The organism is Nitrincola sp. A-D6 (assembly GCF_000764495.1).
GTDB lineage: Bacteria > Pseudomonadota > Gammaproteobacteria > Pseudomonadales > Balneatricaceae > Nitrincola.
In genome coordinates, this window is sequence record NZ_JRLB01000074.1 from 1 (window position 1) to 54,784 (window position 54,784).

The window sequence follows — 54,784 nt, forward strand, 5'->3', positions numbered from 1 at the left end:
TTCGTTATATCGCGATATATAGAAATGAGAGCCCCCATGTCTGAGCAAGTTGATATAGATGCCATTATCAAAGCCCTTAGCCACCCGCAGCGGCGGCAAATACTGGCCTGGCTAAAGGAACCTGAGCGCTGGTTTGCGGATCAGCCCTCTTCACTGGATAACGGTGTCTGTGCCGGGATGATTGATCGCAAGACCGGATCTTCCCAATCAACCACTTCAGCACATCTGGCAAACCTGCAACGCGCCAATCTGGTTACAACCCAGCGCATTGGGCAGTGGATTTACTACCGGCGTAACGAAGCGGTTATTGATGCCTTTGTGCATTACATCAGTCGCTCCCTGTAATATTAATCAGTAAGAGAAACGTCTATGAGCAATCTTTTTACCCCCCTTCAAGTGGGCGCTTTAACACTTAAAAACCGCATTATCATGGCACCCTTGACACGTTGTCGTGCCGAAGCTGACCGTGTACCAGGCGAATTAATGCTGCAATATTATCGCCAGCGCGCCACTGCTGGCATGATCCTGACTGAAGCCACCTCCATTACACCCATGGGAGTTGGCTACCCCAATACACCGGGTATCTGGTCTGAAGCACAAATCCAGGGCTGGAAACGAATTACCGAAGCAGTGCATGCCGAAGGCGGGCAGATAGTGTTGCAGCTCTGGCATGTAGGCCGTATATCAGATCCAGTGTATCTGGACGGTAAACTGCCTGTAGCTCCCAGTGCTATTGCACCGGCTGGGCATGTCAGCCTGATACGCCCTGAGAAACCTTTCGTGACACCACGCGCACTGGAAACCGACGAAATATCTGGCGTGATCGATGACTATCGCCAGGCGGCACTTAATGCGCAACAGGCCGGCTTTGATGGTGTGGAAGTACATGCCGCTAATGGCTATCTGCTTGAGCAGTTCCTGCTGGATGGCAGCAATAAGCGCGATGATGCCTACGGTGGCACCCTGGAAAACCGGGCGAAATTATTGCTACAAGTCACTGATGCTGTTGCAGAAGTCTGGGGCGCTGATCGTGTAGGTGTACATTTGTCACCACGCGCCAATGCACATGATATGTCTGACAGCAGCCTGAAAGAGACCTTCACTTACGTGGCAAAGCAGTTAGGGGAGCGTAATATCGCCTTTATCTGTGCACGTGAATCAGAAGGGGATGACAGCTTGGGGCCTTGGCTTAAAAGCTGCTTTGGTGGCGTGTTTATCGCTAACGAAGGCATGACCAGGGCAAGTGCTGAAGCGCTGATCGCATCCGCTAAAGCCGATGCTGTAGCTTTTGGTGTGCCTTACATTGCCAATCCGGATCTACCCGAGCGCTTTGAGCAAGAGGCTGAGTTGAATACCCCGGACCCAGCTACCTTCTATGCTTCCGGGCCAGAAGGCTACACGAGCTATCCCGCTATGACGCGCTGATTCAGCGCTCTATCCTGTCCAGTAGTCAAGCTTAATCGATTACTGGGCAGCCATCACAACGCGGACCGAAAGACCAATTAATACCACACCAGTCAGTTGCTCCAGGCGTTTCATATGCCGACGTAGCCAGGTTAACAGGTGAGCATGAGAGAACAGCAGGGCCACCAGCACATACCAAATGCCATCCACCAGAGTTGCTGTCAGCACCATAATGATCTGATCCTGCAGGGTCTGTTCAACGCTAACAAACTGCGCAAACAGTGCAGTAAAAAATACGGCTAGTTTTGGGTTAAGTAATGAGATCAGTGCACCTGACCCAGCCGCTTTCCAATAGCTTTCCCTGGCACCCGCTTCGGCTACCAGCGTAGGTGAGGCTGCATAGCGCAGCGCGTTATAGCCAAGCCATGCCAGATATCCTGCACCCAGCCAGCTAACCAACTGATAAGCCAGTTGATGTTGACTGACCAGCAACCCAAGCCCCCAGACAGTAGCAATTGCCCAGACACCTACGCCCAGCGCATGAGCGCAGCCTGCAACTATGCCATGACCACGACCATTACTGACCGTCTGGCGCAACACCACAGCGAGACTGGGTCCGGGCGACATGGCACCCAACACACAAATCAGTAACAACGATAGCCAAAGCATAAGTGACATGGATTCGATCCTTCAATACATCAAGGGGTTATCATATTAAGGTGCAGCATATTCTTCTTTACGCATATCTTCCATCAAGTCCAGATAGGCACGAATCAAGTCCGACTCAAACACCGCACCTACTATATATCGCTGCTCATCAAGGACCGGTACACCTTCACCAATAAAGTTGCGTAACACATACATAGCGGTCCAAAGCGATGTATCAGCCTGAATCGCACAGTCTTCGGCAATAATATAAGCTTTGGCTAGCGAATCAACATCGATACCGATAAGAGAGGCGAGGTGTACCGTACCCAGATAATGCCCCTCCGTATCAACGATATAAGCATCAGAAGAGCCAAGTTGTGCCATTGACCGACAGGCCTCGCCCACAGTGACCTGTTCCGGCAGAGATATATAATGATCGCTGGTCAAATCCTGAATGCTATGGGACATAAGCAGAGCCTTGCTGCGACCTCCAGACAGATCCAGACCGCGATCACGTAACTGGCGATCAAACAATGACCGATCAAACCACTGAGAAGCAAACAGGTTAGCCAAGGCAACACTTGTCAGGGCGGCAATAGTCAACTCGTAATTACCTGTCAGCTCAAGAACGATCACTACCATGGTTAATGGGCCCAATGACGGGTGCCGATACCGCAATCATGCCGCAAACGGCATAGACAGCAATGCTTGATAAGGCAACCGCATCCCCAAAAATAATACCCAGCAACGTGGCGAAAAGTGCGCCAAATAAACTGCCAATCAGTAAGGCTGGGCTAAACACACCTCCAGCAAAACCAAAGCCCAGGCACAAAGCTGTAGCGATTAACTTTAAAGCCAGCAAGACCAACAACTCGTCTGCAGCAAAGGCGCCCTGAACGAAGATCAGTCGTAAGGTTTCACTCCCCACCCCCAGCACCTCCGGAACCCAGAGTGCTATCACCCCTAGCAAAGCACCAGCGAAGGCTGGTTTAAGCACATTGGGCAAGGACCAACCCTGTGCAACACGACTGGACAGGAGTATCGCCTGCATATACCCACAGCCAGCAATGCACTGGCAATCCCCAGCAGCAGAAAGAGTCCATACTCCCAGTGGTGCAGTACACTGGCCGCTTCAATATAAAACAGGGGAGGCTGAGGTAAAATGACATTAGCAGCCAGATACCCGACAACTGAAGCAACCGCAACAGGGGCAAAAGCACGCAAGGCATAATGACGCAGAATGACCTCATGCGCGAATAAAATACCGGCGATGGGCGCATTAAACACCGTAGAAATAGCCGCCGCTACCCCACAGGCTATGGCTATATTATCCAGTGTGACATCAGCCCGAAAAAGCCTGGCCCAGGCGGACCCTAAAGACCCGCCCATATGCACCAGCGGACCGTACTGCCCCACAGAAGCACCGCTGCCCAGTGATACCAGCGCAGCAAAGCCGGATAGAGTCGCGGGCTTTAAGGGCAGGTGAGCCCGCCGGGTCTGCACGGCAGCAATAATATCCGCTGGTGTATGAGCACGATTGTCTTTAAGTGACTGCAGCAAAAAACCTACCAGCAAACCACCCAGCGCAGGCACAGCAAGTGTTACTGCTACAATAACAGCCGGGCTGTATTCTTGCTTTATTTGTTCCAGGAAATTCATCAACAGCGTGGCATTCAACCAATGCACACCGGCTACAAATGCATTTGCCAGAATTGCACCGCTAACACCTATAACCAACCCCAGGCCTGCCAACTTGATGATCAGTGAAACCTGTTTCAATGCAGATTGTTTTGTTGTATTGATGAAACCATCGGCCATGCTAGGCTATTCCGCTGTGTTCTATAGAAGGCGTCAGTGTAAACGCTTGTTGTCAGGCTGGTCCAGCGGCAGGGCTGTTCCAGCCCCGTCTAATGACGTAGGGGCCTTGAATTTTTCTGGTCTGTTAAATTACGATCTAAGGTGTAACTAACTATATGAACCCCAAAGACCTAATGCGTTTACGCCGCCTTTCTCTGGCTGCACAAGGTTTACTGCAAGCCCAGCCCTATGGGCGTGGTTTAGCCGGGGCGCGTAAAGCGATCAATCATCTGGGCTATGTGCAGATCGATACCATATCGGTCGTTCAGCGTGCGCATCATCATGTACTGCACAGTCGAGTGCCGGGTTTCGAGCTGGACATGACTAATCAGTTGCTGCACCAAGGTGATATTTTCGAGTACTGGGCACATGCAGCCGCTTTTTTACCCATTACCGATTTTCACTTTTCCTTACCCTACAAACACGCCATCAAAAGTGGTCAGACCCACTGGTTCAGAAACCCTGACAAAAAGCTTATGGCCGAACTTTTGGCTCGTATAGCTTTAGACGGTCCGCTACGCTCACGGGATCTGGAAACCTCGACCACAAAGCGTGCAGGCTGGTGGGACTGGAAACCTGCTAAAAAGGCGCTCGAACAGTTGTATATGCAGGGTGACCTAATGATCAGTGACCGCGAAGGTTTCCAAAAAACCTATGACCTGACCGAGCGGGTACTGCCATCTCACGTCAATACCCAAATGCCCAGCATAGACGAGCTTGCGGCACACCTTATCGACCAGCAGTTACGCTGCCATGGGCTGGTCTCACTCAAAGGAATAACCTATCAGCGTCGCAACCCAGCGCTACGCTCTGTGGTGAAAAACCAGATAAACGAAAGAATGGCGCAGGGCGATCTGGAAGGGGTGAGGGTGGGTAGCGGCGAAGATTTTATAGTGGAAGCCGGGGCGCTGGACCGCCGCTTGCCGAGGCTGAATAACCGCCTGTTGATTCTGTCGCCCTTCGATAACAGCGTCATTCAGCGAGAGCGGCTTAAAGCACTGTTTCAATACGACTATCAGTTGGAATGTTATGTACCTGCCGCCAAACGACACTATGGTTATTTCTGCCTACCACTACTCTACCGTGGTGAATTTATTGGGCGCATGGATTGTAAAGCGCACCGAAAAACCCGCCACTTAGAGATTAAGTCACTGCATTTTGAACCACACAGTTTTGATGAAGATGCCGTTATGGCGGCATTTATAGATGCCATCCAAGCGTTTTGTCATTTTCAACACTGTGATTCAGTGTCATTAAATTCAGCACCCGCTCATTGGTTGCACACTCTACCTAATCTATTGACGCCGGTTACATGACCAACCACACTTCTAGGACCGCTTCCTAGTCAAACCCTGGCAATTAGAGGCACCCAGTGTTTCCATCCTTGATTTTCAGCAGCATCGCTTTTGGCATCGCGGCTTTAAGCATCATAACGGCAGGTAGCCGACTGGCACGGCTGGCTGATGAACTGGCTGATCGCACCGGCATGGGTGAGGCATTGTTCGGTATATTGTTGCTGGCGGGTGTGACTTCACTGCCGGACTTTGCTGCAACCCTGAGTGCCGCCCTGGATAATCGTCCCGACCTGGCGATGAGTAACGTCATGGGCAGTATGGCGGTTAATCTGGTGTTTCTTGGTGTTGCAGATATCGTCTATCGTAAAGCCAATCTGGAGCATGCCGCCGCATCCTCAGTGAACCTGATGTTGGCGGGATTGCTGATCGTATTGCTGACGTTACCGCTACTCGCCATCGTTTCGCCGACGATAGCGGAGTGGGGCGTGCATCCGGTTACGCCAGTGATCGTTATCGCCTATCTGTTCGGGATGCATCTGGTTTTACGTACCGAGCCAGGCCCATGTGGTTTCCACGCCTGACCAGCGAAACAGTCCCGGATACGCCCTCACCACAACATCGCGGGAGTCTTGCCAAGGCATGGATTAGTTTCATTGCGCTGGCTACCGTGACGGGTATAGCTGGCTGGATTTTAATGGAAGCCGCCAAGGGAATAGCCGATGAAACTGGACTTTCCGATACGCTGGTCGGTGGTCTGCTGACTGCTCTGGCCACCTCCACACCTGAGCTGGTGACCACCATCGCAGCCATACGCTATGGAGCACTGACTCTGGCTGTCAGCAATATATTCGGCACCAATTGTTTTAACATGCTGGTCGTGGCTGCTGCAGACCTGGGCTATCCTCACGGCTCGATCTACCACGATATGGCCCCCGTTCAGATGACCTGGGGTCTGATCAGTATTCTGATGACCGCAATTCTGTTGCTTGGCCTGGTTCGCCGAGAGACCTATGGCATCGGTCGGATAGGCTTTGAAAGTGCGCTAATCCTGACAGTTTACGCAGTCGCACTGGCTATTATTGTGGCACATGGCTGAGTTAACTATAGATAGGGGTTCGGTGTACGAACGGTGACTTCAATGCTAGGCTGACTACACGATCACCCAAACAGGAGACGTATCATGACAAAGATTCTGGTTCTTTATTACAGCATGTATGGCCATATCGAAACGCTGGCGAAAGAGGTGGCTGAAGGCGCTCGTAGCGTCAACGACACCGAGGTCACGATCAAACGCGTACCGGAAATAATGTCAGAAGAACAGGCTGAAAAGGCCGGTGCCAAGCTTGAACAAACAGCGCCGTTTGCAACCACAAAGGAACTGGCCGATTACGATGCCATTATCTTTGGTACACCGACACGCTTTGGCAATATGTGCGCACAGATGCGCAGCTTCCTTGACCAGACTGGTGGCCTGTGGGCTGGCGGAAAGCTAATAGGGAAGGTGGGTAGCGTATTCACCTCCACTGGCACTCAGCATGGTGGCCAGGAAACCACCATCACCTCGTTTCACACCACGTTACTGCATCACGGCATGATTATCGTCGGCGTACCTTATTCCTGTGAAGAGCTTACGAATATGGATGAAATCACCGGTGGAACACCGTATGGCGCGAGTACGCTTGCTGGCGGTGATGGAAGCCGTCAACCGTCCGAAAACGAAATCAAAATTGCCCGATTTCAGGGCGCTCATGTTGCTGAAGTAGCCAAGAAGCAATCGGCCTGACACCTGAGTAATGCCGCTGCTAAAACCACTAAAGCGCTGTAACTTTAGCAGCGGTGAGGATGCTTTCATCATATTCCAGATTATGCATGCACTGGGTGCATAATTGTGTTGGGCGCATATCAGGCAGCCGCAATGATTGATAGCGTTTAGCACAATAAGCGAATATTGGTACAACATGATAAGCGAGAAATAGCACGGCATGCTAAGTGAGAAGGTCTGATCACAGGTTGCACGCTATTGCTTAATTTCGCATCCTCTAACTGACCTGCCATAATCTGTAATTAAAGGAACAAATTTCTGACACGCATGGTCAAATCCATTATCCTTAATGTTGTAAAGAGGATGATGGATGATGAATGTAGCCGTTAAATATTCAGTAGAAAGCTATATCAAGCATCGGCGAAAAGGCGAAGCGATTACACGTGAGCAGATTATTAGCCATGTCAGTGCGAGTGAGCCTGCGGTAGACCAAGCTATTTCCCGTATGGCAAGAGCTCAGAAACTTACCCGGATTACCGCGGGGGTTTATGTGCGGCCAACAGAAAGCCGCTTTGGCGAGCTGCCGCCTTCCATCCCCAGCATTATTAAGTCATTGGAAAAAAAGCATGGGGCAGTGATTGTGCCTGCAGGAGCAAAAGCGGTTAATGAATTAGGGATTTCGACACAATTACCGATGCAGCTGTCTTATGTCAGCAATAAACGAATCACCCCATTCTTTGTCGGCAAAAAACTTTTAACATTTGAATACAAAAAGGCATTACCTGAGAAAGTGAGTCACAAAGTAGCGCTGCTTTACTCAGTGATAAGCTATTTAGGCCAGGCAGAGTCTCTTGAAAATATGGCAAAGCTGAATAGTGCTTACAAGCAACTAACTCAAAGCCAGCAGCGCCAGTTTGAGTCAATGACCTCCGGTAAACTGAAATGGATGCATCGATTATTCAAGGAAGAAGAGAATGGAAGCGTTTCACAGATTAGACGATAAAGAAAAAGGGCAGGCGTTTGCAGTGTTTGCAGGCGAGCGTCCAGAGTTTACCCAGTTGATCTCTGAGCTTAGCTATCCCGGAACATGTTTGAGTTAACAATTTCAGATCTAAACGTGCCATTACCAATTCAAACAATGATATAGTTTGAAAAATCTTACATGGAATCGGTTAAGGTAGACATGAATTTATGTCAAATGGTGACTTCAAGCCAATGGACACTGAACGTCCTCTCGCTGTTTTAATTGATGCTGATAACGCAAACCCCAATGTGGTTGATGGGCTATTGAGTGAAGTGGCGAAGCTGGGGGTTGCCAGCGTAAAGCGCATTTATGGTGACTGGACGACTCCGAATCTCAATGGATGGAAAGCTGTTCTTCTTGAGCACTCAATTCAACCCATTCAACAAATTCGTTATACCACCGGAAAAAATGCAACTGATAGCGCCATGATCATTGATGCTATGGACTTGCTTTATACAGGTCCATTCAAAGGGTTTTGCATCGTTTCAAGCGATAGTGATTTTACTCGCCTTGCTTCAAGACTCACAGAGGCAGGGAAGACTGTCTATGGGTTTGGTGAAATGAAGACTCCAAAGCCATTCGTTTCAGCCTGTGATCGCTTCATCTATACCGAAGTTTTCACTTCGACCGAAACATTTGAAGCCGATTCGTCGCCTACAGCCCTTATAAAACAAACATCGAAAGAACTCCGAAGAAATACGAAGCTTCTGTTGATGATTAGAACAGGCATTCAAACTTCATCTGATGACAATGGCTGGTCACAACTAGGACCAGAGGGTAGCTACTTAGCTAAAGCAAGTCCTGATTTCGACCCAAGAAACTATGGTTATCAAAAGTTTAGTGAGTTGGTTGAGGCTATAGGTTTATTTGAAATCAAGCGGGTAGGAACAACAGTCATTGTTAGGGATGCTAGAAAGTCTTCAGTAAAAAGTTGATTCGAAGACTACATGCAGCTTTAGGTTAGCACGCACTATTTGCTCGATAAACACATTAACGAACAAGGAACAAAAGCAAATGTCTGGCACACATGAGATCAAGAGTGAGAAAATTTTAGTCAAAGACATCTTTAGTAACATGTGGTTCAGAGTACCAGAGTATCAACGTCCCTATGTATGGGGGGATGATCAGATCGACGACTTACTCGATGATCTTGTATTTGCGCTTAACGAAAAACCAGATCAAGATTATTTTTTAGGTTCATTCGTTTATCAATCGAAACGTGCCGGAAGCAGTCCCGGACAAAAGTTTGATGAAAATGATCTTCTTGATGGTCAGCAGCGCATGACTACTTTATTTTTACTTTTTGCGTGTATTCGTGATTTATCAGCTAACCCAGACCTAAAAGATGCTTGTCAAAAAGCGATTTTTCAGAAAGGTAACAATTTTGATGGCGTTCCAGAGAGATCTCGAATCATCTTCGCTATTCGCCCAGAAGTGCAGGATTTTGTAGACAATCATATAAAGCTTGAGTGTGGCACTGACGAAGAAGCGGCATTAGAGACTTTGATCACCAAAAGTCCAGATCCATCTGTAAAAAATATGGCTCATGCAATACTTAAGATAAGAAGAGTGCTCAATGCACTCATTAAGGATACAAATAACAAATTTGAGCTATCAGACTTCTACAGCTTCATTCGTAAAAATGTCCTCTTAATTTACGTTGCAACAGAAAATCTTGATGATGCTTTTCGTCTATTTACCATTCTAAATGACCGTGGTATGCCACTGCGAAATAGTGATATTTTGAAGTCAACTAATCTCGGTGCATTAGCAGAAGACAGTGATAAAGAGCGTTATGCAAAGTTATGGGAAGAAGCTGAAGGTGAGCTTGGTGATGATTTCGACCGTTTCCTGAATCATATACGTACAATTTTATTGAAAGAAAAAGCTCGACTGAATTTACTTGATGAGTTTGAGCACAAAATATATAACCCAAAGGAAAAAGAAAAGACCACGGGGTTATTAAAAAAACCAACTTTATCAAAGGGTAAAGAAACTTTTAAAGTCGTCGAGCGATACCTAAAGCACTACAATCAGCTCTTGGGTGAAGACAATTACAAGGAGACAGGCAACTCATTCGAATTCGATAATCTTATTCAAATTATGTTGATTGGTCTTCCATCTTCCGATTGGCTACCACCATTAATGAGATTCATTGACTGCTTTGGACACCAACGAATCCTTGAATTTCTAAAAAAATTGGACAATCAGTTATCCTCTGATTGGATTGCACAGTATTCACCGACAGCGCGTATTGAGAGGATGAATAATATTATTCGTGCAATAGAAGCAGGCAATGATGCAAATCATCTTTTGGATCAAATAAAACCTTTTGAATTCGACGAAGATGGATTTAATCGTGCAATTAATTCTGCTGTGTATGGACGACGATTCACAAGATATCTTCTTCTGAAGCTAGATTATCTCTATGCCGACCATAGTCAAAGGATGTCCTTGAATTATCTTTCTGTAGAGCATGTGCTTCCTCAAAATCCAAGTGCTAATAGCCAATGGCTGAAAGACTTTACTAATGATCAAAGAGAGCAATGGACTCATCGATTAGGTAATTTGGTACTCATCACTACGAAGAAAAATACATCACAAGGCAACCTAGATTTCGCTGAAAAGAAAGTTAGATACTTTCAAAAACGCATCAGTACATGCCCAAATTCGCTAAGGGTGTTGCAGAATCAAAAATGGACGATAGTCGAGCTTGTAGCTAACCACAATGCAGTTATTAATAGGTTGAAAGATCACTATGGCTTTTAAAATTAGCCAAGTGACTTTCCAGAGTGCAATAGGTATTCAATCAGCCAGAGACAAAAATCTGGCTTAGATACGATAGCATTCGTAACGTTGCCTGATGCAGGTTCAATGTTATGCTATCGGATTTAAATACCAACTTTTTCTTAAGGAATAAGTATTTGGGATGCAGATAACTAACTATCAAGCCAAATATTTTGCTCATGAACTGACAATAAGACATGCTTCAGGGGGTGTTGATAGTCTATCGCAGTCGTTATTTGATGCCAGTGTAGACCTCAATCCACACCAAATTAATGCAGCACTCTTCGCGTTGACTAATCCATTAAGTCAAGGCGTCGTACTTGCTGATGAAGTTGGCTTAGGTAAAACCATTGAAGCGGGCTTGGTGCTATCGCAATACTGGCTGAAAGACGCCGTAGACTTCTGATTATTTGTCCAGCATCGCTACGTAGGCAGTGGGCGCAGGAGCTGTTGGATAAATTCAACTTACCCTCGCAGATACTGGATGCTAAAACTTGGAAAAACCTGCAAAAAGAAGGGGTGTATAACCCACTTTCAGGCAAGCAGGTAATGATCATGTCCTATCACTATGCTACTCGGCTCGAAGAGCAATTACTGGTAGAGCCTTGGGATTTAGTTGTCATTGATGAAGCACATAAGCTAAGAAACGCGCATCGTACCAGTAACAAAATGGGCCAGCGACTTAAACGCGCATTGGCCGGTCGTAAAAAATTATTGTTGACTGCAACACCACTGCAAAACTCTCTCATGGAGTTGTATGGCTTATCGACCCTTATTGACGAACACCTGTTTGGTGATGACAAAACCTTTCGTCAAAATTATATCCAGGGTGGAAGCTCAGTTGCTGAACTCAAAACCAGATTAAAGGGCTTTATACATCGCACACTCAGGCGCGATGTATTGGAATATGTACGCTACACACAGCGCCAGACACTGACTGTTCCCTTTAGGCCAACAACACAAGAGCAAGATCTCTACAATGGCATTTCAGCCTTACTTGAACGCGATCAAAGCTATGCACTCCCACGCAGCCAACGGCATTTAACTGGCTTGATTCTGCGGAAACTTCTAGCATCCAGTTCTCATGCTGTCATGTACACGCTGGAAACCATTTTAAAGCGCTTGGAATCCCTTAAAGAGCACAATAGCTGTGACTATGACCTAGTGGCTACACTAGTCGATGAGGATGATCTTGAGCAAGACTACCTTGAAGAAGTAGATGACACGACCATAACTGATGATGATATAGACCTTGAATTGCTTGATGATGAAATAAATGAAATCAAGCTGTATATAGCCAAAGCCAAGGCTATTGAAACAGACAGTAAAGCTAAAGCCCTATTAATAGCCTTGGGTCAGGGCTTCGAAAAAATGGATGCGATGGGTGCCCCGCGCAAAGTCATTGTCTTTACCGAATCCAAACGAACTCAGGAATATCTCAACCACTATCTCGCAGCTAATGACTTTGCAGACAAAATCGTGACCTTCAGTGGTTCTAACAATCACCCCCAAGCAACAGACGTCTATCAACGCTGGCTTGATGAAAATAAAGACAGCGACAAAATAAGTGGTTCGCCTCAGATTGATCGACGCACAGCATTGATTGATCACTTCAAACATCACGCAGAAATAATGATTGCCACTGAAGCAGCCGCAGAAGGGGTTAACCTTCAGTTTTGCTCACTGTTAATCAACTACGATTTGCCTTGGAACCCACAGAGGGTAGAGCAACGCATAGGCCGTTGTCATCGCTACGGCCAAAAGTTTGATGTGGTTGTCATTAATTTTTTGAACGAATCTAACAAAGCAGATCAACGCGTACTTGAGCTGCTCACAGAAAAATTTCATCTATTTGACGGAGTGTTCGGTGCATCCGATGAAGTACTAGGTAGCATAGAATCTGGTTTAGACTTTGAAAAACGTATCCAAGCGATTTACGCGACTTGCCGCAGGTCTGAAGAGATTGATTCGGCATTTAAACTGCTACAGCTTGAGTTGGAAGCCGATATCAATGAGAAGATGCAAGCCACTCGACAACTCTTGCTGGAAAATTTCGACGAGGACATTCATGACCTGCTGAAACTGCGGCTAAATGCTGCCGAGCAAAGGCTCGACAAAGTAGGGCGATGGTTTTGGACACTCACACAGCACGAATTACAGAGTCTTGCTATCTTTAATCCAAACAACCACAGCTTTCAGTTAAACACCCCTATCCCTCAGATTCAGAAAGGGTTTTACCAACTTCATAAACGGGGAGCCAAACAAAATAATGAGGGCACATTGGCGAATGCTCACCGCTACAGGCTATCAGCCCCACTTGGGGAATGGGTGCTGCAACAGGCTCTTAATCGTGAGTTACTGCCACCAGCGGAACTGATCTTTGATTACTCTGCACATAATGCCAAGGTGTCAGTTGTTGAAAGTCTCATCGGTCTGACAGGAGTTCTTCGGCTACAAAAATTCAGTATCGAATCTTTAGAGCGTTGTGAGGAGTACTTGCTGTTTGCCACTTTTGATAAGCAAGGCAACCGTATCCCCGCAGAAGTTGTGCAAAAGCTGATGCAACTATCGGCTTATGAGCGAGACTCCCAACAAGAATTCAAGATAGCCGAGCCATCTGATTCAGAGAGAAAGCTTGACCAAATTTTAGAAGCTGAACGCAATCAAGTTGAAAAATCAGTTAACGAACGAAATCTCAATTTTTTCGAGCAGGAAGTGGACAAACTCGATACTTGGGCAGATGATCTAAAAGAAGGGCTTGAGCAATCGATCAAAGAACTCGATAAAGAAATCAAACAGGTGCGCCGTGATGCCAAAGTCGCGGTCACTCTAGAAGAAAAGCTTACACTACAAAAAAAGCAGAAAGCACTGGAAAGTCAGCGCAACAAGAACCGGCGTGACCTTTTTGACAAACAAGATGAGGTTGATGAGCGCCGTGAGGCATTGATTGAGGCGCTTGAAGGTAAGCTCAATAGGAAAACTCAGGTTGAAACACTTTTCACCCTACAATGGAGTGTAAAATGAAAGAAAATAAAAAGTTATTGTTTTTAATGAAATTACTGGACTGGAACACATATTTTCAGCTTATGCATGGGTGTGAATTTATCCGCTCAGAGCTTGATTTTGGTGGTCAAAGTACTATAATTCGCACCAACAATACCCCTCCCGCTTCTCGTCTCACCTTCGGGTTAGAATGTAGCGCACCGCGAGGGGTTACTCATTTATGGGGGATCGAAAAGTGAACCCAAGCAACAAACCAAAGCCTCGCAAGCAAGCCTATACCAAACCGCCCACCTCATTTTCTGAACAAGTCGTCCGTCTTGAGCAGCGAGGTTTGATCATTGATGACAAGGCCAAAGCTGAATTCTACTTATCACAACTGAACTATTACCGCTTTGCTGCTTATTGTCTGCCGTTTGAGCAGGATCATGCCACACACAGGTTTCGTCAAGGCACCACGTTTGATACCGTACTTAATCTCTACATATTTGATAGAGAGCTGCGCCTGCTGGTTCTGGATGCTATTGAACGGGTTGAAGTCTCATTGAGAACACAATTGGCATACCACCTTAGCCATAACCACAATAGCTCACACCCACATCTAAATCCGGCTTTATTTCATAATCCGGTGGGGTACGGTGCCAGCCTGAATAAACTTGACCAAGATATAAAACGTAGCCGTGAAGAGTTTATTAAACACCTAACTTCAAAATACGAAGAGCTACAGCCGCCCATCTGGGCTGTAGTTGAGCTGATGACCATGGGGCAGTTATCAAAGTGGTTTTCGAATATCGAAGCCAGATCAGACCGCCAAGCAATAAGCCGTGTCTACGGACTAGATGAAAAGATCATGACCTCTTTTTGCGAACACCTTTCGTTGGTTCGTAATCATGCCGCACATCATGCTCGGCTTTGGAACCGCGATTTCACAAAAACCCCGATGCTGCCTCGACGTGGTGACCCAAAACTGCTAAGCAGTCTTTTGCTTTTGCCAGATACAGATAGGCGCTTAAGAAAGCTCTATAACACCTTTGTTATTCTCGCTTATTTGATGAACACTATCTGTGGCGTAAACCACTGGGCTGTGCGGTTGGAAAAACTCATAAGTAACCATCATATCGATCCTATAAAAATGGGTTTTCCGAGTAATTGGCAGCAAAAAGACATTTGGATATAAGGATGTGTACTATGCAGTTTTTTATTCGAGAGCTATTCGAATTAATTAAAGGTAATTTCAACAATAAATCGAGCGTAGAAACATTATTTGCCATGCAATGGAGTATTAATTAATGGCTAGTATACAAGTAGAGCATATGGATGCTCTGAAAAAAGTATTGGATCAAAGATATGTAAGCTTACTTCCGGACCTTATCCCCAGAAAAGGAGCTAGTGAAGATGAAAATGCTAAAAAGCAGATTAGCCGCGCTTTTTCTGCGTTTGTACTACAAAAAAAATTCGACACATCAGCACAGGATGCAGCGGCTGCGGTAACAGATAATTACAATGATAACGGAATAGATGCCATATACTTCGATGATTCAACTCAGTGTTTAGTTCTACTCCAGTGCAAACTGCATTCAACAGAAGATTTCAAACAGGAAGATGCTCAGGAATGTATCACGGGTGTCGATCTTTTATTAAAACAGCAGTTCGATACATTCAACCAAAATGTTCAAGATAGAATCAGCGACATAGAAAGATATCTAGATGATTGCAAGAGTATTCAGTTAATTGTAGCGTGTACCGGGAAGCAATTTGCAAAGCATGCTACAGTTCGTCTCGATAATTATGTCAGCAATGACAAGAAAGAAGACGAACGATTGAATGATAAAGTAATCTATATCGATGCCGGTAAAATTTCAGAATGGCTTCTAGCGGAACATACGGTTCCCAGAGTTGATGCAAAGTTAAAACTGGAAAAGTCACAGAAAACAACCAATACAAGAATGATGGTTCATGGCATTGTTGCGCTGGAAGACCTCGTTGCCCTTCATATTAAGTACGAAAAAGCATTATATGAAAAAAATATTCGTTATTTCCTTGGTTCGAAAAAATCAGAAGTTAATTCAGCTATAAAGAAGACATTGCAATCACAGCCTGAAAACTTTTTATATCTCAATAATGGTATTACCGCCCTCTGTGAAAAACTTAATCCAAAAAATCCTAATAGCAAGAGCCATACCCATGAAGCAATAGGATTAAGTATCGTCAATGGTGCTCAAACAATAGCTTCTGCGGCTGAGTTCAGAACTCTAAACCCCGAATCAGATATTAGCTCCGCAAAAGTTTTGTTGACCCTTATTCATGCGCCAGATGCAGGAAGTTTCCACAAGGAGGTTACCAAGGCTAGGAATTTTCAAAACCCGGTTCATATTTCAAACTTTATTTCTCTTGATGAGCAGCAAGAAGATATCCGAAAAAATCTAAAGCTTCATGGTTTTGATTATCACTATCGCCCAGAGGCAACCCTAAATGGATCAAACATTATAACAATTGATGAAGCAATAACAGCGCTAACGTGTCTTCTGCCAGATCCACGGCACTCTATTTGGCTTAAGTCTGATCCAATGCGTTACAGAGACGAAGATAGTGAATACTACAAGGCTAACTTTGGAGAAAATATCTCTGCAATTAAGCTTATAAATGCCGTTAAGTGCTACAAAATTATCCGTGATCTTGTTAGTGATTATGAACGAGGTGTCAACGGACAAGAAAAGCTAATTTACAGACATGGTGCAATCGTGCTGACGAGCACTGTGTTGAAACGACTTGTGCAGAGAATTGATAGTCGGGAATTAGTTGATGAGGCAGTAATTAAGAAATTGATAAGCGTTCCACTAGATCAGCTAAGGGAGCAAGCAGTCGAAGATTTTACAAAAAGAGGAGTAGGGAACTTTGGCCCACTTAGTTTCTTCAGAAATGTTACATTTGGATCTACATTCGCTCTAAATCTTCTATTGTCGCAAGCGAACCTCAATGATGTAGATAAGCAGCAAGCTGAAAAACTAAAAAACATAACCAAACCCAAGACAGCTACAAATGATGTCGAAACAGCTAAAAAAGAAGAAAAAGAATATCAGTACATGCCACTTATCAAGTTCTTATTGCATAAAACTTCACAGCTTTAGATGTCATAAATTAAAGATATGAAAAGAGAAAACCATGAATAAAACTAAACTCGAATTGACGTGGATAGGAAAAGATAAGCGGCCCAAACTGGAACCCCGTATTCTGCTGGAAGATCCTGCGCTTTCCTATCATGCTAGCCAGAAAGTAACTGAAAACGATATTTTTGAGAATAAGTTGATTTTTGGTGATAACTTGCTGGCGCTGAAGTCACTAGAGCAAGAGTACATTGGAAAAGTGAAATGTATCTCTATTGATCCACCTTACAATACTGGAAGTGCATTTGAACATTATGATGATGGGTTAGAACATTCGATTTGGCTATCTCTTCTTAAAGAACGCCTAACTATTTTACGATCACTATTATCTTTAGATGGCTCGATATGGATCTCTATAGATGATAATGAAATGGCATATTTAAAAGTACTCCTCGATGAAGTATTTGGTCGTTCAAACTTTGTCGCAACTATAGTTTGGGAGAAGAGAAAAACAAGAGAAAATCGAAGGGTTTTTTCATTTAAACATGATTTTATTTTGGTCTACGCAAAAAGTAAGCCTAACTTTGATATTTCAAGAAATTCTTTACCTCTGACAGATGAAATTAAAGCTAGATATAAAAATCCTGATGGCGATCAAAGAGGTCCGTGGCAGTCAATTTCTGCACTTGCTCAAGCAGGACATGGAACAAAAAGCCAATTCTATACTTTGGTAACGCCATCTGGACGTGAATTAGATCCACCGGCTGGAAATTGTTGGCGTTACACAAAAGATAGAATGGAAAAAGAAATAGCAGATAATAGAATTTGGTTCGGTAAAAAAGGCGATAATGCTCCTAGGATAAAAAAATTTTTAAGCGAATCTACTGATCAGGGTGTTACCCCAGAGACTATTTGGTATGCAGATGATGTAGGAACAACAGATTCTGCTAGGAAGCATATAAATGAAATATTCAATAAAAATCTCACCTTTGATACTCCTAAGCCTGAAGAGCTAATTAGTAGAATTATTCACATTGCTACTAACCAAGGTGAACTTATATTAGATTCATTTGCTGGCTCTGGTACAACAGGCGCTGTAGCCCATAAAATGGGACGCCGCTGGATTATGGTAGAGCTGGGCGAGCACTGCCATACACATATCATCCCTAGATTGAAAAAAGTCATTGATAGCGAAGATCAGGGCGGCATTTCAAAATCACTCAACTGGCATGGCGGCGGTGGCTTCCGTTACTACAAGCTTGCACCTTCTCTATTGCAAAAAGACCAATGGGACAACTGGTCATTAATAAAGAGTATAACGCTGAAATGCTGGCCGAAGCGGTCTGCAAATTAGAGGGCTTTACCTATGCGCCTTCTGATACCCTTTGGTGGCAACATGGCTATTCTACTGAAACAGATTTCATCTATGTGACCACACAGAATCTCTCATTAGAGCAATTGGAATTAATTAGCGAGGACGTTGGTAGCGATAAAACTCTGCTAGTGATGTGTGGTGCCTTTCGCTGTAACGCAGATCGCTTTGCGAATCTCACCATCAAAAAACTGCCAAAAGCTGTGTTGAAGCATTGCGAGTGGGCACATGATGATTATAGTTTGAATGTGCAAAATCTACCGATGGCACAGACTGATTCTGTAAACGCACAGCCACAACAAGACGACCTGTTTTAAGAAATGGAGTAAGACATGGATAAGAAAATCATTAACAGTATTTCAGGTCGTTTGAGTTTGCGTGCGCCTCAACGTGAGTCACTAGACGCACTGGCTAGAGCCATTGAAGCAACAGGTGATAGGTTACTCGATCCTACGCATGATATACCTGCGATGTTGGATGCTATTAAAGCCGAGTTTTCAAATCTGCAAGATTTCGAGCGTGAGTTTCCTTCTCTATGCTTTGCATTAGCAACAGGCGTGGGTAAAACGCGCTTGATGGGCGCATTTATCACTTATCTGTATCTCGCGCACGGCATTAAAAACTTTTTTGTTCTAGCGCCAAACCTGACTATCTATGAAAAGCTGATCGCCGATTTTAGCCCTGGAACACCCAAGTATGTATTCAAAGGCATATCTGAGTTTGCTATCGAAGCTCCTGTTGTAATCACTGGCGATAACTATGAGCAGCGGGGCGCACAGCTTTCCAGAGACTTATTGGGTGATCAGCAGATTGTCACCGTTAATATATTTAATATTTCCAAAATCAATTCGGAGGTTCGAGGGGGTAAAGCTCCTCGGATTAAGCGGTTATCGGAATATCTTGGTGATAGCTATTTCAACTATTTAGCGAGCTTACCTGACCTAGTGCTGCTGATGGACGAGTCACACCGCTATCGTGCTAGTGCAGGTGTTAAAGCATTGAATGAGATTAAGCCAATAATGGGCCTTGAACTAACAGCAACGCCTTTCGTTGAAACTAGCCGAGGCACAGTGCCTTTTCAAAATGTCGTGGTCGACTATCCATTAGCACGCGCTATGGATGACGGTTTTGTTAAAGAGCCAGCTGTTGTCACACAGCGTAACTTTGATGCCAGTCAGTATAGTAAAGAAGAACTGGAAACCATCAAATTAATGGATGGTATTCGCTTACACGAAGCCACAAAAGTGGAGCTGATCACCTATGCTCATGAAAGTGATGTTCGTGTTGTTAAGCCGTTTATGTTGGTCATTGCTCGCGACACAACTCACGCAACAGCGCTAAAAGATAAGCTTGAAACGATATTTGATGGCAAATATCTAGGTAAAGTGATTCAGGTAGATAGTAGCAGTAAGGAGGAAGAAACCGTAGCAGCCTTACTTAATGTAGAAAGTAGCGATGAGCCTACCGAAATTGTTATTCACGTCAATATGCTAAAGGAAGGCTGGGACGTTACCAATCTTTATACCATCGTACCGCTTCGTGCTGCTAATGCTAGAACCCTAATTGAACAGTCAATTGGCCGAGGGCTGCGTCTTCCTTACGGCAAGCGTACTGGTGTAGAGCCCGTGGATCGCTTGAGCATTGTGGCCCATGACAAATTTCAAGAAATTGTGGATGAAGCAAACAACCCTGATAATCCACTGCGCCTAAAACAGCTGATTCTTGATCGTCCTGAGGATGCGATAAAAACCGAAAGTGTCCAAGTCAGCTCGAATATTAATGCGCTGGTATCAGGAGATGAGACAACAGGAAGCGCTGGCACACACTATACCCCAACGCTACCCGCGCAACCGCTGTTTATATCTGAACCTGAGAAAAAAGCGGCGAAAGCCGCATTAGCAATTATCAAGGAATATCAAACCAAACCACAGCAAGCGCCCACCAGTAAATCACTTCAGTCGGAAACCTTGCAGCAAGCCATGATTCTTGCGGTTAAAGAACATCTTACCCAAGGGCAACAATCCTTGCTTGAAGATGAGCAGCAGGTTGATATAGCAGATGTTGTTGCTAAAACAACAGCTTTAGTGGTGAACAATACCATCGATATTCCACGCATCATTGTGACCCCTAAAGGCACTGTTACGAGTGGCTATAGAACCTTTACGTTAGATTTAACGGGAATTAAAGGACTCAAACCACAAGAGCGGGCCTTAGTTAGCCAAAGTCTACAAACCAATCATCAAACAGAAATAGGCGAGGGCGACTCAGGCAATTACGAGCCAATTAAAGAGAATTACATACTCAAAAAATTGTTTGATTATGATGATATTCCCTACGATGAACATGCTGATCTGCTCTACGACTTAGCTAGGCAAGCTGTAGAATGCTTAAGTACGGTTAACGATGAAAAAGATGTTATTAATATCTTACAGAACCAAAGCGATGCTATCGCCCGATTGATTCATGCTCAAATGGATAAGCACTTTTATGAAGAGGCAACTGAGTATGAAGTTGAAGTGCGAAGTGGCTTTACAACATTGAAAGACTGTTCATACACAACTGCCGAAGATCAGGATCTTAAAAGCTACCGAGATACAGTTTCAGACGTCAGTAAAATTAAGCAGATGCTCTTTGGTGGCTTTAGCAAGTGCCTTTATCCCATTCAGAAGTTTGACTCAGACACCGAACGGCGCTTTTCCACCATTCTTGAACGTGATGCAATCAAATGGTTCAAACCTGCCAAAGGCCAGTTCAAAATGTACTACAAAAGAGGCACTGAACATCCTGAATACGTACCTGACTTTGTGGCCGAAACGAATGATTATGTACTGATGATCGAAACAAAAAGCGCACAGCACCGAAATCAGGACCAATCATGGAATGAGGAGGTAACTGAAAAAATGAAAGCGGGTGTTAAATGGTGCCTAAATGCATCTGACTATTTGAAAGCAAATGGAGGCAAGGAGTGGAAGTATTTGTTGATACCCCATGATGAGGTGAAAGAGGCAAATACTCTAAGTAGTTTTATTGCAAAGTTTGAGTGTCAGGATCAACAGCCTTGATCAGTTTTTTAAGTTATGTAAATTGTTTTCGTTCATAAAGGACTTGGTATCTAAAATGTTGGGATTAAAAAGAATCGTGCTTCATAACTCATACTTTACAAGTATGACTGTAAAGTTTGATGTTGATGGCCATTCAAACGCCAGTGGCGGTAACGGCGCTGGAAAAACATCGGCACTTAATTTAATCCCAATATTTTACGGTACTGAGCCCAATCTACTTGTAGACCAAATTGCAGATAAGGACTCATTTCTAGATTTTTACCTGCCAAAGCAGTCGAGCGCTATTGTTTTCGAACATCAGCGAGATGATGGTTTTCGACTAGTCGTTATGTATCGACACACCTCTGGCTCTAAGGTCATTTATCGTTTTATACGGGGGTGCTTAGAAGAGACCTTTTTCAGCTCTGAGATCAAGCCTTTATTAGAATCAGGTGTTTCAATTAGCGATATATTTCATGAATTAAGAGTCCAAAATATAACAATAAGCAAGCAGCTGGATACGATCACAGACTACCGATCTATTATCCAGAATGATCGTAATCTTCTTCGGCGAAAGGGTGGTAACGCAGGCGATGTGGCATTGGCTCGTGAGTATTGTATAGGTGGTGCTAACGATCGTATGAGCACCTAGATCGCATGAGCCATTCTATATTGCGTCGAAAAGATATGTTTGAGCGATTAAAAAATATGATTGCAGAGACACAGTTCAAAGACATCCATATCAATTCTCGTCCAGAGCACCTAAAAGATAAAACACTGATTCAAGATATAGCAGCCCTTAGGGACTTCACAGCTTCCGAAGACAGAATTAGAGATTGCATTGAAAACCATAACACTCGGCTGCTTGTAGTTAAGGATCGTGACGACACTGCGAGTCAACTCAAAGCTCGACTTGTAGAGGCGAATGACGAACTATCTCAACTAGCCACTAGTATGAAAGTAACTGAATCAAAGCTGGTGGCAGAAAAAGAGAAATATGAAACTGAAACTGAAACCCTCAGGACTCGATATCAAGAACTCAAAAGTAAAACATCTCAATTAGATAGAGATATCAAAACAATCTATAAAGACCATGATGCTTGGATTAATGAGCGAGACATTCACTCAAAGAAAGCCAAATACTCAAACCTTCAACAAGAGCAGCAGCGTCTTGATAACCTCAAAACACAGCTGGATCAGTTAACCCAGCAAGTTAAAAACTTAGAGGGTGAGCGTGACACGGAGAAGTACAAAGCTCGTGAACATCGCGATCAGATTCAGAATCAAATTAATATCCAGCGCAACCAGTTAGTTGAAGAACTTAGAGCAGGCGAACAAAAAAAATCTGAAGTTTTACAAGTTCTATCACAAGATAAGCAGAAAGCTATCGATTCTTTAAATGACGGTGAACTCTCGCTGCGATTGAAGGAACTTAATTCTGATCATGCGACTGCAAAAGTTACAGCCAACACTTACATAGAGCGGCCCCTAGATATTCAAGAATTAAGCGATATTGAATCCTCAGAGTTGACCTACCTGGAACAAATTGATGGAAAACGTGAATCTCTGAAGACACTTGAATCAGAATTTGATCTTGTAAAAAAACAGCGTGATAGTGCACATGATTTGCTTGATCAAGCGAAAATTAATGCTGATAAGGAGCGAGGGAAGCTCAACTCCCTTCAAGCTATAGCTTATCCAAATGACGGAACGTTATTATCTGAGTTTAGGAGAGAAAATCCAAAGTGGACAGAATCGATCGGTCGTATTATTGATAAAGACCTGCTCCTAAGATCAGATCTTGAGCCGGAGTATATTGGCTCGACTGATACGGTTTTTGGCTGGTCACTGTTACTAGAAAAAATAGATATCCCCGACCATTGTGCAGATGATGAAACACTGGCTCAACGGTTGGATCAGCAAGAGGGGGTAGTTCGAAATGCAGAAAAAACAATTGTAGAACGAGAAGCCGCAGCGCGTTCTATTCATACTCAGCTGAAAGAGCTTGATCAAAAGATCAAACCGCTTCGTCACGATATTGATGAACTTACAAATCGCCTCAGTAATCTGTGGGCCGAGAAACAGAAGGCTAAAGAAACTGCTAAACACAATGCCATAGCAGATCAAAGCGCTGCGAAAAATGAAATGGTCAGAATCGCTGCTGAAATCACTCAGACTGAAAAGCAGTTTAATGAAAAACGTAGCCAAATTAATCATCGCTTTAGTGAGCATCACCAAGAGATCAACGCTAAATATCAGATGGAAAGTCAGAGAATTCAACGGCAAAAAGAGCTACTAGAAGAGTCCTTAGAAACAGCAGAGAGTGATTTCAAAGATCAACTTAAACGCATTGAAGTACGTTATTCTGAATACTGTATAGAGAGTGGAGTGAATCCAGAAGATGTCCGTGAGTTGCGTGGAAAAGTGAATCAGCAGACTAAGCTTGTTCAAGAGATTAAAGAATACTGGATTGAGATCGAAAAATTTGACCATTGGTCCAGCGTTCGTTGGGATACACGTGAAAATATTGAACAACAACTACGAGACTGTGAGGCGGCTCGTGACGAAGCTCAGGAAAATATTAACAGGCACAACAAAGATTACTCGCTAAAACGCAACACACTTAACCAACAGCTTTCTATTGATACAGCTAAATATAAAGAACTGGAAGTCAAAATTCGACAAGGCACCAGTCTTATCAATCGGTGTCCTGTAATCGACGAAATCATTGAGCCACAGCATCCGTTCGGGGCACTCATCTTAGACCTTGAGCGCCATTTAACTCGGGAGGCTCAACTTCGTGAAGACGTACTAAATGGAGTAGGTATCGCTCAGCAAATACTCCAACAATATGTAAACTCACGCATCTACAAAGCTTGGCAGATGTTACTTGACCAGCGCAAAATGGTTTCAGGACTTAATGAGTTTGATGTGGAGTTTAGGTTGAGCCAACCAAATGACCTCGCTCACTTATTAGATAATGATGTGCCGGACTTGAGAGATCTACTCATTGAACAGGTTCGCGCTGTCGGAGATAGCCTTTCCAAATATCATGACAACCTCAATTCGCTGAACAAAGAAGTTGATAGAGTATCGCGCCATCTGGGGAAAAATATCAACGCCAACCAACGCATTGAAAACTTGACGAATATCGAGTTACAGGTGACATCTGTTGTTAAAGAAGGCGACTATTGGAGAAAACTGTCTGAGTTCAATCGGCAATGGGTAGAGTGGTGTGAGGATCGAGACTTTAAACTCCCGCCAGATGTGCTGTTGGAGTCTATTCAGTTGGCTAACGATGCACTTCAATATGCACGAGTAAAAAGTGATATTAACTCCCTTATTCGACTGCGGATCTGCTTAGAAGAGAATGGACGAAGGGCTCATGCCACTAGTGCAGCCGAACTTGATGCAGTGAGCTCAAACGGTATTTCATATCTTGCAATATTGGTTATTTTCAAAGGGATGGCACGTTATCTGTGTCCAAATCTAGCTATATCACTTCACTGGCCAATTGATGAACTTGCGGCCCTCTCGCCCGAAAACATAGCGAGGGTGTTCGCAATGTTTGATGAAGCAGGCATTTATTGCTTCTCAGCATTCCCAAGTACAGACCCTAATTTGCTTAAGTTCTTCAAACATCGGAAGCTTATTGACCGTCGAACAGGAGTACGGGAATTGAAAGAGAAGGGGGGAGGCGTCAACAGTGAGTTATCATCGCGACTTTCTGAACTGGTTGCTGGGGAGGTGGGGTAATGGATTCGCAATTATTTAGCCGAACTGTTCAAGCTCTATTATCAGATAAAATCATTTGTCATGAGACCTTACCAGGAGAGTTCGCTTTCATGCAAAGCGAACCGAACATGCGAGAAGTTGGCGATTACCTTTTGAGAATAGAACGCGCTGTACGAGTGACCTCAGATGGTAAAGGATATTACTGTGTCTATTTGGATGCAGATGAAACAGAGGCAAAGCGAGCGATCCGAGGTGTTTTTAGGCTGTTTGCGGGTGAAATTGAACCCCTAGTACGCTGGATGCGTTTGGCGAGGGACTGCCATCCTACAGGAAGACCGATTGAAGCTGGGGTGCTTGTCAAAGAGAGTGAATTACTCGGATTTATCGAGAGCTCACCTGAGCTTAATCAAGCGTTAGAAGATCTAACCCGACATAAACTGTTTAAATCTACCGCTACTGATGGTAAAGGGCGCATTAGTCAGGTGCTTAACAAGCTTGAAGAGCTAGGGTATTTGATAAAGCTTGATAGCTCAGGATCGCTTTATCATGCGACGGGACGCTGGAGCTATTTATACGATGTCCTATCATTCATCCGAGCTCATGAACGTTTGGATGGTGAGATCGGGGACCAACAAATCCAAGGTACTCTAGTCTAATGGCAAGGATTGATGATGCTGCTGATGCGCTTCAGGCATTAGCAAAACACCGAGAGGTCATTATTGATGCCTATCTTAACCAAGGTGGCGCATTGCATGACACTGAAGAAAACCGTTCGGCCATCAAGTCTCTGATGAAACATCAGTTAACTTGGCAAATGGATATGGATGAACCTGTTCGTTTAAGCCAAAGTCTGACATCACTGTTGGCGGCAGTCACTCGAAGCCAACTCAGATACAGTGCGAACAGTGCGGTCGCCGATTTATGGAAGGAAATTGAAGGTGCGATTGAAGGTTATCGTGAAGCGAAAAGCAGGGGAGCATTAGAGGATAGCAATCATTACCTAGAAAATGCCTTCTTTTTTGGGCATCAGTTAATAGAAAGCTTGAGAAACTCCCTGTCGATTTATGCTAGGCATATCAATACCGAATTCACCCATATACATAACCTCGATTTGAGAGCCATCGAAAACCGTAAAATGATAGACCGTGCATCCGAATTCAATACGATATTAGAAACCTTTGATTACCAAGACCTCCATAACAAAGCTGGTGATGACTCGGATCTCAGACGACTACTGTTAAAGCTCATTCCCAGCGCGTTGGAAGATTGTCGTAAGCAACTTGGTTATTCGATAGAGCGATTAATAAACTTGCTTCACACGATCAACCGTCAGCAAGAGAAAGCTAGGCTAGTTGATTGCCTTATTGAGAAGTTTGATAGAGATGAGTCCTATCAGCCAAGCGTAGATGACCTTAATGAACTCCCTCCTGTACTAAATAGGGCTGTTCGGCTCTGTAATCCGATCTATCCTGATTTGGAAAATCCTGAGCACGAAGATATATTAGTATCGATTGTTGAGTCTCTACCGACGCTTACGGTTACTGAAAAAGAGAAATTTGTACCACAACCCGTAAAAGATGGGCTCAGTGAAAAAGCTGTCGAGATACCTGTAAACCCTATGGTTATAGTCGTTCAAGAAACATTAGAACTCTTATCTGGAACCGATGAACCGATATCAGCTAAAAAGGTTTATCACATTAGCAAGCTAGACAAACACTGTGACTTAGAGATTTGGTACATGGCACTCGTCAATGAAATTCACGGTCTACCGCTGAAACAGCGTGCAAGTTTATATATCCACTTTGTCGAGTCTCCGGATGATACATTCAGTGGTAACTTCTGGGTATCTGATATCGTTCTTCGGAAAGTGGGCCGCAATGAATCGAGAGTTTGAAATCATACAGCGCTTTCTTCGCAGTGGTAAAGATGCAGCTCATCTAAACAAAAGTTTTCAGAAAATCCATGATGAACAGGGTATTGGACACATTATGGGCTCTTATATCTGGTTCAATGCAAGGGATAGGGAAGGGCTTAGAGGCTGGTTTAAAGATCGAACAGGTATCGATCCACTTGTAGAAAGCTCAATACCCGAGGATCGAATTAGCGTTGCATGTGTAGGAATCAATGAAAAGCTTGCGCGAAAGAATGTTTTTGCAGGTCAATTAAAAGTAGCAGCTCCAATTGGCTATGAAGTACAAACAATAAATGGACCCGCCATAACTCCACGCGGCACAAATCTACTTGTGCCAAGTGATCATCTCATACTCGAAGAAGCTGAAGTGATTATTGTTGAAAATGGTGCCGTTATGAGATCTATCAACGATCTGCAATTTGAGCAACCATTCGCTAATCCACTATTTATCTATCGAGGTCATGAGAGTGACGCAAGAGAGCTCAAAATTGCATTAGCGGCATATCCGCCTGCATGTGTGATCGGATTTTATGATTTTGACCCTGCCGGTATGCTAATGGGATTAGAAAGCAAGTCAGATTCGCTAATTTTTCCCAAGCTATCAGAAGAAAACCTAGAACAATCATTGCTTACTAAGATCAATCAGGCAGAAAAGTTTTGGACGCAGGCACATCAGATGAGCCGCTTAAAGACCAAGGCGCCGGAAACATTGCTTCCTTTTGTTGAAATGATGGAAAGGTTGGAACTGGCTATTATGCAAGAGCATATTGTAGCTCATCAGATGATGCTATCTAGATACGACCTTTAACTATCCCTGAATGCGGGATTTCCAATCTCTCAACCCGGAGCACCCATCAAATAATGTAGGTGACTGAGGGGCAGCGAAAGTTTCCGATAGGGCTGAATTAATTCAAAGATGAACCGGAAACTACATACACACAAGGTCATGAGCCATCTAACAGAATAATAATCTATTTAACATAATATACATTATACGAAGTTGTATAATACATAATAGAAGGCACTCAAACGAAGTTAAAGCCTACTAACTTCGCTGATGCGCCTTCAGGATTTCAAGGGATAGTTACGATTTCCAGTCGACTGGTGCCGCCTAGTTTGCCCAGATTAATGCCGCGTGTGAGTAAGACTTTATCACCGGATGCAGCGAGTCCTTGTTGAGTTAATTGTGCGATCATTTCTAGCCGAATATCTTCATCCGTCAAACCGGTATAGCTGATGTAGGACGGATACACACCTCTATAGATACAGACTTTTCTGCAGGTAGCTTTGTGTGCCGTTAAGGCGAAAATAGGAATAGCTGAGCTGATGCGGGACATTAGCAGTGGCGTGTTACCTGACTCTGTCAGACAGGCAATGCCTTTGATGTCAAAATGATTGGCAGCGTACATGCTGGCCATGGCGATGGTTTCATCAACAGCTACGAAAGTTTCGTCGATACGGTGCATGGATTCACGTGTGGTGCGTGATTTTTCAGCTTCCAGGCAGATCCGAGCCATGGCTTCGATAACCTTTTCCGGAAAACGACCGGTGGCGGTTTCTCCTGATAGCATCACCGCATCCGTGCCATCCATAACGGCATTGGCAACATCAAATACCTCTGCACGAGTAGGAATCGGGTTATCTATCATGGTTTCCATCATCTGTGTTGCGGTGATGGATACACGGTTTAATTGACGCGCACGTTTAATGATCTTCTTCTGCAATTCAGGAAGCCTGGCGTCCCCTACTTCTACACCCAGATCGCCGCGTGCGATCATCACAACATCTGATGCCTGAATAATCGCATCCAGTGTTGTGTCGTCATTTACAGCTTCAGCGCGCTCAATTTTAGATACGATAGCGGCATGTAAACCCGCCGCTTCAGCCAGCTGGCGACACAATTGGACATCTTCAGCACTGCGTGGGAAGGAAATCGCCAGGTAGTCCGCCTGCATGGATGCTGCTAGGAGGATATCCTGCTTATCTTTCTCAGTGAGTGCATCGGCTGATAAACCACCCCCTAACAGATTGATTCCTTTGTTGTTAGATAGAGTGCCGCCGACGCTTACCTGGCAAATGACGCGGTTCTCAGATACAGCCTCGACCACCAGAACAATACGTCCGTCATCGAGTAGTAATGTGTCGCCAGCGGTGACTTCACTTGGCAGCGTTTTGTAGGTTAAGCCTACTTCCGTTGCATTACCGGCATTGATATCAAGCTGATTATCCAGCGTGAAAGTATCGCCAACCGCCAGCTGGACTGATCCTTCTTTAAAGCGGCCTATGCGAATTTTCGGGCCCTGAAGGTCAACCAGTATCGCAACTTCACGCCCTGCTTTTTCAGCGGCCTGGCGTGTTTGTTGTGCGCGGCGCTGATGATCTTCGGGGTCGCCATGTGACATATTGATGCGCACCACATCAACGCCTACGTTAATCATGCGTTCCAGTTCACCGGGCGTGTCAGTTGCCGGGCCCAGGGTGGCGATTATCTTAGTGCGTCTTTTCATTCAATTATTCATCCAGTTAGTTGAATATATTCATTAATTTCTACCTGAATCAAGGCTAGCATCAGTTGATGTCGTATCCGTTACGAGGCCAGTAAATCTTCTGCTGTCGCCATGACTTTTTCAAGGGTAAAACCAAACATAGCAAAAAGTTGATCGGCTGGCGCGGATTCGCCAAAGCGATCCATTCCGATTACCCGTCCCTGCAAGCCTGTATACTTATACCACCAGTCTTTATGTGATGCTTCTATAGCCAGACGTTTGCTGATATTCGGTGGCAGTACGGAGTCACGGTAGTGTTTGGGTTGCAGTTCAAACAGGTCGGCACAAGGCAGGCTCACAACCTTGACACCTCTTCCCTGCTGCTCCAGTAACCTGGCTGCCTGCATCGCCAGATCCAGTTCCGAGCCTGTTGCGATCAATATTAACTCTGTGGGAGCGCTAGTCTCGTAAAGAACATAACCACCATAGGCTATCTGACTGAGCTGTTCATCGGTACGTGACTGGTGCGCCAGGGTTTGCCGGGACAGAATAAGTGCTGTGGGTCCATTGCTGCGCTCCAGTGCCATTTTCCAGGCTACCGCGGTTTCAACCGCATCAGCCGGACGCCAGACGCTCATATTGGGTGTTGTTCTGAGTGAGGTCAGCTGCTCTATGGGTTGGTGTGTCGGCCCATCTTCACCTAAGCCAATAGAATCATGGGTATACACCTGAATATTGCGCAGCTTCATTAATGCGGCCATGCGCATGGCGTTGCGTGCATACTCCATAAAAATCAAAAATGTGGCACCATAGGCGATTAAACCACCGTGTAAGGTGATGCCATTAATGATGGCTGTCATGCCAAACTCTCTGACACCATAGTGCACATAGTTACCTTGCGCATCGTCCGGAGTCAGCGCTTTGGCTCCCTTCCAAAAGGTCAGGTTTGAAGGGGCGAGGTCTGCCGAGCCACCCAGAAGCTCCGGCACCAGCGGCGCCATGGCATCGAGGAAGTTCTGGCTGGCTTTTCGGGAGGCAATAGCGTCACCGTTGGTTTGTTGCAGGCGTATATATTCATCGGCTTTTTTGCTGAAGTTTTCCGGCAGTACGCCTAGATTTCTTCGTTTAAATTCATTAGCTAACTCGGGATACTTAGCGCTATATCTTGTTAGTTTTTGCTTCCATTCCATCTCTGCCTGACGCCCTTTTTGGCACGCGTTCCAGTCACGGCTGATCTCGTCAGGTATCTCAAAAGGCACATAAGGCCAATCTAGCCTTTCACGTGTTAAGGCGACTTCGTCATCACCTAGCGGAGCCCCGTGACACTCTTCCTTACCGGACTTATTCGGCGAGCCAAAGCCGATAATTGTTTTGCAGATAATCAGACTCGGTTGTTCAGTTTGTGCACGCGCGGTTTCAATCGACTGGCGTATCTGTTCCGGGTCATGGCCGTCAATCGGCCCTATCACCTGCCAGCCATAAGCTTTAAAGCGCTGCGCAGTATCGTCCCTGAACCAGCCTTTCACCTCACCATCAATAGAGATGCCATTGTCATCATAAAAGGCTATTAGCTTGCCCAGTTTAAGCGTGCCGGCCAGTGATGAAACTTCGTGAGAAATACCTTCCATCATGCAGCCATCACCTAAAAATGTGTAGGTAAAATGGTCGACTATCCTATGTTCCGGTTGATTGAAATGTGCACCGAGTGTTTTTTCAGCCAGCGCCATGCCGACTGCATTGGCTAAACCCTGCCCCAAGGGACCGGTGGTTGTTTCCACCCCAGGCGTATAGCCGTATTCGGGATGCCCCGGTGTTTTACTGTGCAATTGGCGGAAGTTTTGCAACTCATCAATCGAAAGATCATAACCACTCAGGTGCAACAAGGCATAGACCAACATGGAGCCATGGCCGTTTGACAACACAAACCGGTCACGGTCCGGCCAGTAGGGATTTTCCGGGTTATGACGCAGGTAATCATTCCATAATACTTCGGCGATATCAGCCATCCCCATGGGCGCACCCGGATGCCCTGATTTTGCTTTTTGAACAGCATCAACCGCCAACATTCTGAGGGCATTGGCACGAATTGTTCGAGTTGTCATTATTATTCTCCTTGCGTGGCTGAAAATTTAGCTTTTCAGCATAGGGATTAATTGGTCGATTGAGCTTTTCGCATCGCCATAAAACATGCGGGTATTTTCTTTATAAAACAGTGGGTTTTCGATGCCAGAATAACCGGTACCCTGCCCTCGTTTAGACACAAACACCTGTTTGGCATTCCAGACTTCCAGCACCGGCATGCCAGCAATAGGGCTATCCGGATCATCTTCAGCGGAGGGATTGACGATGTCGTTGGAACCGATAACGATCACCACATCGGTGTGTGGAAAGTCGGCATTGATCTCATCCATTTCCAGTACCAGGTCATAGGGCACCTTGGCTTCGGCCAGCAGTACATTCATATGACCGGGCAAGCGCCCGGCAACCGGGTGGATGGCAAAGCGTACCTGCTTGCCTGGGCACGCAGTTTACGGGTTAATTCAGACACGGATGCCTGGGCTTGAGCCACGGCCATACCGTAGCCAGGTACCAGAATAACGCTGTCGGCGGCATTCAAGGCCGCGGCCACACCTGCCGCATCTATGGCAATTTGTTCGCCCTCAATGTGTGTTACTGATTGAGATTTTGTGCCAAAACCACCCAGTATCACATTGATAAACTTACGGTTCATGGCCTTACACATCATGTAACTCAGAATGGCACCGGATGAGCCAACCAGCGCCCCTGTTACTATCAGCAAGTCATTGGACAGAGTGAAGCCAATTGCTGCAGCGGCCCAGCCGGAGTAGCTATTTAGCATCGACACCACCACCGGCATATCAGCACCACCTATCCCCATGATCAGGTGATAGCCAATAAAGAATGCCAGTAAGGCAATCAACAGCAAGGTCCAGATTCCTGCACCTTGAAGATAAACGATAGCTAACACCAGTGACGCCACCAATGCGGCCGCATTGAGCATGTGTCCACCGGGAAGTTGCCGGGCTTTTCCGTCTATTTTGCCGGCAAGTTTGCCATAGGCAATAACAGATCCGGTAAAGGTGACAGCACCAATGAAGACGCCCAGCACCACTTCGATCTGCAGAAATAACAGCTCGTCAGGCGCTTTGGTAGCCACCAGCGCGGCAAAGGCTGAAAACTGTGCCATGGATTCCTGTGCATGCCGGGCAGCCATCACGCTGGCCCGTTCCATTTCGGCATTAAGCCCAACAAAAACAGCCGCAAGCCCCACAAAGCTGTGTAACGCCGCAATCAACTGTGGCATTTCAGTCATACCCACGCTACGAGCCAATTTGACGCCAATTGCAGCTCCAATGGCGACCATCGGCAGCATAATCCAGTAGTGACCGATTCCCGGTCCTGCGGCGGTGAAAAACACCGCAAACAGCATACCGAAAATACCGTACCAGACAGCCCGTTTGGCTTTTTCCTGGTTACTTAAACCACCGAGTGACAGAACAAATAATACACTGGCAGCCACCACCGCGGCTGAAACAAATCCCTGACCTAACATAGCACTCTCCCCCTTAGGACTTCTGGAACATCGCGAGCATACGTCGGGTTACCATGAAGCCACCGACTATGTTGATGGTGGCAACCAGCACAGATATTGCAGCGAGGCTGACGACCAGCCAGTTATCCGACCCTATCTGCAGGATGGCGCCAAGCACTATGATCCCGCTAATCGCATTAGTAACCGCCATTAGCGGGGTGTGTAGTGCATGATTAACACTCCAGATCACCTGGAAACCAACAAAACACGCCAGCGCAAATACAATCAAATGCTGCATAAAACTCACTGGCGCTACCTGACCCAACAGCAGCATTAACGCGCCACCAAAGGCAAGCAGCTTCAGGTGCAGCCGATTTTTGCATGCCAGATCCATAGCGGGATTTTCAGGCGGCTTTTTGGCACTGGCTTTTTTCGCTGGTGCGATAGCGGTGATTTTTAACGCGGGTGGCGGGAAGGTGATTTCACCCTGATACACAACAGTGGCGCTGCGAATAACATCATCATCCATATTATGCACCAGCACTCCATCCTTGGCGGGTGTCAGATCGGTCAATAGATGACGCAGGTTATTGCTGTACAACATCGAACTTTGCGTTGCCATACGACTGGGATAATCCGTGTATCCCAGAACAATCACACCCTCTTCAGTAACAATTTTTTCATGCATTACTGTCAGATCGCAGTTGCCGCCACGTTCAGCTGCCAGATCGACGATGACCGAGCCTGGGCGCATGGAACGCACCATGTCATCAAGCCATAATCGTGGCGCCTTGTGGCCTGGTATCAATGCAGTACAGATCACTATATCGATTTCCGGGGCGACCTTACGGAAGCATTCCATCTGTTTTTCAATAAACTCCGGGCTGGATGGCGCAGCATAGCCGCCGGTTTTGGAACTGTCCTGAGCTTCGTCGAAATCCAGCCGCAAAAACTCGGCACCCATGCTTTCGACCTGCTCAGCGGCTTCGGCACGGACATCAAAGGCACGCACCACAGAGCCAAGTGCCACGGAAGCGCCAATCGCTGCCAGCCCCCCGACACCCGCTCCGATCACCAGCACTTGTGCCGGGGGGATCTTTCCGGCAGCGGTGATTTGACCGGTAAAAAAGCGTCCAAAATTATTGCCAGCCTCAATCACCGCCCGGTAGCCTGCAATATTCGCCATAGAAGACAGTGCATCCATTTTTTGGGCGCGGGAGATGCGTGGGATCATATCCATGGCAATCAGCGCCGCACCCTGCTCCCTGATGGTGTTCATCAGCTCCTCATTTTCATTCGGCCAGACAAAACTGATCAGGGTTTGCCCTTCGCGAAGGTAGGTGCAATCCTCAAGGTCAATTGGCCTGACACTGAGAATGATATCGGCCTGCTCAAAAACAGCTTGGCGCGTGTCAAGCAAGGTAACTCCCGCGGCCCTGTACTGGGCGTCAGGAAGGCCGGCCGGATCACCTGCGCCGGTTTCCAACAGACACTCATGCCCCAGTTTTTGAATCGCGGCGGCAGACTCAGGAGTCATAGCAACCCTGGCTTCACCTGGAAAGGTTTCTTTAATGGCGGCTACTTTCATGCTACAGCTCCTGAATAAAGTTAGTGGGCCTGAATCACTCGGGCCATTTCCAGGCACTTATTCGAGTAACCCCATTCGTTGTCATACCAGGCAATCAGTTTTACGAAGTTGTCATCCAGCGCGATACCGGCCTGGGCGTCAAACACACTGGTGCAGGCTTCTCCCCGGAAGTCTGTCGATACTACTTTTTCATCGGTGTAACCGAGAACGCCCTTGAGTTGGTTTTCACTGGCATGTTTGATGGTGTTACACAGAGTTTGGTAGCTAACCGATTGCTCCAGCTCCACAGTCAGATCAACCACCGATACATTCGAAGTAGGCACTCGCATGGCCATACCGGTGAGTTTGCCATTCAGCGCTGGAATAACTTTGCCAACGGCTTTTGCCGCGCCGGTCGATGACGGAATAATGTTCTCCAATATGCCACGCCCGCCCCGCCAGTCTTTGTGTGATGGTCCATCGACAGTTTTCTGAGTGGCTGTTGCCGCATGAATGGTAGTCATCAAACCACGTTTGATGGTGTAGTTTTCGTGTAACACTTTAGCCAGTGGTGCCAGGCAGTTGGTGGTGCAGGACGCGTTGGAAATAATCGTTTGACCGGCATAGTCCAGATGATTCACACCATATACAAACATGGGAATATCATCCTGGCTGGGTGCGGACAGGATCACTTTTTTGGCACCGGCACGCAGGTGAGCCGAAGCGGTTTCTGCTGTCAGAAACAAGCCGTAGATTCAATGACGACATCCACATCCACAGCACCCCAGTTGAGTGCTGCCGGATCACGTTCTGACGTTAACCTGATCTTACTGCCATTAACAATAAGCTGGCCGTCTTCAATGCTAATATCACCTTTGAAGCGACCATGAACACTGTCAAATTTAAGCATGTAAGCCAGGTAATCCGGTTCCAGCAAGTCATTAATCGCCACGATTTCGATACTATCCCTGAACTCGGAAATAGCCGCTCGAAAAACCATACGCCCAATGCGTCCAAATCCATTAATTCCAACTTTAATCATGGGGCCTTCCTCATTTCTTTTTATAATGAAAACTGTTAACTCAGGTAAGATAAGTTCTGAATAATCCGGTCGGGTTTAGCCTCTCTGATATCGTCACCATGATTGTAACCATAGGGCACAACCCAGACGTCGACACCGGCATTGCGGGCTGTTTGTACATCAGTGGATGAATCACCGATGTAGAGTATTTGTTCAGCTGTGAGGTTGTATTTATCCATCAAAAAATGAATGCCAACCGGGTCTGGCTTTTTCTGGGGGAAACTGTCTCCGGCCAGTATGTCATCAAACAGGTGGTGCAACTGATGGGCTTTAAGCACCAGCTCCGTTCCTACCAAAAACTTGTTTGTCAGAAGCGCTAGTTTTGAATCACCTTGATGCAGTTCATTAAGCACTTCAGCCACCTGTGGAAACACCTGACTATTGGTGCCGGAGCGTTTCTCATAATGACGGTAAAAAATCGCCAAAAGTTGATCAAAATCCTGCTGCGTCTGTAATGTTACATCACAGAACTGCAGCGCTTTTTCAAGGAAGTCAGGTGCACCCTTGCCCACCCAGTTGCGCGTTTGCTCAAGGGTAATGGCAGGTAGGCCTACTTCGTTGAATGTATCATTGATCGCATCGGTAACCTCACCGGCTGTATCAAGCAAAGTGCCATCCAGATCGAATACTATCAGAGCGTATTTTTTCATTTATTTCCCTTAAAGCAGGCTACAAGTTAAAAGCTATGTTTACGGGTTTCCATCATTCGCCAGACAAAGGGAGTAAAAATTAATTGCATGGCCAGATCCAGTTTACCACCAGGTATAACCAGCGTATTGGGCCGCGACATAAACGAATCATTGATCATGCTAAGCAAATAGGGAAAGTCGATACCCTTGGGCTTGGCAAAGCGGATCACCACCATGCTTTCATCAGCCGTGGGTATCTCTCTGGCTATAAACGGATTACTGGTATCCACCATGGGGACACGCTGAAAATTGACATGCGTGTAAGAAAACTGGGAGCAAATATAATGTACATAGTCCGGCATACGTCTGAGAATTGTGTCGGTGACAGCTTCTGCAGAATAGCCGCGCATATTCTTATCCCGATACAGCTTTTGGATCCATTCGAGATTGATTACTGGAACAACCCCTATGAGTAGATCCGGATATTGCGCAATATTGATCTCATCAGTTTTAACCGCACCGTGCAGTCCTTCGTAAAACAATAATTCCGTCTCTTCAGGAAGTTTTTCCCAGGGAGTAAACGTTCCGGGTGGTTGTTGATAGGGTTCAGCTTCCTGATCATTATGCAGGTATTTACGGTGTTGACCTTGGCCCGTTTCACTAAAACTTTTGAACAGCCCCTCCAAGTCATTAAGTAAATTTGTTTCCAAACCAAAATGACTGAAGTTATTGTTCCCTTGGGCCTCAGCTTCCAGCTGCATCGCTTTCATTTCCTGGCGGTTATACCGATGAAAACTATCACCCTCGACGGTGGCGGCATTCACTGATTCACGTCTGAAAATAGCCTCAAAGGTGTTGGTTATTGAGCTGGTGCCTGCACCGGATGATCCGGTAATGGCGATTATAGGATGTTTGGATGACATAGTATGATCCCTGACTTATTATTCTCTGAAGAGTCCACGTTCACCAAACAGGGGGCTATGGAAGGCTTCTGTTCGGGGCATTTTATGGTAGGACTCAATCCGCTCTACTTCATTGGCCGAGCCAAAAACCACTCCGATACGCTGGTGTAGTGACGTTGGGGTGACATCAAGCAACGCCTCATGTCCCGTGCTCACACGGCCGCCAGCCTGTTCGATAATAAAGCCTATGGGATTGGCTTCATACAACAAACGCAACCGTCCAGGCTTGGAAGGATCTTTACTATCCCGTGGATACATAAATACCCCACCACGCATTAAAATACGGTGCGCTTCGGCTACCATGCTGGCGATCCAGCGCATATTAAATTCTTTTTCTCTAGGACCGGTTTTACCCTCAAGGCATTCGGCAATATAACGTTTGATAGGCGCTTCCCAGAAGCGACTGTTAGAGGCATTAATGGCGAACTCCTGAGTATCTGCAGGAATCTGGATATTTTCATGCGTCAGCATAAACTCTCCCAAAACCGGATCCAGAGTGAAGCCCACGACTCCCCTGCCAACGGTCAGGATCAACATGGTGGTTGGTCCATAAAGCGCATAGCCTGCGGCTACCTGTTTACTTCCCTTCTGCAGAAAATCAGCCTCTTTAACATCGGTATTTTGCTTGCCGGCACAGCGCAAAATTGAAAAAATACTGCCGACTGAGACGTTAACATCGATATTGGAAGAGCCGTCCAGTGGATCAAACACCAGCAGATACTTACCGCGTGGATACTGGCTGGGTATCTGATAGGGATGCTCCATCTCCTCGCTGGCCATCCCGGCAAGCGTGCCGCTCCACTCGTTCGTATGAATAAAGTAATTATTGGATAGCACATCGAGCTTTTTTTGCGTCTCACCCTGGATGTTGGTGGTATGCATATCGGCTTCGACATGATCGCCATGCAATCCCGCCAACTCACCCTGCGCCACGGCGTTGGAGATCGCTTTACAGGCTAAGGCTACATCCAGCACCAGTGAGTTAAATTCACCGTCAGCGCCTGGGTAGCGACGCCTTTCTTCAATCAGATACTGGGTGAGCGTACTGCGTTTTGTAATGGGCATGGCGTGTTCCTTTTTGTTATAGGATTGCTTGTTATAGACTTGCAGTTTGCCTTCCAGGTATTAAGAAGTTCGCTGGCCGGATGCAAGCTGTCATAGCACCTAAACGCACCCTCAAAAACCTGATGGCTTGTAAATGCAGTGGGTGTAACGACAACCCTTAGCCCTGCAGCTACGGCGGCTTTTAACCCATTTTCTGAATCCTCAATCGCTATACATTGCTCAGGTTGTTCACCCAGCCGCTCAAGCGCCTGGCGGTAAACCAATGGGTCGGGCTTTTTACGTGACGCGGTGGATGCATCTTCAATGATTGGGAAAAATGTCTGCCAATCCGGACCCAGGGTTGTTTCAAGTAGTGCCTGCACATTCTGGGGCGTGGTGGTGGTTGCTATCGCTAATTTAATTCCCTGCTGATGTGCGGTTTCGATCAGCTCACGAATGCCTGGTCTGAGCGGGATTCCTTCACTTTTAATCCGTCGGGTATAAAATTGGGTTTTTTTGGCATGAATCAGATTCAATCTGGTGGTAATTATTTCTGGATTATGCCGCTCGAAATCAGCAGTTTCATACAGTCTCCAGTAGTGAAGCAGACGTTCCCTGCCTCCGGTAATAGCCAGCAACTCGGTATACATGGCTTCACTCCAGCGCCAACGCAGGTTTAACGCTGAAAATGCCGAATTAAACGCCTGAAGATGCGCTTTTTCTGTGTCGGCCAGTGTGCCGTCCACATCAAAGATAATCGCTTTAAGCATTTGCATCTCCCCAGGTTTGTTAAGGATGTTTTAGCTAGCCTAGCCATAGAAATAGATAAGAACAATTAATTTATTCTTGCAGTACCATAAGATTTTACTTATGTTTATTGCAGAAATATGGCCCATTGGGGCCAAAATAATAAAATAGCTATCCGCGAGAGATGAAAAGCCATGAGCCAACATTACACTCTTAAGCAACTGAAAACCTTTATAGAAGTTGCCCGACACAGTTCGGTTTCGCTGGCCGCTGAGCAACTGCATGTCACTCAACCGGCAATTTCAATGCAGTTAAAACAGTTGGAAGATAGCTTCGGGGTTTCCCTGTTCCAGCCTCAGGGCCGAAATATTGAGTTAACGCCTGCTGGTGATGATTTTTATGCCTACTGCCTGAAAGTGATGGCAACCCTTAAAGATCTGGAGTCGGTAATGTCGGAGCATGCCGGTGCCAAACGAGGGCGGATCAATCTGGCGATTGTCAGTACAGCAAAATACTTCACACCAAAGTTGCTGGCGGCTTTTAATCGAGAGTTCCCTGATATCCATATCAATCTGTTTATCGACAATAAAGAAACCGTTTTCCGTGAATTGGAACGTTCCGCGGTCGATCTGGTTATATCCGGTCGGGTTCCAGAGCATTTAAACTGCACCTCTCTGGTGTTTGCAGATAATCCCCAAAGTTTTGTCGCCCACCCTGCACACCCTTTAGCACAGCAGCATGCTATCAGCTATAAGGATCTGGCCAACTACCCGTTTGTGATCCGAGAGCAAGGCTCCGGCACACGTGCGGCGGTTGAAAAGCTTTTTGCTGCACATGGCGTGGATCTGCAGGTCACCATGGAATTTCCCAGTAATGAGGTAATCAAGCAGGCGGTATTAGCTGATATGGGGATCTCATTTTTATCACACCGTACGATGGTTAAAGAGTTAAAACACGGATACCTGAAAACGCTGGATATAGAAGGTGAGCCCTATATCAGTGAGTGGCAAGTCGCACACCTTAAAACCAAGAAGCTCTCGCCAGCTTTGACCTGCTTTAAGCAGTTTCTGAGTCAGCATGGGCAGCGACTGCTGGATAGTGATGATCTTGAAACGCGATCAACTCAATAGCATCATTTTTTTCTTATATATTTTTAAATAAAAATTAATTTACCTTATGCATTCAGCATGACTACACTGCTCCTATCAATAAAAAGGAGCGCATCATGGATCAATCAAAACGCTATGCCCGCCTGGACCTGACCGAAGAAGAACTCATTAAAGGCGGTAAACATGTGCTTGCCGCCTACAAAATGAAGCCCAAGGCCGGTTATGGCTATCTGGAAGCGGCTGCACACTTTGCAGCTGAGTCGTCTACGGGTACCAATGTAGAAATCAGTACCACCGATGATTTTACCCGCGGCGTGGATGCATTGGTTTATCACATAGATGAAGCCACTGAAGATATGCGCATAGCCTATCCCATTGATTTGTTTGACCGCAACATGCTGGATGGAAAAACCATGCTGGTGTCCTTTCTGACATTGGCCATCGGCAACAACCAGGGCATGGGCGACATAGAACATGCCAAAATGATCGACTTCTATATGCCACCAGAAATGCTGTCATTGTACGATGGTCCGCAGGTCAATATCGAAGACCTGTGGCGCATTCTGGGGCGGCCGGAAAAAGATGGCGGCTATATTGCCGGTACCATTATTAAACCCAAGCTGGGATTGCGCCCGGAACCCTTTGCCAAGGCCGCCTATCAGTTCTGGTTGGGTGGAGACTTTATCAAGAATGATGAGCCACAGGGCAATCAGGTGTTTGCACCGATGCAGAAGGTAATCCCGCTAGTCGTCGATGCCATGCGTCGTGCGATGGATGAAACCGGACAGGCAAAAATCTTCTCGGCCAACATCACCGCCGACTGGCATGATGAAATGATCGCTCGGGGTGAGTTTATTCTGGATGCCTTTGGTGCGGATGCCGATAAAGTCGCCTTTCTGGTAGATGGTTATGTCGGTGGTCCTGGTATGGTCACCACGGCCCGACGTTATTTTCCCAATCAGTTTCTGCACTACCACCGCGCTGGACATGGCGCCGTCACCTCCCCTTCGGCAAAACGTGGATATAGTGCCTATGTGCTGGCAAAAATGTCACGTTTACAGGGTGCTTCGGGTATCCATGTCGGCACGATGGGCTATGGCAAGATGGAAGGTGAAAAAGATGATCGTGATATCGCCTATATCATCGAACGTGACAGCTTCCAGGGCCCGGTCTACTTTCAGGACTGGCATGGCATGAAAGCCACCACACCGATTATTTCCGGTGGCATGAATGCACTGCGGCTACCTGGATTTTTTGAAAATCTAGGCCATGGTAATGTCATCAATACCGCCGGTGGCGGATCTTACGGTCATATTGACAGTCCAGCGGCTGGTGCGCTGTCCTTACGTCAGGCCTATGAGTGCTGGAAAGCAGGGGCGGATCCCATCGAGTGGGCCAAAGAGCATCCAGAGTTCGCCCGCGCCTTTGAGTCTTTCCCGAACGATGCCGATAGCATCTTCCCAGGCTGGCGCGACAAGATTACCTCTCACCGTTAAACCCGTTCAGGCAGGTATGCAAAACCGCTTACCTGCCTGGCGCAGCGAGGTTATTTTATGAGTCATCCACTGCAAGACTTTATGCTCTCATCCGAGCCCTTCTATCAAGCCAAAGGGAATGAAGTTGCTCAATACCGTGCCGCCTATCAACAAAAACTACCTGTTTTGCTTAAAGGTCCCACCGGGTGTGGCAAAACCCGCTTCGTTGAACACATGGCCTATACACTGGGTAAACCCCTGATTTCGGTAGCTTGTAATGAAGATATGGCGGCCAGCGATTTAATGGGCCGCTTCTTACTCAATGAACAAGGTACACAATGGATTGATGGCCCGCTGACACTCGCCGCGCGTCATGGCGCTATCTGTTACCTGGACGAAGTGGTAGAAGCCCGACAAGATACCACAGTAGTTATTCACGCCCTGACCGATTATCGCCGCCGCATTCTGCTGGAAAAAATCAATGAAGTCGTTGAAGCCCATGCTGACTTTCAATTGGTGGTGTCCTACAACCCTGGCTATCAAAGTCTGGTGAAAGACCTGAAACCTTCTACCCGTCAGCGGTTTATCTCATTTGAGTTTGATTTTCCTGAAGCACAAACCGAAGCATCCATTCTGGTGCGCGAAACCCATCTGGATGCAGACACCTGTCGATTGTTAGTAGAAATAGCACAGGTCGGACGGCGTCTTAAAGGTCATGGTTTAACCGAAGGCATCTCGACCCGTCTGCTGGTCAATGCGGCACATCTGATTAATCAGGGCATAGATTTTAACGATGCCTGTCAGTTGGCACTGATTTCACCTGTCACAGATGATGCAGAAATTGCTGATACGCTCCGCCATGCGGTTCAGGCAATGAGTTGAGTATGGCAAAGCATCCGTCTCAGCCAACCGGGTTCACCGACGCGCAGATGCAAGCGGCATGGCTAAAGTTAGATTGTGCCCTGCCAGATGTAGTGCAGTGTTTTGAGTTCTGCTGGCCTTCAGTTGAAAAGCAACTAACGCAAGAGGCGCGCGAGGCGTATCTTGAAGTGGCTGGCTTTATTGGCAAAATGGGTTATGGCAGTGAACCTGTCACAGACTTTTTGTCACAATGGCCCGATGCCCAGCTCTACCTTGGCAACACCGGTCTTAGGCGGCTTAAAGAATTTTTGCAACACTTCTGGTGTTCTGCGAATGCTAAAGCGATCACGCTGTTATTGCGGAAACTCAGCCTGATAGCCAAAGCGACAGGTTCTGCAGAGGCGTTTAATTCCTGGCTAAGCTGTTGCTATAAACTGGCAGAGCAAACCACCCCGAGGATCCATGGGCAAGAATCATTAGGGCCAAGCCAGGCACTACTAACCCTATTGGAACACAGTGGCGAGTTGCTGCAGCTAGCCACTAGGTCGGCGCTCGATACCTGGGTGGATTTTGGTATTCGGTTAAGTAATGGTAATCCTGAGCAGGAAAAAGCCTATTTTTCACTGGCCAGCTCAGAAAGTCAGGCGGTGTTGTTGAATAGCTGTGATGGAGATCAGTTCAGGCGGCATGAAAAGGGTTTACAAGCCTATCTGACGGGTCTGTGGCAATCGGATCAGCTACTCATACCCTATTCCACACTAACGACAAAAACGCAGGATTGGTTGCCCTACGCTGATGATGAGGGCATCAGGCTACCAGATATCCTTCCAACCCTGTCAGGTGTTCGTGGACTGGATCAGTACCGCTTGATGCTTGGCCACCTGCTTATGCATCAGCAGCATAGCCGCCCTCGCTATGCGGATAATCTCAGCCCGTTACAACGACTCACGATTGAGTGGTTTGAAGATATCCGTATGGATCGCTTGTTCATGCAACGCTTCCCGGGACTCATCCCCCTGCTCCGGCTGCTCCACCCTAAACCGGATGCTCACACTTCGCTACCCAACCAGTCGGCTGTAATCGTGAGGCTGTGTCGTTTTTCCAGAAGTCTGATAGATCCAGGCTATATAGATGAAGACTTCATCATTCAGCAGTTTGCCGTCAGATTTAATCAACAATTACAGGCTGCGCCGTTGGATGATGATCAGTTTGTCGAACTGGCTCTGGAGTTTGTGACGCGAACCCGTCAGGGAAAGGATCAGTTTGCCAAGGTTACCTTTACCGAGACACACGTGCCCTGGCGCGATGATAACCGGCATCTGTGGGCTTATATTGAAGCGGGTGATGAAGAAGAGTTATTTGATCTGCCCAAAGCTGACGAGCCAACCGAGCCGGAACACTTGCCTGCTCGGGTCTATGCGGAGTGGGACTATCTGTTGCAAGGCTATCGCCCTGACTGGTGTCAGGTTTATGAAGCATTAGCCCCGCAGGTTCCGCCCAGACGATAGATGTGATGCTGAACAGAAATCGGGCCCTGATCAAGCAGATTCGTCAATTGGCGGAGCGCCTCAAGCCTCAAAATCCGCAGCGTTTACGCTATCAGGAAAAAGGCAATGAGCTGGATACAGATGAACTGATTCGTGCCTGGCTGGATCTGAAAACGGCCAATACGCCAACGGATAACATTTATTTCAGGCATTTTCACCAAGGACGCAGTATCGCCCTGCTATTACTGCTTGATCTGTCCCATTCCCTGAATGATCCACTCATTGATGGCAGCAGTAGTTTGCTGGAGTTGAGCCAGGAAGCGGTTTCCGTACTGGCAAGTGCCGTTGATGCGCTGGGTGATGACATGGCCGTGGCCGGGTTCAATTCCAATACCCGTGAAGCGGTACATTATCAGCATATCAAAGGATTCAGTGAACCCTGGGATGACACAGTTAAAGGCAGATTAGCGGCTACAAATGCGCGCTACTCTACCCGTATGGGGGCCGCCTTACGACATGCCGGTCAGTATCTGGCGAAACAAAAAGCCGATAAAAAGCTGCTGTGGATTTTGAGTGATGGAAAACCTGCTGATATTGATGTCAAAGATACCCTCTATCTGACTCAGGATGCTGCCAAGGCTGTACAGGAGCTGCAAGCCGATGGTGTACACAGCTACTGCATTAACCTCGATCCCAAAGCCGATGAGTATGTTTCCACTATTTTCGGCCAGAGATACTGCGTTATAGATGACGTAAAACGTCTACCGCAGACCCTGCCCAAACTATTTCTTTCGTTGACACATTGATAATAAAAAGGAGCCACTCATGGCATTAGTTTCACTTAGACAACTACTCGATCATGCCGCTGAACAGGGTTATGGTTTACCGGCCTTTAATGTGAACAATATGGAGCAGGTGCATGCGATTATGCAGGCCGCCGATGCAACTAACAGCCCGGTTATTTTGCAGGGTTCAGCCGGAGCACGAAGTTACGCTGGTGAAGTCTTTCTGCGTAAACTGATTGAAGCCGCTATTGAAACCTACCCTCACCTGCCGGTTTGTATGCACCAGGATCACGGTGCCTCACCCGCTGTTTGCTTCCGTTCTATACAGTCCGGTTTTAGCTCTGTCATGATGGATGGCTCGCTACTTGAAGATGGCAAAACCCCCTCAAGCTATGACTACAACGTCAAGGTTACCCGACAAGTGGTGGAGCTTGCGCATGCCTGTGGTGTATCAGTTGAAGGTGAGCTGGGATGTCTCGGCAGTCTGGAAAGCGGCGAAGCCGGTGAAGAAGATGGTCACGGTGCCGTGGGCAAGCTGAGCCAGGATCAACTCCTGACTGACCCGGATGAGGCTGCAGATTTTGTTGCCAAAACAGGGGTTGATGCACTGGCTATCGCCATAGGTACCAGCCATGGCGCGTATAAATTTACCCAACAACCCACTGGTAAAGTGCTCAGAATTGACCGTATAGCCGAGATACACCAGCGCATTCCCAATGTGCATCTGGTCATGCACGGTTCATCCAGTGTGCCACAGGAGTGGTTAGCTATTATTAATCAGTATGGCGGTGACATGGGTCAAACCTACGGTGTGCCTGTAGAAGAAATTGTTCAGGGTATTAAGCATGGTGTACGTAAAGTGAACATAGATACCGACTTGCGCATGGCATCTACCGGTGCGGTCAGACGATTCCTGAGTGAGGAAAAGCAAAACTTTGATCCAAGGAAGTTTCTTAAACAAGCGACTCAGGCGATGAGCGAAATTTGTATGGCCCGGTATCAGGCTTTCGGCTGTGAAGGCATGGCCAGTCGCATGGGCAGGGTTTATCGGCTGGAAGAGATGCAGCAGCGCTACATCAAAGCTGGCTGAGAAAGCTTGGCGTAGCGCTCAAGCTCAACTGGCGGTAAAGCCGGAACGTACCGCCAGCTTGACCAGCTCGGCATTATTCTTGAGCTTGAGTTTACGCAGGATATTGGCACGATGTGCATGTACCGTTTTCGGACTGAGAGACATGGCATCAGCAATTTTGCTGGCCGAGTAACTTTCAGCCAGCATACTGAATACTTCAAGTTCACGTTTACTCAGGCAGGATGCAGGCGACTGAGTAACGGCACCATCCATCTCATGTTGTACTGCGGCCGAGAAATAGGGTATGCCTTTAGCCACGGACTCTACGGCTAAAATCAGCTCATCTGGCGCACAATGCTTGGTCAGATACCCCATGGCACCGGCCGTAACCGCCTGAGATGGATAGGGCTCACCGCTCATGGCTGTCAGTACCAGAAGCTTGGCTTTTTTGTTCATGCCAATGATTTTGCGAATGGTTTCAAGGCCGCAGGCGGAGGACACTTCCTCGGATTCTTTTTTAAACGGAATGGATAAGTCCAACACCACCACATCAGGCTTGTGCTCTTTACACGCCTTGATTGCGCAGTAGCCGGTTTCGGCTTCGGCTACCACCTCTATATCAGGATTTTTCTGTAATATCTGCTGGTAACCGGCACGAATGATGGAGTGATCATCGACCAGTAGTAAACGGATTGTCATAGTTACACGCCCTTTCTCAAACTATCTGCGCCCCGATATACGTCGTGTACATCAAGGTCAAGCGCAAAAGGCGATATTCCCTCCGCAGGGTCCAGATGAGCTGGTTGCGCTACCAACTCATCACTAAATCCTATCAGTTGTACGCCCTCCTTGCGACAATGTTGTAAAACTTTTTCCAGTGCACGAATGACTGCTAATTGCCTGTCATTGAGCTGATCGCTTTTTTTTCTGATCGGCACGACGCTTGGATGATACTTGTCGAACAACATAGTCACCATCGTCAACCAACTGTATACAGATACCTGCAACCTTCTCAGCAACCAATGCCACCTTGGCGGTCTCAAACAACTCCACATCACGGCAACAAAACACCTCACCAACAGCGGCGCTACGAATCATTTCGCGAATGCTTTGAACGGAGCTACCTTCAGGTATAAATTGTTCCATAATTTCAGCAGATTAACTCTTGATTTCAATCGGGATTATACAGAGTATCGCGCTTTAATAAGCTCCATCTGATGCCGCTGCTCAAGTGTTTGTTTTTCAGCCTCACTTAACTGGCGGCGCAACCCGGCATTGTCCGATTGTAAATCGGTGTTTTGCTTTTTCAACCGGGCTAACTCTTCTTCCTGAATACGGATTTTAACACGATATTCAATGACTTCATCATTTTGTGACAGACCTGGAGAAATTTGACTGGCTTGATGCAACTCGCGCTCAGCCGTATCCAGCTTGGCTGAAACACGAAACAGCTTTTCTTCCAGGTCTCTGTAGTCCTGGCTATGCTGCCGGAATTCCTCAAGAAGTACTGTGTGGCGTTGCAGTAGGGCCTGATGTTCATGCTGCAAAGCTGAAAGCGCTTGACCACCGCCTTGCTCTGCCTGCTTGAGCGCTTGTTCCAAAGTGGCGATTTTATCGCTATAGAGTGTGACCTGTTCATGAAAACGTTTTTCGGCATAAGCCAGTGCCCGGTCCCAGGTCTGACTGGCGAGCTTTACTACAGGTTCTGGCAGCTCCGGATGATCCTGACGACGATGAAGCCGCTCGCTAAGAGAGGCCCACCAGTCACCCAGTGCCCGGTTGATCGTGGTGATACTGCCGCTACCTATGAGCTCGCGCACATTCTGCTGCGTTGGACGTATGCCCTGCTCTAGTAGTGTGTCGGCCGCTTTGAGGACCGCCTGATGCGTATTGCTGGATCTGGCCATATTATTAGTACACGATACGTATTGAATGGTATGTATTGTAGGTTGATATTACCATGCTGTATCCAGTGTGCAAGCGAGTTTTCTCGCTAGTGGCAGCCGTTTTGGTTAAAATCGCGCTTTGATTTTTTAATTGAGGTTTTTGGATTACATGAATGCACCCAAGGTAGGTTTCGTCAGTCTGGGCTGCCCCAAGGCACTGGTCGATTCTGAACGTATCCTTACACAGCTTCGCACTGAAGGTTACGAGATCTCCCCTTCCTATGATAATGCCGACATAGTGGTGGTAAACACCTGTGGCTTTATCGATAGCGCCAAGGCTGAATCACTGGATGCCATCGGTGAAGCAATCAAAGAAAACGGTCGCGTTATCGTCACCGGCTGCCTGGGTGTTAATGAGCAAGAGATCCGTAATCTGCATCCACAGGTGCTTACTGTCACAGGTCCTCAAGCCTATGAGTCTGTTGTTAGCGCCGTACATGAGCACGCGCCTCATCAAGCTGAGCATGATCCGTTTATTAGTCTGGTACCGCCCCAGGGTATAAAGCTGACACCAAGGCATTACGCTTATGTCAAAATCAGTGAAGGCTGCAACCATCGCTGCACCTTTTGTATCATCCCATCGCTGCGTGGTGATCTGGTATCGCGCAAAGCTGATGAGGTAATGCGTGAAGCTGAAGGACTGGTGAAAGCGGGTGTTAAGGAATTACTAATAGTTTCTCAAGATACAAGTGCTTATGGGGTAGACTTAAAGTATCCATTAAGTATCTGGAATGGCCGTCCAGTCAAAACCCGCCTGCTGGAACTCTGTCAGGCACTGGGTGATTTAGGGGTTTGGGTACGCCTGCACTATGTCTACCCTTACCCATCTGTGGACAAAGTCATTCCACTGATGGCCGAAGGCAAGATCCTTCCCTATTTAGATATCCCGTTTCAGCATGCCAGCCCACGTGTGTTAAGCATGATGAAGCGCCCTGCGCATGCCGAAAACACCCTGGAACGCATCCATACCTGGCGTGCGATCTGTCCTGAGCTGGTGATTCGCAGCACCTTTATTGTCGGATTCCCGGGTGAAACTGAAGAAGACTTTCAGCTGCTGCTGGATTTTCTTGAAGAAGCGCAGCTTGATCGTGTCGGCTGTTTCCAATACTCCCCTGTTGATGGCGCCACAGCAAACGATTTGGCTGAAGCCATTCCTGATGAAATCAAGCAGGATCGCTGGGAGCGCTTTATGGCGGTTCAGGCGCGCATCAGCGCAGCCCGACTGCAGCAGCGCATTGGCACGGAAATCGATGTCATCATTGATGAAGTGGTCGAAGAAGGCGCTGTAGGACGCAGTAAAGCTGATGCACCAGAAATCGACGGCCAGGTGTACCTCGACAACGCCACTCACCTCAAACCCGGTACGATTATCCGGGCACGTGTTGTGGACGCGGATGAATACGATCTTTGGGCTGAACCTGTCTGATTACCGGATTATCAGGCGCCGCCCTGACGGCGCCTGAGGTACCAGATCACAGTAGAGCGATCCACGCAGGAAGTGCTCCTGCTCGAGGTGACGACTGACGCCGCGCTGCAGTTGCTGGCGCGTCGCAGCCATCTCGATACACTCACTATTCGCTGACCACTGTAGTGCACGCGGCGAACGACATAAGCGCACCACCTGACCATCAAACCCTGCGTATAAGTCTTGTTGATAACGATTGCGCGTATCGGACAGAGTGATTTCAACCGGATAACCGCTAACAAGGTCCATCGCCAAGGGACGCACAGGTTCCCAGCGCCCCCGGATATAACCTTCGGCTGACTCCAGTATGCATTGCACCCGCTCACCGTAACCGGCATCACGCCGGCGCTGATCCAGTTCAGCCGCTGCTTTAATCGCTTCAGCTTCGCGTGCGCGCGCCTCTGCCTCTCGGCGGGCCTGAGAAGCCTGATTCAGTGCTACCTGCTGGCTGCGCGCATCCAGTTGCTGCTGTGGTGTGAGTAACACCCATTGCTCTTCAGGTATACCCAACGGGTAGTGAGCCGCACAGGCACTTAAACCACCAAGCAATAGAACCAGGCAAACCCGTTTGAACGTAACAGAATTGATATTTATCATAGTGCTACTCTATTCAGTGTAAAATGACTGACAGCTTAACCATCTCGTATTTAAGGAAATTTATTCATGCCACAGCTTCAATTTCACGGTATCGATACTCAGGCCATTCAACAGTGTTCGCAGCAACTGGTCGATGATCTGTGTCAGGCCATGGACACCACACCTGACAATTTTCTATTGGAAGTCATTCATTCTACACAGATTCTATCGGGTGAAATTGTGCCCCCTTCCCGTTCGTCGATGTGCGCTGGTTCGAACGCGGCCAGGCGGCCAGAGACCGAAGTGCCGCTGTGATTGCCAAGCATTTGAATGCAGAGGGTTACAATCCGGTGGAAATCATATTCACCGCGCTAGAGGCGAATGCTTATTATGAGAACGCTATCCACTTCGGTAACTGAGGTGATATCAGCACCACCCTTGGCCGGTGATGCTGTCGAAAAGCTGCTGCATTTTATCCAGCAGCATCCTCGTCTGGTGGTACTCACGGGTGCGGGTGTCAGTACCGATTCAGGTATTCCGGATTACCGTGATGCCCGTGGTGAGTGGAAACAAAAGCAGCCAGTCCAGCACCAGGCTTTTATGACCCAGCCAGATGTTCGTCAACGTTACTGGGCGCGCAGCCTTCCCGGCTGGCCGGTGATACGTGACGCTCAACCCAACAGCGCGCATTTTAATCTTGCTCAAATGGAACATAGCGGTCATGTGCAACAGCTAGTCACGCAGAATGTCGATCGGTTGCATCAGAAAGCCGGCTCTCATCAAGTGACTGACCTGCATGGTCGCTCTGACCAGGTGATTTGCATGACCTGCCATTATCGTGCCGAGCGGGATGAAGTGCATCAACGTGCGGCTGAGATCAATCCGGAATTTGCAGCGATTAAGGCGGTAGCCGCTCCTGATGGCGATGCACATGTGGAAATGGACTTCTCTCGCTTTAAAGTACCTGACTGCCCGAAATGTGGCGGTATTTTGAAACCGGACGTGGTATTTTTCGGTGATAACGTACCCAAACAACGCGTTGAAAGCTGCCTGGAAGCACTCAGAGCCAGTGATGGCCTGCTGGTGATAGGCTCATCGCTAATGGTGTTTTCGGGGTTTCGCTTCAGTCGTCGCGCCGCCGAATGGGGCATACCGATAGCTACTCTCAGCCTGGGGCGCACACGGGCTGACGAACTATCTCAACTGCAGATCAATGCGCCGATTCGGGAAACCATGGAACAGGTCTGTGGTGTCTATTTTAAATGACGCCCACCATCAACGGCCAGACTGCGGCCGGTGACATAGCGACTTTGTAGCAGGTAATCCACGGTCTGCAACATTTCATCTGCGCCAGCTTCCTTGTTCATCAATGACTTGGCGCGGGCTTTTTGCTTGTATTCTTCGCTGTCATCTTCATTGAACAGGATGAGCGCAGGAGCAATACTGTTGACCTTTACCTTGGGCGCCAGCAGTTGGGCAAAGGACAGGGTCATATTGGCAAGGGCGGCTTTGCTGGCGGCGTAGGCAATATGCTTTCGACTGCCCTTTTCGGCTACATAATCAGTCAGATGAATAATGTCAGCTACCTCGGAGGCCATTAGCTGCTCCTGCAGCGCCAGATTCAATTGATAGGGTACGGCAACGTGTACCTGCATCATGGCATGGAGTGTGGCAACGGCTGTCTCGGCACCACTATCGGGTAACCAGTCGGAGGCGTTATGGATAATGCCACGTAACACGGGTGACTGATGTCGCACCTTCTCAACTAATTCAGTGACCTGCGCGGGCTGGTTAAAATCACACTGAACCAACTCAACGCCCTGCTCGCTTAACTCTGCCAGTGATGGCCTGTCAGTTCGATAGGTTCCGATGACCTGATAGCCTTGCGCCTGCAGGTGTTCAGCAAGGTGTTGACCTATGCGCTGGCCAACACCGGTAATCAGTAGCGTTCCACTCAAACCGCTTCTCCTTATCTGAACAGCACTATTTTAAAAACTCCGCACGGGTATGGATATTCGCTTTAAAAACCCCACCCAAGGCCGTGGTGGAAGTGCGTGAATTGACATCCATAACCCCTCTTGATTTGACACAATAATGTGTCGCTTCGATCGAGACGGCAACATTTTCAGTCTCAAGTAGCGTTTGCAGGGCGATTAAAATCTGCTGTGTCAGACGTTCCTGCACCTGAGGTCTTTGTGCAAAAAACCTGACTAAGCGATTGATTTTAGACAAACCAATAATCTTATCGCCAGGTATATAGGCTACCTTGGCTGAACCATCAATGGTAATAAAATGGTGTTCGCAGGTGCTGGTAAGATCTATAGCAGAGACCTTGACCATCTCATCCACTTGCATCTTGTTTTCGATCAAGGACATGGTTGGAAAGTTGCTATAGTCGAGACCAGAGAAAATCTCATACACATACATTTTAGCAATGCGATGAGGGGTTTCGGCCAGACTATCATCAGTCATATCCAGCCCTAATGTCTGCACCACATCCGTCATGGATTGCTTGATTTTTTCGTATTTTTCGTCTGACGTTAAACTATGCGCTGTAAGCGGTGTTTCCAGCCCTCGATCAATAAGAACCTGACGAACGCGTGCGGCTTCCGTTGATATCATCCTAAGTGCTCCCGTGTGCTGTCTTTGTGCTTTAGCACTTATCGTATTGAAGGGTTAAGGACACAGAGTCGGCAAATCTCAATGCATGAGGCTTGTCGATGCGTACCTGAGCATGGGTCACCACAGCCGGTTCCGCACAGATATTAAGCACATCGGATACCAGCTTTTCCAATAACAGAAACTGGCCATCTTCAACATGCGCAATAATTTGCTTGGTAATGCCTTTGTAGTCTAGTGCTGCATCAATATCATCCGTTAAACAACCACGATTGACCGGATAGTGTATCTCGGCATTAATCACCACATCTTGCTTTTTTTCACGCTCTTCCGGATTGAATCCGATAAAGGTTCGAAGTCGCAAGTTTGTAATCTTGATAATGGCATTACTAAAAGGCATGTAATTAGTCTCCGACCTGTGTTAGCTCAACTTACGCACCATGGCATGGAAATGGAGCACAACAGACCATAAAAAACCTAGTATTTTACTATAGTATTCATTTGCACCCTGTCTATGCAACGCTATTCCGCATCATCAAACCATTTCAGTCGGTACAGATCATGACGACGATCACGCAAATTATTGACCGAGCCTTCAAAATGCAACTGCTGCAGCTTATCGATATCCAGATCAGCAAAGAGTAACTGCTCGGAGTTGGCCACGGCTTCGCTTTGTATGGCATCGTGCGGGAAGAACAGGTCTGAGGGTGTGAATACGGCACTTTGGGCATATTGAATATCAACATTGTCTACGCGGGGCAAGTTACCACAAGAGCCACCGATTACCACATAGCACTCATTTTCTATCGCCCGCGCCTGAGCGCAATGTCGAACCCGCAAGTAGCCGTTTTTGGTATCTGTCCAGAAAGGTACAAACAGGATATCGAGTTTCTGTTCTGCCAGAATGCGGCCCAGTTCAGGAAACTCAACATCGTAACAGATCAGAATCCCTACCCTGCCGGCATCCGTTTCAAAGGTCTGGATACGATCGCCACCACTGATAATCCAGTCACGCCGCTCTGAAGGTGTGATGTGAATTTTACGCTGCTCTTCCACGCTACCATCCCGACGACAAAGATAGGCTACGTTGTAGACTTCATCGTTATCAATCAGGGGTAAAGAGCCCGCAATAATATTGATGTTATAACTCACCGCCATCTGCGACATGCGATAACAGATCTCTTTGGTAAAACCGGCCAGAAAACGCATCGCTTCCACTGCAGACAAGTCCGGCGCCAGACCCATCAACGGTGCGCTGAAAAACTCAGGGAAAAGCGCAAAATCTGAACGGTAATCAGACATGGCATCGACAAAAAATTCAACCTGATTTAACAGGTCATCCACTGAGTGGGTATGTTGCATCTGCCATTGCACCACACCGACACGCACTTGCGATTTGATACTTTCATAAGCAATGCTGTTATCGTCACGCTCGTAAAAAATATTGTCCCATTCGAGCAGTGTCGCATAACCGGCTGAGTTGGTGTCTTCAGGCAGGTAGCCGCGCATCAGTCGCTTAACAGTGAAGTCGTTGGATAGCTGAAAAGACAGGATCGGATCATGAATACTCTTGCGCCCTACCGCCTCGATATAGTCGGTAACCTCCATCTGGTCAGCCACCTTATGGTAACCAGGCAAACGACCACCGGCCAGGATCGCGCGTAAGTTAAGATCGCGACAGAGTTCTTTACGGGCCTCATACAAACGCCGCCCTAACCTTGCACCGCGGTAGTTGGGGTCAACAAACACATCCAGCCCATAAAGCGCATCGCCCTTGGCATTATGACCAGGGATGCGCGCTTCATTGATCACCTCATCATAGCGATGTGGTATCGAGTATTTGTCATACTTAACACATAGCGTCAATGCCACAGCAACCACTTTATCATGGTCAACGATGGCGATCTGTCCTGCGGGAAACAGCCGGATTAGCTTGGCCAGGGTTGCTTCGGACCAGGCACCGCCAAGATCTGGATAGACTTTGGCCATAATATCAGCCAACTGAGGGTAATCAGCCAGTGTAATGGGACGTATATTAAGGCGAGTACCTTGAGGTTCAGTCATCGACGATTCCTTGCGCTGCATCATTATTAAGCGCGTTATTCTAGCATAAAAACCGCCACACCCCTTCAATCTATCCACTCAGCGCTTTTTCCATGGTGACATGTGGGTTAGTGCCATGCTGGGGTGGTGGTATCGCTTTGGTGTGACACAATGGGATGGACTCCTCCTCACCTAACCGGCATCTATGTGCCAAAATGGTGAGTAGACCACAAACCATCTAACGATGAGGAGAAGCACAGATGACTATTATCCGTGTTGGTGTTGATATTGCAAAGTCTGTTTTTCATGTTCATGGTGCTGACCGTCAGGGTAAAACCT

The 54,784-nt window shown here is 46.9% G+C and carries 45 protein-coding genes and 5 pseudogenes; 30 read left to right on the forward strand and 20 right to left on the reverse strand.

The genetic code is table 11. From position 1 onward, the window contains the following. The first annotated feature begins 36 nt into the window (after window positions 1-36). Window positions 37-345 carry an ArsR/SmtB family transcription factor gene (locus LH51_RS11755; RefSeq protein ID WP_036522348.1) on the forward strand — a complete coding sequence of 103 codons (309 nt, stop codon included), beginning with the start codon at window positions 37-39 and terminating at the stop codon, window positions 343-345. Window positions 346-369: 24 nt separating this feature from the next. Further along, window positions 370-1,425 carry an alkene reductase gene (locus tag LH51_RS11760; RefSeq protein ID WP_036522349.1) on the forward strand — a complete coding sequence of 352 codons (1,056 nt, stop codon included), beginning with the start codon at window positions 370-372 and terminating at the stop codon, window positions 1,423-1,425. Between the two features lie 39 nt (window positions 1,426-1,464). On the opposite strand, the gene LH51_RS11765 is transcribed toward LH51_RS11760, so the two are convergent. From LH51_RS11765 to LH51_RS20570, 3 genes and pseudogenes are all read right to left on the reverse strand, one after another. After that, on the reverse strand, window positions 1,465-2,082 hold the full coding sequence (locus LH51_RS11765) for a LysE family translocator (protein WP_036522351.1): 618 nt from the start codon (window positions 2,080-2,082) through the stop codon (window positions 1,465-1,467). 36 nt (window positions 2,083-2,118) lie between these two features. Then, window positions 2,119-2,694, reverse strand: coding sequence for a CBS domain-containing protein (locus tag LH51_RS20560; RefSeq protein WP_144244262.1), 576 nt, complete (start codon window positions 2,692-2,694; stop codon window positions 2,119-2,121). Then, a pseudogene (locus LH51_RS20570) lies at window positions 2,675-3,870 on the reverse strand (chloride channel protein). The gene LH51_RS20560 and the pseudogene LH51_RS20570 overlap by 20 nt, the downstream one beginning before the upstream one ends. 155 nt (window positions 3,871-4,025) lie before the next feature. On the opposite strand from LH51_RS20570, the gene LH51_RS11775 reads away from it, so the two are divergent. The 19 genes and pseudogenes from LH51_RS11775 (at window position 4,026) to LH51_RS11855 (ending at window position 27,749) form a co-directional block, all read left to right on the forward strand. Beyond that, the gene (locus tag LH51_RS11775; protein WP_052063725.1) at window positions 4,026-5,225 is read left to right on the forward strand and encodes a winged helix-turn-helix domain-containing protein; all 1,200 of its coding nucleotides are present in this window, start codon (window positions 4,026-4,028) and stop codon (window positions 5,223-5,225) included. A 56-nt stretch (window positions 5,226-5,281) separates the two neighbouring features. Further along, complete coding sequence (locus LH51_RS21485) at window positions 5,282-5,785, forward strand: hypothetical protein (RefSeq protein WP_200881980.1); 504 nt, start codon at window positions 5,282-5,284, stop codon at window positions 5,783-5,785. Continuing rightward, entirely contained in the window at window positions 5,767-6,300 is a 534-nt protein-coding gene (locus LH51_RS21490) for a sodium:calcium antiporter (protein WP_200881981.1), read from the forward strand. Before LH51_RS21485 ends, LH51_RS21490 begins: the two co-directional genes overlap by 19 nt. A gap of 84 nt (window positions 6,301-6,384) precedes the next feature. Further along, window positions 6,385-6,987: an NAD(P)H:quinone oxidoreductase gene (gene wrbA, locus LH51_RS11785; protein WP_036522352.1), complete on the forward strand. Its 603-nt coding sequence runs from the start codon at window positions 6,385-6,387 to the stop codon at window positions 6,985-6,987. Window positions 6,988-7,336: 349 nt separating this feature from the next. Next, a complete protein-coding gene (locus LH51_RS11790; RefSeq protein WP_036522353.1) occupies window positions 7,337-7,969 on the forward strand; it encodes a DUF6088 family protein in 633 nt (210 codons plus the stop codon). A 188-nt stretch (window positions 7,970-8,157) separates the two neighbouring features. Then, a complete protein-coding gene (locus LH51_RS11795) occupies window positions 8,158-8,925 on the forward strand; it encodes an NYN domain-containing protein (RefSeq protein ID WP_235263695.1) in 768 nt (255 codons plus the stop codon). A gap of 79 nt (window positions 8,926-9,004) precedes the next feature. Then, window positions 9,005-10,759 carry a DUF262 domain-containing protein gene (locus LH51_RS11800; protein WP_036522354.1) on the forward strand — a complete coding sequence of 585 codons (1,755 nt, stop codon included), beginning with the start codon at window positions 9,005-9,007 and terminating at the stop codon, window positions 10,757-10,759. A 160-nt stretch (window positions 10,760-10,919) separates the two neighbouring features. Next, on the forward strand, window positions 10,920-11,183 hold the full coding sequence (locus LH51_RS22720; protein WP_235263696.1) for a hypothetical protein: 264 nt from the start codon (window positions 10,920-10,922) through the stop codon (window positions 11,181-11,183). 2 nt (window positions 11,184-11,185) lie between these two features. Next, a complete protein-coding gene (locus LH51_RS11805; protein ID WP_327124900.1) occupies window positions 11,186-13,801 on the forward strand; it encodes an SNF2-related protein in 2,616 nt (871 codons plus the stop codon). Further along, window positions 13,798-14,019, forward strand: coding sequence for a hypothetical protein (locus LH51_RS11810; RefSeq protein ID WP_036522355.1), 222 nt, complete (start codon window positions 13,798-13,800; stop codon window positions 14,017-14,019). Before LH51_RS11805 ends, LH51_RS11810 begins: the two co-directional genes overlap by 4 nt. A 92-nt stretch (window positions 14,020-14,111) precedes the next feature. After that, the gene (locus tag LH51_RS11815; RefSeq protein WP_200881982.1) at window positions 14,112-14,954 is read left to right on the forward strand and encodes an Abi family protein; all 843 of its coding nucleotides are present in this window, start codon (window positions 14,112-14,114) and stop codon (window positions 14,952-14,954) included. A 112-nt stretch (window positions 14,955-15,066) separates the two neighbouring features. Then, the gene (locus tag LH51_RS11820) at window positions 15,067-16,905 is read left to right on the forward strand and encodes an AIPR family protein (RefSeq protein ID WP_052063727.1); all 1,839 of its coding nucleotides are present in this window, start codon (window positions 15,067-15,069) and stop codon (window positions 16,903-16,905) included. 34 nt (window positions 16,906-16,939) lie between these two features. Then, on the forward strand, window positions 16,940-18,235 hold the full coding sequence (locus LH51_RS11825; RefSeq protein WP_235263697.1) for a site-specific DNA-methyltransferase: 1,296 nt from the start codon (window positions 16,940-16,942) through the stop codon (window positions 18,233-18,235). After that, window positions 18,208-18,570, forward strand: a complete 363-nt coding sequence (locus tag LH51_RS22725) for a hypothetical protein (protein WP_235263698.1) — start codon at window positions 18,208-18,210, stop codon at window positions 18,568-18,570. The genes LH51_RS11825 and LH51_RS22725 overlap by 28 nt, the downstream gene beginning before the upstream one ends. A 15-nt stretch (window positions 18,571-18,585) precedes the next feature. Then, a complete protein-coding gene (locus LH51_RS11830; RefSeq protein WP_036522357.1) occupies window positions 18,586-21,315 on the forward strand; it encodes a DEAD/DEAH box helicase in 2,730 nt (909 codons plus the stop codon). 103 nt (window positions 21,316-21,418) lie between these two features. After that, window positions 21,419-25,050 (forward strand): annotated as a pseudogene (locus LH51_RS11840) (ATP-binding protein). Continuing rightward, window positions 25,050-25,685 carry a hypothetical protein gene (locus LH51_RS11845; RefSeq protein WP_052063728.1) on the forward strand — a complete coding sequence of 212 codons (636 nt, stop codon included), beginning with the start codon at window positions 25,050-25,052 and terminating at the stop codon, window positions 25,683-25,685. Before LH51_RS11840 ends, LH51_RS11845 begins: the two are co-directional and overlap by 1 nt. Continuing rightward, a complete protein-coding gene (locus tag LH51_RS11850) occupies window positions 25,685-26,923 on the forward strand; it encodes a hypothetical protein (RefSeq protein ID WP_036522360.1) in 1,239 nt (412 codons plus the stop codon). The genes LH51_RS11845 and LH51_RS11850 overlap by 1 nt, the downstream gene beginning before the upstream one ends. Next, complete coding sequence (locus LH51_RS11855; RefSeq protein WP_036522361.1) at window positions 26,907-27,749, forward strand: DUF7281 domain-containing protein; 843 nt, start codon at window positions 26,907-26,909, stop codon at window positions 27,747-27,749. Before LH51_RS11850 ends, LH51_RS11855 begins: the two co-directional genes overlap by 17 nt. 265 nt (window positions 27,750-28,014) lie before the next feature. Here LH51_RS11855 and pyk read toward each other — a convergent pair whose 3' ends face one another. From pyk to LH51_RS11900, 9 genes and pseudogenes are all read right to left on the reverse strand, one after another. After that, window positions 28,015-29,448 carry a pyruvate kinase gene (gene pyk, locus LH51_RS11860; protein WP_036522362.1) on the reverse strand — a complete coding sequence of 478 codons (1,434 nt, stop codon included), beginning with the start codon at window positions 29,446-29,448 and terminating at the stop codon, window positions 28,015-28,017. Window positions 29,449-29,528: 80 nt separating this feature from the next. Further along, window positions 29,529-31,529 carry a transketolase gene (gene tkt / locus LH51_RS11865; protein ID WP_036522363.1) on the reverse strand — a complete coding sequence of 667 codons (2,001 nt, stop codon included), beginning with the start codon at window positions 31,527-31,529 and terminating at the stop codon, window positions 29,529-29,531. Between the two features lie 27 nt (window positions 31,530-31,556). Beyond that, a pseudogene (locus LH51_RS11870) lies at window positions 31,557-33,001 on the reverse strand (NAD(P)(+) transhydrogenase (Re/Si-specific) subunit beta). A gap of 13 nt (window positions 33,002-33,014) precedes the next feature. Next, the gene (locus LH51_RS11875; RefSeq protein WP_036522365.1) at window positions 33,015-34,568 is read right to left on the reverse strand and encodes a Re/Si-specific NAD(P)(+) transhydrogenase subunit alpha; all 1,554 of its coding nucleotides are present in this window, start codon (window positions 34,566-34,568) and stop codon (window positions 33,015-33,017) included. Window positions 34,569-34,588: 20 nt separating this feature from the next. Further along, window positions 34,589-35,589 (reverse strand): annotated as a pseudogene (gap, locus tag LH51_RS11880) (type I glyceraldehyde-3-phosphate dehydrogenase). 35 nt (window positions 35,590-35,624) lie between these two features. Next, window positions 35,625-36,278, reverse strand: a complete 654-nt coding sequence (locus tag LH51_RS11885; RefSeq protein WP_036522367.1) for an HAD-IA family hydrolase — start codon at window positions 36,276-36,278, stop codon at window positions 35,625-35,627. A 26-nt stretch (window positions 36,279-36,304) separates the two neighbouring features. After that, on the reverse strand, window positions 36,305-37,180 hold the full coding sequence (locus LH51_RS11890) for a phosphoribulokinase (RefSeq protein WP_036522369.1): 876 nt from the start codon (window positions 37,178-37,180) through the stop codon (window positions 36,305-36,307). 18 nt (window positions 37,181-37,198) lie between these two features. Next, window positions 37,199-38,284: a class 1 fructose-bisphosphatase gene (locus LH51_RS11895; RefSeq protein ID WP_036522371.1), complete on the reverse strand. Its 1,086-nt coding sequence runs from the start codon at window positions 38,282-38,284 to the stop codon at window positions 37,199-37,201. Then, window positions 38,245-39,033, reverse strand: a complete 789-nt coding sequence (locus LH51_RS11900) for an HAD-IA family hydrolase (protein WP_052063729.1) — start codon at window positions 39,031-39,033, stop codon at window positions 38,245-38,247. The genes LH51_RS11895 and LH51_RS11900 overlap by 40 nt, the downstream gene beginning before the upstream one ends. Before the next feature lie 171 nt (window positions 39,034-39,204). On the opposite strand from LH51_RS11900, the gene LH51_RS11905 reads away from it, so the two are divergent. From LH51_RS11905 to fba, 6 genes are all read left to right on the forward strand, one after another. Continuing rightward, entirely contained in the window at window positions 39,205-40,140 is a 936-nt protein-coding gene (locus tag LH51_RS11905; protein WP_036522374.1) for a LysR family transcriptional regulator, read from the forward strand. Between the two features lie 95 nt (window positions 40,141-40,235). Next, window positions 40,236-41,615, forward strand: coding sequence for a ribulose-bisphosphate carboxylase (locus LH51_RS11910; protein ID WP_036522376.1), 1,380 nt, complete (start codon window positions 40,236-40,238; stop codon window positions 41,613-41,615). Window positions 41,616-41,672: 57 nt separating this feature from the next. Then, window positions 41,673-42,476 (forward strand): CbbQ/NirQ/NorQ/GpvN family protein, encoded by an 804-nt coding sequence (locus LH51_RS11915; RefSeq protein ID WP_036522378.1) that lies wholly within the window; start codon window positions 41,673-41,675, stop codon window positions 42,474-42,476. Window positions 42,477-42,478: 2 nt separating this feature from the next. Continuing rightward, window positions 42,479-43,963 carry a hypothetical protein gene (locus tag LH51_RS11920; RefSeq protein ID WP_052063730.1) on the forward strand — a complete coding sequence of 495 codons (1,485 nt, stop codon included), beginning with the start codon at window positions 42,479-42,481 and terminating at the stop codon, window positions 43,961-43,963. A 5-nt stretch (window positions 43,964-43,968) separates the two neighbouring features. Further along, on the forward strand, window positions 43,969-44,748 hold the full coding sequence (locus LH51_RS19320; RefSeq protein WP_052063731.1) for a nitric oxide reductase activation protein NorD: 780 nt from the start codon (window positions 43,969-43,971) through the stop codon (window positions 44,746-44,748). A 19-nt stretch (window positions 44,749-44,767) separates the two neighbouring features. Continuing rightward, entirely contained in the window at window positions 44,768-45,817 is a 1,050-nt protein-coding gene (gene fba / locus LH51_RS11925) for a class II fructose-bisphosphate aldolase (protein ID WP_036522380.1), read from the forward strand. A gap of 24 nt (window positions 45,818-45,841) precedes the next feature. On the opposite strand, the gene LH51_RS11930 is transcribed toward fba, so the two are convergent. The 3 genes from LH51_RS11930 to LH51_RS11940 all read right to left on the reverse strand — a co-directional run bounded on the left by LH51_RS11930 (window position 45,842) and on the right by LH51_RS11940 (window position 47,703). Continuing rightward, window positions 45,842-46,495: a response regulator gene (locus LH51_RS11930; protein WP_036522382.1), complete on the reverse strand. Its 654-nt coding sequence runs from the start codon at window positions 46,493-46,495 to the stop codon at window positions 45,842-45,844. Between the two features lie 204 nt (window positions 46,496-46,699). Next, on the reverse strand, window positions 46,700-46,942 hold the full coding sequence (locus LH51_RS20575) for a hypothetical protein (protein ID WP_036522383.1): 243 nt from the start codon (window positions 46,940-46,942) through the stop codon (window positions 46,700-46,702). 35 nt (window positions 46,943-46,977) lie between these two features. After that, complete coding sequence (locus LH51_RS11940; RefSeq protein ID WP_036522385.1) at window positions 46,978-47,703, reverse strand: DNA-binding protein; 726 nt, start codon at window positions 47,701-47,703, stop codon at window positions 46,978-46,980. A 148-nt stretch (window positions 47,704-47,851) separates the two neighbouring features. On the opposite strand from LH51_RS11940, the gene rimO reads away from it, so the two are divergent. Then, window positions 47,852-49,168 (forward strand): 30S ribosomal protein S12 methylthiotransferase RimO, encoded by a 1,317-nt coding sequence (gene rimO, locus LH51_RS11945; protein ID WP_036522388.1) that lies wholly within the window; start codon window positions 47,852-47,854, stop codon window positions 49,166-49,168. Here rimO and LH51_RS11950 read toward each other — a convergent pair whose 3' ends face one another. Beyond that, on the reverse strand, window positions 49,169-49,804 hold the full coding sequence (locus LH51_RS11950) for a hypothetical protein (RefSeq protein WP_052063732.1): 636 nt from the start codon (window positions 49,802-49,804) through the stop codon (window positions 49,169-49,171). Between the two features lie 66 nt (window positions 49,805-49,870). Between LH51_RS11950 and LH51_RS11955 the strand changes: the two are divergent. Together LH51_RS11955 and LH51_RS11960 are read left to right on the forward strand one after the other, a co-directional pair. Beyond that, window positions 49,871-50,202: pseudogene (locus tag LH51_RS11955) on the forward strand (DUF1904 family protein). Further along, on the forward strand, window positions 50,174-51,049 hold the full coding sequence (locus LH51_RS11960; RefSeq protein WP_200881983.1) for an NAD-dependent protein deacetylase: 876 nt from the start codon (window positions 50,174-50,176) through the stop codon (window positions 51,047-51,049). The pseudogene LH51_RS11955 and the gene LH51_RS11960 overlap by 29 nt, the downstream one beginning before the upstream one ends. Here LH51_RS11960 and folM read toward each other — a convergent pair. From folM to LH51_RS11980, 4 genes are all read right to left on the reverse strand, one after another. After that, complete coding sequence (gene folM / locus LH51_RS11965; protein ID WP_036522393.1) at window positions 51,037-51,741, reverse strand: dihydromonapterin reductase; 705 nt, start codon at window positions 51,739-51,741, stop codon at window positions 51,037-51,039. The genes LH51_RS11960 and folM overlap by 13 nt on opposite strands. A 25-nt stretch (window positions 51,742-51,766) precedes the next feature. Beyond that, window positions 51,767-52,405: a GTP cyclohydrolase I FolE gene (gene folE, locus LH51_RS11970; RefSeq protein ID WP_036522395.1), complete on the reverse strand. Its 639-nt coding sequence runs from the start codon at window positions 52,403-52,405 to the stop codon at window positions 51,767-51,769. A 31-nt stretch (window positions 52,406-52,436) separates the two neighbouring features. Continuing rightward, a complete protein-coding gene (gene folX / locus LH51_RS11975; RefSeq protein WP_036522399.1) occupies window positions 52,437-52,802 on the reverse strand; it encodes a dihydroneopterin triphosphate 2'-epimerase in 366 nt (121 codons plus the stop codon). A 122-nt stretch (window positions 52,803-52,924) separates the two neighbouring features. Continuing rightward, on the reverse strand, window positions 52,925-54,466 hold the full coding sequence (locus LH51_RS11980) for a bifunctional GNAT family N-acetyltransferase/carbon-nitrogen hydrolase family protein (protein WP_036522403.1): 1,542 nt from the start codon (window positions 54,464-54,466) through the stop codon (window positions 52,925-52,927). Between the last annotated feature and the right edge of the window lie 318 nt (window positions 54,467-54,784).

Coding starts and splice junctions, on each gene's coding strand:
- LH51_RS11930 (WP_036522382.1), bottom strand. CDS start 46,495: ATGACAATCCGTTTACTACTGGTCGATGATCACTCCATCATTCGTGCC.
- LH51_RS11850 (WP_036522360.1), top strand. CDS start 25,685: ATGGCAAGGATTGATGATGCTGCTGATGCGCTTCAGGCATTAGCAAAA.
- rimO (WP_036522388.1), top strand. CDS start 47,852: ATGAATGCACCCAAGGTAGGTTTCGTCAGTCTGGGCTGCCCCAAGGCA.
- LH51_RS22725 (WP_235263698.1), top strand. CDS start 18,208: ATGCTGGCCGAAGCGGTCTGCAAATTAGAGGGCTTTACCTATGCGCCT.
- pyk (WP_036522362.1), bottom strand. CDS start 29,448: ATGAAAAGACGCACTAAGATAATCGCCACCCTGGGCCCGGCAACTGAC.
- LH51_RS11885 (WP_036522367.1), bottom strand. CDS start 36,278: ATGAAAAAATACGCTCTGATAGTATTCGATCTGGATGGCACTTTGCTT.
- LH51_RS11980 (WP_036522403.1), bottom strand. CDS start 54,466: ATGACTGAACCTCAAGGTACTCGCCTTAATATACGTCCCATTACACTG.
- folX (WP_036522399.1), bottom strand. CDS start 52,802: ATGCCTTTTAGTAATGCCATTATCAAGATTACAAACTTGCGACTTCGA.
- LH51_RS11765 (WP_036522351.1), bottom strand. CDS start 2,082: ATGTCACTTATGCTTTGGCTATCGTTGTTACTGATTTGTGTGTTGGGT.
- tkt (WP_036522363.1), bottom strand. CDS start 31,529: ATGACAACTCGAACAATTCGTGCCAATGCCCTCAGAATGTTGGCGGTT.
- fba (WP_036522380.1), top strand. CDS start 44,768: ATGGCATTAGTTTCACTTAGACAACTACTCGATCATGCCGCTGAACAG.
- LH51_RS11790 (WP_036522353.1), top strand. CDS start 7,337: ATGATGAATGTAGCCGTTAAATATTCAGTAGAAAGCTATATCAAGCAT.
- LH51_RS20575 (WP_036522383.1), bottom strand. CDS start 46,942: ATGGAACAATTTATACCTGAAGGTAGCTCCGTTCAAAGCATTCGCGAA.
- LH51_RS11845 (WP_052063728.1), top strand. CDS start 25,050: ATGGATTCGCAATTATTTAGCCGAACTGTTCAAGCTCTATTATCAGAT.
- LH51_RS11895 (WP_036522371.1), bottom strand. CDS start 38,284: ATGCCCATTACAAAACGCAGTACGCTCACCCAGTATCTGATTGAAGAA.
- wrbA (WP_036522352.1), top strand. CDS start 6,385: ATGACAAAGATTCTGGTTCTTTATTACAGCATGTATGGCCATATCGAA.
- LH51_RS11825 (WP_235263697.1), top strand. CDS start 16,940: ATGAATAAAACTAAACTCGAATTGACGTGGATAGGAAAAGATAAGCGG.
- LH51_RS21490 (WP_200881981.1), top strand. CDS start 5,767: ATGTGGTTTCCACGCCTGACCAGCGAAACAGTCCCGGATACGCCCTCA.
- LH51_RS11820 (WP_052063727.1), top strand. CDS start 15,067: ATGGCTAGTATACAAGTAGAGCATATGGATGCTCTGAAAAAAGTATTG.
- LH51_RS11910 (WP_036522376.1), top strand. CDS start 40,236: ATGGATCAATCAAAACGCTATGCCCGCCTGGACCTGACCGAAGAAGAA.
- LH51_RS20560 (WP_144244262.1), bottom strand. CDS start 2,694: ATGGTAGTGATCGTTCTTGAGCTGACAGGTAATTACGAGTTGACTATT.
- LH51_RS11800 (WP_036522354.1), top strand. CDS start 9,005: ATGTCTGGCACACATGAGATCAAGAGTGAGAAAATTTTAGTCAAAGAC.
- LH51_RS11915 (WP_036522378.1), top strand. CDS start 41,673: ATGAGTCATCCACTGCAAGACTTTATGCTCTCATCCGAGCCCTTCTAT.
- LH51_RS22720 (WP_235263696.1), top strand. CDS start 10,920: ATGCAGATAACTAACTATCAAGCCAAATATTTTGCTCATGAACTGACA.
- LH51_RS11775 (WP_052063725.1), top strand. CDS start 4,026: ATGAACCCCAAAGACCTAATGCGTTTACGCCGCCTTTCTCTGGCTGCA.
- LH51_RS19320 (WP_052063731.1), top strand. CDS start 43,969: ATGCTGAACAGAAATCGGGCCCTGATCAAGCAGATTCGTCAATTGGCG.
- LH51_RS11855 (WP_036522361.1), top strand. CDS start 26,907: ATGAATCGAGAGTTTGAAATCATACAGCGCTTTCTTCGCAGTGGTAAA.
- LH51_RS11950 (WP_052063732.1), bottom strand. CDS start 49,804: ATGATAAATATCAATTCTGTTACGTTCAAACGGGTTTGCCTGGTTCTA.
- LH51_RS11900 (WP_052063729.1), bottom strand. CDS start 39,033: ATGCTTAAAGCGATTATCTTTGATGTGGACGGCACACTGGCCGACACA.
- LH51_RS11810 (WP_036522355.1), top strand. CDS start 13,798: ATGAAAGAAAATAAAAAGTTATTGTTTTTAATGAAATTACTGGACTGG.
- LH51_RS11795 (WP_235263695.1), top strand. CDS start 8,158: ATGTCAAATGGTGACTTCAAGCCAATGGACACTGAACGTCCTCTCGCT.
- folE (WP_036522395.1), bottom strand. CDS start 52,405: ATGATATCAACGGAAGCCGCACGCGTTCGTCAGGTTCTTATTGATCGA.
- LH51_RS11760 (WP_036522349.1), top strand. CDS start 370: ATGAGCAATCTTTTTACCCCCCTTCAAGTGGGCGCTTTAACACTTAAA.
- LH51_RS11940 (WP_036522385.1), bottom strand. CDS start 47,703: ATGGCCAGATCCAGCAATACGCATCAGGCGGTCCTCAAAGCGGCCGAC.
- LH51_RS11960 (WP_200881983.1), top strand. CDS start 50,174: ATGAGAACGCTATCCACTTCGGTAACTGAGGTGATATCAGCACCACCC.
- LH51_RS11890 (WP_036522369.1), bottom strand. CDS start 37,180: ATGTCATCCAAACATCCTATAATCGCCATTACCGGATCATCCGGTGCA.
- LH51_RS11875 (WP_036522365.1), bottom strand. CDS start 34,568: ATGAAAGTAGCCGCCATTAAAGAAACCTTTCCAGGTGAAGCCAGGGTT.
- LH51_RS11830 (WP_036522357.1), top strand. CDS start 18,586: ATGGATAAGAAAATCATTAACAGTATTTCAGGTCGTTTGAGTTTGCGT.
- LH51_RS11755 (WP_036522348.1), top strand. CDS start 37: ATGTCTGAGCAAGTTGATATAGATGCCATTATCAAAGCCCTTAGCCAC.
- LH51_RS11905 (WP_036522374.1), top strand. CDS start 39,205: ATGAGCCAACATTACACTCTTAAGCAACTGAAAACCTTTATAGAAGTT.
- LH51_RS11920 (WP_052063730.1), top strand. CDS start 42,479: ATGGCAAAGCATCCGTCTCAGCCAACCGGGTTCACCGACGCGCAGATG.